The organism is Collinsella sp. AM42-18AC (assembly GCF_003467965.1).
Taxonomy (GTDB): Bacteria; Actinomycetota; Coriobacteriia; order Coriobacteriales; family Coriobacteriaceae; genus Collinsella.
In genome coordinates this window covers 81203-125904 of record NZ_QSFY01000008.1, presented here as the reverse complement: position 1 = coordinate 125904, position 44702 = coordinate 81203, and the positions used below count along the sequence as shown (strand labels likewise).

The following is a 44702-nucleotide window of genomic DNA, read 5'->3' as shown; positions in this document are numbered from 1 at the left end:
TGTTCGGGGGCGCGCTCGCCGTCGCCGGACGCCTGCCGCTCGGGCCCGCTCCGCTTGCGGCCGCCTGGGCGGGCATCGTGCTGGGCAGCTTGCCCCTCTACGCGCTGGGGCTCGGCGTGGCCCTGCGCCTCGGCCGCAACGCCGCCATCGGCGGCGGCGCGGCGGGGACGCTCCTCGCGTTCTTCTCGGTGGGCGGACTTGCGCACGGCCTCATGACCGGCGAGCTCACCGGTGCCCTGGCGACGCCCCTGGGCTGGGTGCCGCTCGCCTGGCCCGCGCGCCTGGGGTCGCTCGGGGTGGAGGCCTTCATCGACGCCGCACGCGCGGCGGGCCCTCTCCTCACGACTGCGCTCGCTGGCCTCGCGCTCACCCTGGCAGCCGCCGCCGTCCTTCTCGCCTGGTTCTGCCGCTTCGAGGACGGGAGGGCAGATGCGTAGGAGGCCGCTCGCCGCCGTGCTCGCCCTCCTCTCCGCAGCGCTCGTCCTGGGCAGGAATGCCCTGCTCGACGCGGCCGAGGCGCCCGCGGCTGCGCGCAGGGCTCTGGACCGCTGAGCGCGGCGCTAGTACAATTCCGACGAGAGTTTCAGGAGGTCAACATGGCTAGGATACTGGCAGTGGATGATGAACGGGCGATCCTCGACGCGCTCGCGCGAGTCCTCGGCCGCGACGGCCATGAGGTCGTCAGGGCGGCGGACCCGACGGCGGTCCCGGGGATGGACCTCTCGCGCTTCGACCTCGTGCTCTGCGACGTCATGATGCCGGGGCTCGACGGCTTCGAGCTCGTGCGGCAGATCCGCCCGGACTTCGACGGGCCCATCGTCTTCCTGACCGCGCGCGTGGCCGAGGAGGATGCCGTGGCCGCCTACGGCCTGGGCGCCGACGACTACGTCCGCAAGCCCTTCGGGGCCGCGGAACTGCGCGCCAAGGTCGCGGCCCACCTACGCCGTGAGCGCCGACCGCGCTCGCACGCCCTCTCCTTCGGGGAGGTGCGGATCGACCTCGGGGCGCGCGGCCTCGCCGTGGGCGACAAGGCCGTGCCGCTCACGCCCACCGAGTACGCCATCTGCGAGCACCTCGCCCGCCACCCCGGGCAGGTCATGAGCCGCGCGCAAATACGCGAGGCGGTACTCGGCTGGGAGAGCGTCGCCGACGACGCGGCCATATCCATGCAGGTCAGCCGCGCCCGGAGGAAACTCTCCGAGGCCGGCGCCGATCCGATCGCGACCGTCTGGGGGATGGGGTACAAGTGGCAGCTCTGAGGATCGGGGCGCGAGGTCGCGGCGGCATGCCGCTCTCCTTCGTCATCGCGCGCTACTTCGCCTACGCGTTCGCGGCGGTCGCCACGGCGTGGCTCGCCTCGTTCATGGTGCTCTCCGTGGCGATCAACGCGGGCTTCGTCTACGAGGCAAGCTGGGGGCCGGCCAATGCGCGCGAGGTCGCGGAGGGCCTGGCACGCGACGGCGTCTGCGGGCAGCAGGACGTGCCGACGGCGTACCGCTACCTCATCCTGAACAAGGACGGATACGTGCTGATGACAGACCTCGAGAGCACGCGGCTCGAGGACGCGACGGAAATGGCCCGTACGGCACTCGCCGCGGATCCGGGCACAGTGGAGATCGAGGGCGGGGGTTCGGGCCTCACCTACGCCGCGTTCCCGCTCAAGGGCGGCGGGGCCTGCGCACTCGTCAGCGAGTACCTGCCGCAGTGGGTCTCGCGCGACCTCGTCGGCCTGCTTCCCAACCCGCAGAACCTCATGCTCGTCGGCGCTGCGGCGGGAAGCGCGCTCGCGCTCGCGCTCGTGGCGCGACGCGCGAGCCGCGTGATCTCGCGCAAGATGGCGCCGCTCGCGGAGGCGGCGGGGCGCGTCGGCGCGGGGGAGCTCGACTTCGCGGTCGGCAGCACCAACGTGCGCGAGGTGAACGACGTCCTCGCCGCGATGGACGCCATGCGGACCTCCCTCGCCGAGTCACTCGAGGCCCGCTGGGCCGCGGAGCGGGGGCAGCGCGAGCAGGTGGCGTCGCTCGCCCACGACCTCAAGACGCCGCTCACCGTGCTGCGCGCCAACGCCGACTTCGTGGCGGAGGAGCTGGAAGACGAGAAAGACGCCGACCTCGCGGCCGCCGCGCGCGACATAGCCGGCAGTGTCGAAAGGCTCGACGGCTACGTGCGCCTGCTCATCGAGGCCTCGCGCGGGTCCGGCGGGGCGGAGAGGGCCCCCATGCGGCCGGCCGAGCTCTGCGAGCAAGTCCTCGCCGAGGCCGCCCAGATCGCCCGGGCGCGAGGCGTGACGCTCGACGCGGCCACGGGCCCTGCTGTCGCGGGCGCGCCCGAGGCCCCGCTCGACCGAACCGCCCTGGCGCGAGCCGCCGCGAACCTCGTGGCCAACGCCGCCGAGTGCGCACGCTCGCGCGTGGCCGTCTCCTGCGACGTCGCGGACGGGCACCTCGTTATCGAGGTTGCCGACGACGGACCGGGCTTTTCTCCCGCCGCCCTCGAACGCGGCTGCGAGCGCCTCTTCACGGACGACTCCTCCCGCTCCTCGCGTGACGGAGGCCGCCACTACGGGCTCGGCCTCCACGTCGCCTCCGAGGCCGCGAGCGCCCACGGGGGCTCCGTCTCGCTCGCCAACGGCCCCTCGGGCGGTGCAGTGGCCACCATCGCGGTCCCCCTGTGCGGGATCTGACTATTTCCTCGATGTCTACCTCGACTGTGATATGTCGCTCGCCGAGGGCGCGACGAGATGGTGTTGCGTCTGCCCCATTTGGTGCTTCTAGCTCAAATTTGATCTGATGTAAGGCCCGTGCAATCCTGCATGGGCCTTTCTTTTGGCAATTGCTCGACCGATTTGTGGCTTGAAACACAAATAATCGAGTTAAGGAGACATGGGGTCATACAGCGGCTCTCAGGGCGCCCTCCGTACTCCCCCCGCCATTGCCTCTGCGGCGTCCTCGTATAGAGCCCATCCTCCTTGGCGTTTCGTTGCAACACCCCACTCGTCCACCGATTAAGTGAACTGCTGGAATAAAGACAGCGACACGCCTGTTCGTTACAGTTGCTATATCTGTGTAAATCGTCGCGATAAATACAGCCGGTACTCGGCTGTATACCAACTACGCGTATGTAGATTCATATCGCGTTAATAAATCGGCTCAAGCGTGTGAAAAACGCGCAAGTAACCGCAAAAGGCGATTATCGCTCAGGTAGTTTTTTGGCACCCTGTTGCTTAATCAAAATTAAGCAATTGATTAAAACAAAAAAGGTCAAGCACTAGGTGCCTGACCTGCAAACTTCTGGTCGGGACGACTGGATTCGAACCAGCGACCCCTTGACCCCCAGTCAAGTGCGCTACCAAGCTGCGCCACGTCCCGAAGCTTTTGTTTGTTGCTCTGCTCTCGCTCGCAACAGGGAGTATATTAACCCGAAACTTTGTCCTTGTGCAAGAACTTTTTTACAAATTTTGAAGCAAGTCCAAAATTGCATCTGCGAGCTGGGGTTTTGTTAGTACGGGAAGTTCTTGCGTGCCCGCTGTGCTCACGATCCAAGCTTTGTTGGTATCGGTTCCAAAGCCCGAATCGGCGCGCGAAACATCGTTGGCGATAATGGCATCGCAACCCTTACGCGCGAGTTTGCGCTGCGCGTACTCGACGACGTTATCAGTCTCGGCTGCAAAGCCGATTACGAGGCGATCTCCCTTTTGGCGTGAAAGTTCGGCCAAGATGTCAACGGTCTCGATGAGCTCGATTCGATCCAGGCGCTCGTTGGCCTTTTTGAGCTTATGGTCCGCCGGGGCCGCCGGCGTGTAGTCGGCGACGGCGGCGGCGCAAATGGCCGCGTCGGCCGTCTGGAAGGCGCTCAGCGCTGCTTTGAGCATTTCTGAGGCGGTCTGTACGTGCACGCACTCCACACCGCGGGGAACGTCGAGCGATGTCGGTCCCAGCACGAGCGTGACGGCGGCACCGCGACGTGCGGCCTCCCCCGCCAGGGCGATACCCATCTTGCCCGAAGAACGGTTGCCAATGAATCGCACCGGGTCGATCGGCTCGTGCGTGGGGCCGGCGGTGATGACGATGCGCTTGCCCGTCAGGTCTTGCGGCACGGGGTTGAGCACCTCACAGACAGCCTCGACGATGTCCTCGGGCTCGCTCATGCGGCCCGTGTCCACGTCGCCGCACGCAAGGTAGCCGCTGCCGGGTCCCACCACGTGAACGCCGCGGTCGCGCAACGTGGCCATGTTGGCCTGCGTCGCCGGCGCCTTCCACATGCCATTGTTCATGGCCGGCGCGATCACGACGGGCCGCGGCGTCGCAAGCAGCGTGGTGGAGATGAGGTCGTCGGCGATGCCGTTGGCCATCTTGGCGATGATATTGGCCGTCGCGGGCGCCACGACCACCAGATCGGGCTCCTGCGCAAGCGAGATATGGTGGATGGGGTCAGACGGGTCGTCGAATAGCCCAACCGCGACCGGCTCATTGGTGAGCGCGCGGAACGTGAGCGGGCCCACGAACTCCGTGGCATGCTCGCTCATAACGACTTTGACACGTGCGCCGCGCTTTTGCAGCAGGCGCACGATATTGCACGACTTATAGGCGGCGATCCCGCCGGTAATGCCCAGCAGGATCGTTTTTCCCTCAAGTTGCATTGAATTGTTGGATGCCGCCGTCATCATTTAGGCTTCCTTGCTGGGGAGCACCAGGAGGCGGTGGCAATACGGGCAATGCGTGATCTCGCTGCCGTCGTGGTTGAGGTCGCTCATGGACGATGCCTGCAGCGCGGTGTGGCAGACCGTGGGGATGTTGCCCTGGATGGTCTCGACGGCCAAGCCGCGGAACTGCTTGAGCAGACGCTCGTAGTCGGTGAGCACGTCGGCCGGCAGCGTGGCGGCAAGAGCGGTGCGCTCCTTAGTGGCGGCTTCGATCTGAGCCTGCAGGTCGGCAGCCTTGGCGCGGGCGGCCTTGGTATCGGCCTTCACGCCCTCCTCGAACTTGGCGATGATGGCCTGCGCGCGGGTCTCGCGGTCGAGCGCCTCTTTGTGGGCGACAACGACATCCTTGCGGGTGTGCTCAATCTTGTCCAGGCGCTTGGCCAGGGTGGCGAGCTCGTTTTCCAGGTCCTGTACCTCGCGGTAGTCGGAGCCGTCAACGTGGCGCTTCTTAGCGGCCTCGATGGCGTTGTTGGTCTGAATCTCGGTGGTGTTGAGATCGTCGAGCTCAATGTCCAGGTCCTTGCGTTGGGCGTAGAGCTTGGTCATCTCGGACTTGAGCTTTACATAGGTCTTGCGCTTGGAAGCGAGCTCCTTGAGCTCCGGCATATTGGCAAGTTCGCTCTTGTTGCGGGCGAGCTCCAAATCGATCTGTTGCAGCTTGAGTAGCGTAGCGCCGGCGCTCATAAGTTCTCTCCTTTTGTCACAGTCCACCATTGGCAAGGGTTCAGTATTTTAATCGCATGACGGGGGTCGGCCCCGGCGTCAACTGCAGAGTTCATCAATATATCAACGAACGGCTCCTCGGAGCGGTCGTGGCCGAGCAAGATCACCGGCAGCCCGCGCAAGGCAAGGTCTTGCGCCACGTGGTAGCCCGCCTCGCCCGTCACGATGACATCCGCACCGGCGGCGATGGCAAGCTCGCCAAAGTCACCCAGCGAACCGCCCAAAATTGCGATGGTGCGGCACGGGTGATCGGCCTCGCCCCACACGCGCGGGTCGCTGCCAAACGCCGCTGCGGCGCGTGCGGCAAGGTTGCGCAGGCTGCAGGGGTCGTGGAGGGTCGCGAGTGCGCCCAGTCCGCAGGCCTCGGGGTCGTCCACGTGCTCCAACGAGCTTGCGGACGCGGCGTCCAAAAGCCTACTTAGGCAGATACGTGCCTCGTGCGAGCGGTCCAGGTTGGTGTGGAGCGAGATAATGCTCACGCCGCAACGGGCTGCCTCGTAGAGCGCCGCGCTGCATTGGGGGCGCGTCGCGCCGGGCGGGCAAAACGCCTCGGGCGCCTTGATATAGATGGGATGATGCGTCAGCAGCACGTTGGCTCCGGCCTCCTGGGCGCGGTGCACATTGGCTTCGGTCGCATCGAGTGCGCAGGCAACGCCGGTGATCTCCGCGGCCGGATCGCCAACGGAGAGTCCTACGTGGTCCCAGGGCTCGGTGTCCGTCTTGGGATAGCGTGCCAGTAGCGCGCGCTCGAGCTCGGCGACGATCATGCGGCACCTGCGATCGAGAGCAGCGTCTGGGCAAACTCGTCCAGATCGTCCGGATTCACGCGGTCGTCAAAGGAAATGCGCAGTGCACCTAGTGCCTGCTCGCGACCAATGCCCATGGCGCTGAGCACATGGCTCGGGTCCATGCTGCCGCTCGAGCACGCCGAGCCGGCCGAAACCTCAAAGCCGGCGGCGTCGAGCTTGATGATGAGTTCCTCGGAGTCCATGCCGTCAATGTAGATCGATACCATGCCGGGCAGACGGTCGGCTTGCGCGTAGTCACCCATGGTGGCGTGAATGCGCGGATGGGCCGTAAGCGTGGCGTAGAGCTTGTCGGAAAGGGCTTGCAGCTTCGCGCGCTCCTGAGCCACATGGGGCGTCAGAGACGAGGCGGCAGCGGCAAAGGCGAGCTGCGTGCGCAGGTCTTGCGTGCCGGCACGACGACCGGCCTCCTGTCCGCCGCCGAAGATGCGCGGGCGCAGCGGCGTGCGGCTCTTAAGGTAGAGTGCGCCAGATGCCACGGGACCGCCAATCTTGTGGGCTGCGACGGACATGGCGTCGACGCCCAGCTCGGTGACATCGAGTGGAATATGCAAGTAGCCCTGGATGGCATCGGTGTGGAACAGGGCACCTGCGGTGTGCGCAGCTGCGGCAAGCTCGCGGATGGGCTGCACCACGCCGGTTTCGTTGTTGGCGACCATAATGCTCACGAGTGCCACGTCGTCGCTGAGCAGCTCGACAAGCGTGGCAGGCTCAACGTAGCCCGCGCGGCAGGGCTGCACCAGGTCGACGGTAAAGCCGGCGGCACGCAGCAGCGGCAGGTTGTCCAGAATCGAATCGTGCTCGATGGCCGAAACGATTACGCGACCGCGCTTGCGATCGCGCTGACGAGCGCCCTCGGCAAGACCGAGCAGCGCCAGCTGGTTGGCTTCGGTGCCGCCGTTGGTCAGTACAATCTCGGACGGGCGGACGTGCGCGCCAAAGCTGCGGGCGATCTCGCGACGTGCAACCTCCAGACGCGCGGCAGCCTTGCGGCCGAGCGAATGCAGCGAGTTGGGGTTGACGCCGGCAAGCTCGCTGTCGTCGTACTCGCGCTGCGCAAGGAGCGCCTCGGCGCGCATTGGCGTCGAGGCGGCATAGTCAAGATTCACGGGTATGCGGTTTTGACCTGCGGTCATAAGGGTTTATGCCTCCTGTGCGGCCTCGTTGCCCAGCTTCTGCAGCAGCGCAACCTCGGCAGCGGGATCTTCGGACTTAAATACGGCGGAGCCGGCCACGAGCACGTTGGCGCCGGCCTTGACGACCTCGGCGATGTTCTTGGAAGAGATACCGCCGTCGACCTCGATCAGGGGCGACACGCCGTGGCGCTCGCACATGGCCTTGAGCTCGTGAAGCTTTGCGATGGTGCCCGGGATAAAGCTCTGGCCGCCAAAGCCCGGGTTCACGCTCATGAGCAGCACCATATCGACGACGTCGATGATGCTCTCGAGCACGCACACGGGGGTGGCGGGGTTGAGCACCACGCCGGCCTTGACGCCGCGCTGCTGCAGATGCGTGAGCGTGCGGTGCAGGTGCGTGGAAGCCTCGTAGTGCACGGTGATCATGTCGGCACCGGCGTCGGCGTACCAATCGACCGTCTCGTCGGGGTTCGTCACCATGAGGTGCGCGTCGACCGGTACATCGGTGGAGCGCTTGACGGCCTTAAGGATGTCAACGCCAAAGGTGAGGTTGCCGGTAAAGTGACCGTCCATAACGTCGAAGTGCACGTAGTCGGCACCGGCGATCTTGTCGAGTTCGCCCTTGAGGTTGGCCATGTCGGCCGAAAGGACAGACGGAGCGATTTTGATGGAACCCATGGTAGAAGCCTTTCTGCGCTAGTCGGTGAGTCCGTAGAACTCTTGAGAAGGGACGCGATCTGTGAGAATCTCGAGCGCCCTATCCAAAGTAACACCGTTGTAGAGCGTTTGCTCCACGGCAAAGGTGAGCGGAATGTCTACGCCCAGTGAACGGGCAAGCTCACTGACGCTGCGGGCCGCGACGGCGCCCTCGACCACCATATGCGTACGTGCCTGGTACTCGTCGAGCGAGATGCCGTGGGCAAACTCGTAGCCAAAGGTGCGGTTGCGCGAATGCTCGGAGGTGCAGGTGGCAATGAGGTCACCCATGCCGGCAAGACCCATGCAGGTCATGGCTTGACCGCCGCGGGCGTGCACCAGACGGCTGATCTCGGCCAGGCCGCGCGTCATGATAAGGGCAAGCGTGTTGTCGCCCGCGCCGAAGCCGGCGGAGATGCCGCACACGATGGCGATGACATTTTTCATGGCGCCGCAAACCTCGACGCCGGTCATGTCCTGCGACAGGTAGATGCGGAAGGCCGTGGATAGGAGCAGGTCCTTAAAGGTCTCCCCTACCTGTGGATCATTGCTGGCGATGACGGCGGCAGAAAGCCCGCCGCGGCAGATCTCCTCGGCATGGTTGGGGCCCGAGAGCGCCGCGACACGCGACTCGTTGCCGATCTCACTGGCGATGACCTCACTCATAAGCAGGCCGGATTCGGGCTCAATACCCTTGGTGAGGCAGAGTGCCGGGGTGTCGGCGGCGATGAAGGGTGCTGCCTGATGGCATACGCTGCGCAGGTGCGTGGAGGGCACGGCAAAGATGATGGCCTCGGCGCCGTCGAGCGCCTGCGACAGGTCCGTGGCGGCGACAACGTTGCCGGGCAGCTCGTAGTCCACCAGATACCGGGGATTGCGGTGCTCGGCATTGATGCCGGTGGCCGTCTGCTCACTGTGGGCCCACATGGTCACGCGCTCGGCTCGCTCGGCGGCGAGGCCGGCGACGGCGGTTCCCCAGGAGCCGGAGCCAATCAGCGCAACATTCATGACTCTATCCTACTTATCGTCGGGCTCGGTGACGCGCTTGGTAAACGAGAGCTTGGACTCCTTACCGGCCATGAGCTTTTGGATATTCGAGCGATGGGCCCACACCACGGTGATGCCGATCATCGCCATGCAGAACTTGAGGCCCAGGCTGCTGTACGGAAAGACCGCGCAAGCAGCGATAGGAAGTCCGATGGCCGCGGCAAGCGAACCCACTGACACATACTTGGTGATGGCGACGGCTACGATAAACATGCCCAGCAGCGACAGGCCAATAGGCCAGTACCAGGCGAGGATGACACCCAGACCAACTGCGATACCCTTGCCGCCGTGGAAGTTGAGATAGGGCGAGAAGATATGGCCCCACACGGCTGCCAGGCAAATGACACCGAGCATCCAGTCGCCGGGGGCTCCGGGCGCCATGATGTTCGGCGGAAATCCATAGCCCACGCTCGCGATGAACGGACGGGCGATGACAACGCAGATGGCGCCCTTAAGGCAGTCGAGCAGCAGCGTGAGCGCGGCCACCTTGGGGCCGGCTACGCGCAGGGCGTTGGTGGTGCCGATGTTACCGGAGCCCGCCTTGCGAATGTCGGTGTGGTTAAACACGCGGCCCAAGATCAGGCCAAACGGAATCGCTCCGATAAAGAACGAGGCCACGGCGCAGATGGCGGTCAGCAGAATCGGATTATGCATCCTTTTGCTCCTTCTTCCTAAAGAAGAGTCGAATGGGCGTGCCGGCAAAGTCGAAGGTCGAGCGCATGCGGTTCTCCACGTAGCGCTGGTAGGTGTCGTTGACCAGGTCACTGTGGTTGACGAAGAACGTGAACGTCGGCGGGTTGACGCCCGTCTGGGTCACGTAGTGCATGCGCAGGCGGCGCTTGCCGTCCACCACGGTATGACCGAACTCGCGCAGGTCGGTGAGGAACGCGTTGAGGCGCGAGGTGCTAATCTTCTGCGAGCGCGTCTTTTCGGCGGCGTCTACCATCGCCCAGATCTTCTCGACGCTGCGGCCGGTGAGAGCAGAGATGCGCAGGTACTGGGCCCAGGGAGCCATGACGCCCAGACGGCGGTCGATGGTCTCCATGCAGGCCTCGCGCTTACGGTCGTCGTCGAGCAGATCCCACTTGTTGAGCAGCACAACGATGGCGCAGCCGCGCTCGATGGCAAGACCCATGACCTTCTGGTCCTGCTCGGTAACGCCCACGGAGGCGTCGACGACGAGCAGCGCCACGTCGGCGCGGTCGATGGCGCGCAGGCCGCGGACCATGGAGTAGTACTCGATGTTCTCGTACACGGTGCTCTTCTTGCGAATGCCCGCGGTGTCGACCATGCGGTAGTGCTTGCCGTTACGCTCGACGACAGTGTCGATGGCGTCGCGCGTCGTGCCGGCAATGTTGGACACGATAGAACGGTCGGCGCCCAGGATGCGGTTGAACAGCGACGACTTGCCGGCGTTGGGGCGGCCGATGATGGCCACGTTCAGCGCGTCGGGGAACTCATCGGCGACCTCGTCTTCTTCCTCGGGAAGCAGGGCCACGATATCGTCGAGCAGGTCGCCCGTGCCATGGCCATGCAGGGCCGAGAGCGGCGTGGGCTCGCCGATACCGAGCGAATAGAACTCCCAGATGCTGTCGTTTTCGCGATCGGGGTTGTCGAGCTTGTTCACCAGCAGAAAGACCGGCTTGTCGCAGCGCTTGAGCATGCGGGCGACCGACTCGTCCTCCTCGGTGACGCCGGTGCGGCCATCGACTACAAACAGGATGACGGCGGCTTCCTCGGCGGCGGCGAGCGCCTGGTCGCGGATGGACGTGGCAAAGACGTCGTCGCTCTTGAGCGGCTCGATGCCGCCCGTGTCGACGATGGTGAACTCGCGGCCGTTCCAATCGGCCGTGTGATACGAGCGGTCGCGCGTGACGCCGCGGGACTCGTGGACGATGGCGTCCGAGGTCTGGGCCAGGCGGTTAACGAGCGTGGACTTGCCCACGTTGGGGCGTCCGACGACGGCGACGATAGGTTTCATCTGCTCTCCTTTAATGGGTAGGGTCAGTGGAAATGTTAGAGTCCGCGGACACAATGCCAAGGATATGCTCCAGGGTATCGAGCAACTCATGCGGCATGGTCGACACCACATGAACCTCGGCACCGCGACTGGTAAGGCTTGCGAGTAAATCGTCACGATGATACTCGTCAAGCGTCATGCCGTCAGCGTTGAACATGAGCTTAGGCACAAAGAGCATAACCCCCGACAGGTCTTGTGGCAGCTGCTCCAAGATGTCGCAGGCGACGATGAGGCCGGTCACGTCCACGTTGCCGCCAAAGTAGCGGTTTTTGATGGCTGTGACGGTGCCGGCGAGGCCGTGCGGCGATTCCACAAAGCGGGCCACGGTGTCGCGCGCGCTGGCGCCCGAGAGGCACAGCAGGTGCTGGCTGCGGGCGGCGATGGCCTCGCGGACGCGGGCCAGACGCTCGGCGTCGGCAGCAAGCACGTCGTCGGTCTCGTCCAGATACGAGCGGATCATGCCAATGCCGTCGTAGTACTGCGGGTAACCGTCGTAAAAGTCCGCCTCGGGAGGATCGATGCCGGCGTCCAGATAGAACTCGTCGCTCATCTGGAAGGTGTGGCGGCCAAAGCGCTCGTAGGCTCGATCCTGGAAAGGCCGGATCATGGCAATGGTCTCGCGAGCCAGCTCGGGCTTGTCGCTGTAGGACCAGCTAAAGCGGTTCTGATGCTTGGTAAAACCGAGCGGCACAATGCCCAGGCTTGTGATTTGCTCGTGCTCCTCGCAAAAGCGCAGGGTCTTTTCCAGCTCCTCGCCGTCGTTCATGCCGGGGCACAACACGATCTGCGCGTGAATCTCGATGCCGGCGGCCATGATGGCTTCGAGTACGTCCATGCCGCGCTGGGCGTTGCGGCCCATCATGCGGCGGCGGACGTCGGGGCTTACGGCATGGACCGACACGTTCATAGGGCTCATGTTGCGTTGGATGACGTTTTGAACATCATCGTCGGTGAGGTTCGTGAGCGTGACAAAGTTGCCCTGTAAAAAGCTTAGGCGATAGTCGTCGTCGCGAATGTAGAGCGTGGAACGGCCGCCCTTGGGCAGCATGGTCATAAAGCAGAACACGCAGGCGTTCACGCAGGTGCGCATGCCGTCAAAGATGGGGCCGTCGAACTCCAGCCCCCAGTCCTCTCCCGGGAAGCGGTCGAGCTCGACGGAGGTGACGGTGTTGTCGCGTGGGTCGAAAACCTCGAGGTCGACGGTATCATCGTCGGCCTCCCAGAGCCACACGATCATGTCGGTGAGCTGCTCGCCGTTGACCGTGAGCACGCGCATGCCCGGCTCGATACCCACATCCCACGCGGGCGATTCGGGACGCACGTTCTTTACGAGCGCGCCTTCACCCGGCTCGGGGTCGCGGCTGCGCCCGTAATCGGCCACCTCGGCGGCATATGCGGGTACGGTCTGGTCCATGATTAGCGGCAAAGCTCCTTGATGCGCGTTACGGCGCGCTCGATGTGTTCTTGCGGGGTGGAAGCGCCGGCGGTGATGCCGATGTGGTGAGCGCCGGTTAACCACTCGGCCTGGAGCTCGGAAGCTTCCTCGATGTGATACGTGCGCTCGCAGGCGTCGGCGCAAATCTGTGCCAGGCGGCGGGTGTTGCCCGAGTTCTTGCCGCCCACCACGACCATGCAGTCGCAGCGGTTGGCAAGCGTGGCTGCCGCCTGTTGACGCTCGCTCGTGGCGGCGCAGATGGTGTTGATCACACGAAGCTCTTGTACGCGCGGGGTGATAGCGGCCACGACCTCGGCGAGGTTCTGCGCGGTCTGGGTGGTCTGTACAACCAGGCCCACCTTGCCCTTGAGCGGCAGGGCATCGGCGTCGGCGGCACAGCTCACGACCTGCGCGTCATTGCCGGCGTGGCCCAGAATACCCTCGACCTCGGGATGGCCCGGCTCGCCCACGACGATCACGTGGTAGCCCTCGTGCACCAGGCGCTCGGCCGCCACATGGACCTTCTTCACGTAGGGGCAGGTGGCATCGACCACGTTGAGGCCGCGCTTGCGGGCAGCATCGATGACCTGCGGTACCACGCCGTGGGCGCGGATGATCATGGTGCCGGTTGCGGCGTCGTCCAAGGTGTCGGCCAGACCGACGCCTGCCTCGGCGAGCTCGCGCACCACGATGGGGTTATGGATGAGCGGACCCAGCGTGTGGACCTGAGCGCTCTCCCCTGCCTGCGGCGCGGCGGCCAATGCCATGTCGAGCGCGCGCTGCACGCCGTAGCAGGTGCCGGCGTGAGCTGCAATCTCGATGGTGGGCACGGTGGCTTGGTCGGACGCAGTCGCGGCGGTGTTCGTCACGTTCTCGCTCATGGCTAGAACCTGCCAGGATGCTCGGCGCACAGCTCGTCGCGCATGGCGTATACGCGGCTCATAGCCTCGGACTCAAACCAGGCCAAGCGCTCCGTACGCTTAAGCCCGGCCGGTGCATCGGAAAGCGAGACGGCTTTGCCGGCACGAATCCAGCACTTCTTGGGACGCATGAGCTTTTTGCCCGCAGGCGTGATGTCGGACCAGCCGCAGATGGCGAGCGGGTTGACGGGTGCCTTGCCCATCTGGGCGATGAGCGCAAAGCCGCCGTGGACCTCGGGTTTAATCTCGCGCGAGCGGATGCGCGTGCCCTCGGGGAAGATCAGAACGTCCTCGCCGCGCTGCAGCGCATGCTGGGCGGCACGCAAACACTTCATGTCGGCGGTACCGCGCTCGACGGGAATGCCACCTACGCGGCTAAAGGCCCAGCGTACGATCTTGCTCTTGGCAAACTCGGACTTAAAAATGGGGCGAATGCGGCGGCCACCAAAGAACAGCGCCGTCTCGACAGCCAGGAGCTCGGCCATCGAGGTGTGGTTGCAGATGACCACGCTGCCGCGGCTTTCCTGGCGCTCAAACAGCAGGTCGGCGTCCTCGACCTTCCAGCGCCACATGAGCTTGGAGAAGGCCCAAAGGATTGCCATGACCACGACGACGGTGCCGCGGATGAGCGCGGGGAACTCGGCATACGGGGCGTTGTAATAGTCCTCGGGCGTCTGTTTAAACAGGCGCATGGGCTACCTCCTTTGGTTGATGAGGCCCTCGATGATCGAGACGACCTCGTCGATGGTGTGGGCGGTGGAGTCGACATGTACCGCGTCCTCGGCGGGCACGAGCGGCGCGACCTCGCGGCTGCTGTCAAGCTTGTCGCGCTGCTTAAGGGCGTCGAGAGTCTCGTCGACCTCGGCCTCGAGCTGCTCGGCAGTAAGCGGCTGGGCGTCGTTTTGGTGACGCTGCAGCACGCGGCGGCGGGCGCGCTCGCGCGGGTCGGCGGTCAGGAAGACCTTGACCTGCGCGTTAGGGAACACGACGGTTCCGATGTCGCGACCCTCGGCCACGATATTGCGGTCCTCGGCGGCACGGCGCTGATGGATGAGCATGGCGGCGCGCACGCCCGGATAGGCCGAGACCTTGGACACGTTGGCGTCGACCTGGGGGGTGCGGATGGCGGCCGAAGCGTCCTGGCCGTCAATGGTCAGGCGCGTATCCTCGCCGGTGCCGTTGGTAAAGCGAATCTCGATCTGCTCGGCGAGGGCGTCGATGGCCGCCTCGTCGTCCAGGTCGATGCCGCGGTCGAGCGCGGCGAACGTGACGGCGCGATACATGGCGCCCGTGTCGAGCTTGTTAAAGCCCAGCTGGCGGGCGATCTCCTTGGCGATGGTGGATTTGCCGGAACCGGCGGGGCCGTCGATGGCGACGATCATGCAATGCTTCCTTTCGATGGTTGACGTGCTGGTATGGTTCGGGGCGCTGGGGCGCGGCGGGTTGCCTAGCCTGTGTAGCGCTCGCGGTAGGTGTTGCGCTTGGGTGCGGAGCCGTGGCTGCCGTGGTGACGCGTGCGGCTGGCGGGCGTATCTTGGGGCTTGCCGCCGTTGCGCTTGGCGCTCGCCTGCTTGGGCGGGATGCCGCCGGCCTTGAGGATCTTCACCTCGCGGTCGGTGAGCTCGCGCCACGAGCCCTTGGCCACGCCCTCGAGCTCAAGGCCGGCAAAGTTGCAGCGATGCAGGCGGATTACCGGATGGTGGATCTTGCTCAGCATGCGCTTGACCTGGTTCTTGCGTCCCTCGCGGATGATGACCTCCACGGCGGTGGTACCGGGCTTTACGCCTTGCGGAGCCACGGCCTCTGCCTCGCGCGCGGTGATGACGCGGCAGATTGCCGGCTGGCACAGGCCGTCGTCGAGCTCGATGCCACGGCGGAGCGGTTCCAAGTCGCGATCGGTCAGGTGGCCGTCCACGAGCGCCTGGTAGGTCTTGTAGACGTGCTTGCTGGGGTGCAGCAGGTCCTGCGACAGGTCGCCGTCGGTGGTAAAGAGCAAAAGGCCCGTGGTGTCGCGGTCCAGGCGGCCCACCGGAAACAGGCCCGGAAAGCGATCGCGGGGGACCAGGTCGGCCACGCAAGGGCGCTCCTGCGGGTCGCTCATGGTGGTGAGGTAGCCGGTCGGCTTGTAGAGCATCAGGTACACGGCGCCCTGGTTGAGCTTGACGGGCATGCCGTCGACCTCGATATGGTCGCGGTCGATGTCGACCTTGGTGCCCAGCTCGGTCGCGACCTCGCCGTTGACGGTCACGCGGCCGGCGGTCATCAGGTCCTCCGAGCCACGGCGGCTCGCCACGCCCGCGCGCGCCAAAAAGCGCTGCAGGCGCATGGTGTGCGGATAGACGGGCTGGGCGTCGGTGACGGGTACTGCGTTGGCCATGGCGCGCGTCTCCCCTACTTCGTTAGTCCTCGTCATGTAAATCCTCCGAGGTCTCGTCGACGACCAGGGTCTCCAAGTCCTCGATTGCCTCAACATCGTCAACATCGGTATCGAGCAGTTCGCGCTCTTCGTCCAGGTCCTCGGCCTGCTCCTCGAGCGTGGACTGAATGCTGCGGCCGCTCAGGCGCTCGCGGATAAACTGACGCGACTGCTCGTCGGGGGCAAACTGCTCCAGGTCGGGCAGGTCGCGGGTGGAACGCAGACCGAACTTTTCCAAGAATGCGTTGGTCGTGCCGTAAATGATGGCCTGACCGCGCTGGGGGTCACGACCGAGCTCGCGCACCAGGCCCTTGTCCACGAGCGACGCGATGACGCCGTCGGAATTGACGCCGCGGATGCCCTTGACCACCTCGCGCGTCACGGGCTGGTGGTATGCGATGACGGCCAGTGTTTCGAGCGCCGCCTGCGACAGCTTTTGCGTGTCCCAGCTCAGCACATAGGCCTCGACCACGTCGTGGTAGGCGGGATGCGTAAACAGGCGCCAGCCGCCGGCGACCTCGCGCAGCTGAAAGCCACGGTTGGCCTCCTCGTACTCAACCTTGAGCTCGGCGAGCAGCGATGCGCACTCGCCGGGGGCGATATCCAGTGCGCCGGCGAGCGCGGGCGCACTCACCGGGTCGCTCGACACCAGCAGCAGCGCCTCGAGGGCGCCTTTGAGGCTGTTTGCCTCCAGCGTGGAAAGGGTTGACATGGTTGCGGCTCCTATTCGGTGAGATCGGGGCCCTCGCCGGGCACGTATGCCTCGGCGCCCTCGACGCGGTTGATTTGAATGGTTCCAAAGATCTCGTCCTGGCTCAGCGTGAGCGAGCCACGCTTGGCTAGCTCGAGCATTGCTAGGAAGGTAACGACGAGCTGCTCGGTGGTGGCGTCGCCGTCCAACAGCTCGCGGAAGGTACAGGTTTGGTGCGTCATGGTAAAGCGGTCGACTGAGGCCACGGTCAGGTCGAGCGGCACGCGATGCGGTGCCACGTGCTCGGCCTCCAGCAAGAAGGTCTGGCGCTTGCCGTCCAGGTCGGCACAGATAACGGCCAGGCCGCGCAGGGTGATGCCGGCCAGGTAGTCGGGCATGAGGCCCAAAAACTCAGGGTCGGGTCCGGCAACACGCGGATGCATGCGGCTCTCGGCCTGCATCCGCGCGCCAAGGGCCGCCGCCGCGCCCTTAAACTGCTTGTAGGCGATCAGGCGCTGGATTAGGACCTCGCGCAGGGCGTCGCCGTCGAGCGCGCTGAGCTCCTCGAGGTCTTCGTCAATCTCGTCGTCGTCATCAACTTTGCGCGGGGCCTCCTGCGGCACCAACGAGGCGGCCTTGATGTCCAAAAGGGTTGCTGCGACCAGCAAAAAATCGCTCGCCACGTCCAGGTCCAGCGCCTCAATGCGCTCGGCCTCGGCAAGGTACTGCTCGGCCACCTCGCTGATGGAGATAGCGCCGATATCTACTTTTTGGCGGGTTACCAGCTGCAGCAGCAGGTCGAACGGTCCGCTGTAGACCTGCGTCGACACGCGATACGACATCTTCGACCTCCTTTGACGGCGCCTTCGCGGCGCGGTTTGGGTGCATGTTACGACCGTTTTGCACGGTCGACCCGTAAGTTTACCTTAGATGCCGGCGATTGCGAAGTTGAGCAGCTGCTCAGCAAGCGGATACACGGTAACGTCGAAATAGCGGCCGATCACGTCGATGCCGGTCCACATGGGCAGCAGATACAGCACGATGATGAGGATGGGCATAGCATATTGCTGCAGACGGTAATAGTTGTTGAGCGCCTTGCCTTTGAGGAAGGGCACGATGATCGACGAGCCGTCGAGCGGCGGGATTGGGATGAGGTTAAAGAACGCAAGCGACAGGTTGACCACGATAAAGGTGGCGCCGAAGTTCATGATCTGGGACGCCAGGGCAAAGGACATGCTGGCATAGAGGTTGCCATAGGCTGCGTGCATGAGGGCGGCAGCGAGACACGCGAGCGCGATGTTTGATGCGGGGCCGGCTGCGCTCACCAGGACCTCGTCACGCTTGGGGTGCTTGAGGTTGTTGAGGTACACGGGCACGGGTTTGGCGAAGGCGAACACCGGGCCGCCGGCGGCAAGCATGAGCAGCGGCAGGATGATGGTGCCAAACGGGTCGATATGGTTAAGCGGGTTGAGCGACACGCGGCCGCGCGAACGGGCCGTCTTATCGCCGAGTGCCCAGGCCGCGGCGGCGTGCGCGCTCTCGTGGATCACGATTCCCACGATGACGGCGACGGCGCTGGCGAGCAGGTTCATGATGTAGCTGCTGGACATGGCGCTCCCCTAGCGAACGCGGCGCGAGGCGCGCGTGAGCAGGTAGTCGATCACAAACAGGATGACGGCCACGATGGCGTAATCCAGGCGGAACACGCCGCCAAAGGGCGATGTGATGACGCCGTAGCCGGCGATGGCGCTCGGCAGCGCGCGCGAAAGCTCAACGACAAAGCCCACGATCTGCAGCTTGGCGGTGAGGCCGCTAAAGCACGGCAGCACGGTCATCGCGCTCATAAAGATGCCGCAGATGCGACAGGCGATGGCGATGATGCTCATCGCCACGGCAGCGGCCTTACGAGAGTTCACGCGCGGTCTCCTCTTCGATCTGGGTGGAAAGCTCGAGCCATTCGTCCTCGAGCTTGGGCAGCTCTTGCTTAAGGCCGTTATATTCCCCCAGCGCGGCGTTGAACTTGTCTTGATCGGCATAAAGCTCTTCGCTTGCCATCAATTCCATAAGCTCGTCATAGCGGGCACGCTTTTTGTCGAGCTCCGTCTCGATCTTCTTGAGCTGGTTGCGCACGCCCTTGAGCTTTTTATTGAGCGCTGCGCGGGCTTGGGCCTCGGCGCGCTTTTGCTCCTTGGTCTTTTTGCCCTCGGCGGGTTTGGGGGCAGCTGCGGGGGTGTCGGCCTGGGCGGCGCTGGCTTTGGTGGACTTGGCCGTGGCCGGCGCACTCTCCCCTGCCGTCTCGGCGGCGGCACGGGCTGCGAGGTCCTCGCGCTTGTAGAGGTAGTAGTCGTAGTCGCCGTCATAGACCGTGACCTTGCCATCGCGGATGTCGATCACGCGGTTGGCCACGGCGCGCACCAGGTGTTCGTCGTGGCTGATCAGCACGATGGTGCCGGGGAAGTTTTGCAGGGCGTTCTCGAGCATGTCCACCGAGTCGATGTCTAGGTGGTTGGTGGGCTCGTCCAGGCACAGGAGCGCCTCGGGGGCCACGAGCATCTTGGCCAGGGCCAGACGCGCTTTTTCGCCGCCGGAGAGGACGCGAACCTGCTTCTCGATGGAATCGTTGTCGCTAAACAGGAAGGCGCCCAGTAGGCTGCGCTGCTGTGGCACGGTCCACTTGGGCGTGACGGTGTCGATCTCTTGCAGGACGGTGTTGGACTCGGTCATGCCCTCGAGCGCGTGCTGGGCGTAATAGGCCACGCCCACGTTGGTGCCCAGGTCGCGGGTGCCGGTGGTGGGCGGCTCCAGTCCCGCGATGATCTTCATGAGCGTGGACTTGCCGGCGCCGTTGGGGCCGACGAGCGCCACGTGCTCGCCGCGGTAGAGCTTGAGGTCGATATCGCTGTAGATGTGCTTGTCGCCGTAGGACTTGGAGACGCCCTCCAGGCCCACGACCATATCGCCTGAGCGCGGTGGGTCAGGGAACTTAAAGTCGATGTGCTTGTGGCCCTCGGGTAGGATGACAAGCTCCTTTTTGATCTGCTCGATCTTGCGGATGCGCTCCTGGGCCTGGGCTGCCTTGGTGGGCTTGTAGCGGAACTTGTCGACGAAGACCTGCATATGGGCGATATCGCGCTCCTGGGCGGCACGCTTGGCGCGCATCTGCTCCAGGTTGTCCTCGCGCTGCTTGAGATAACTGCTGTAGTTGCCGGTGTAGGTGGTTACGCGGCGGTTCTCGAGCGCGGCGACGTGGTCGACGCAGGCATCCATAAAGGCGCGGTCGTGACTGACGATGAGGACGGCGCCGTCGTAGTTGGCGATAAAGCCGCGAAGCCATTGGACGCTCTCGAGGTCCAGGTGATTGGTGGGCTCGTCCAGCAGCAGCAGGTCGGGGTGGCGCAGGAAAAGCTTTGCCAGCGCGATACGCATCTGCCAGCCGCCGGAGAACTCGGAGCACGGGCGCTCAAAGTCAGTGACCTTAAAGCCCAGGCCGGACAGGATCTTGCGGGCGTTGCTCTCGAGCTCGTAGCCGCCCAGGTGCTCAAAGCGGTCTTGGACTTGGCCGTACTCGTTAAGGAGTGCGTCGACGTCCTTGCCTTGCTCGGAGAGCTCGGTGATCTGGGCCTGCAACTCGTTGGCGCGCTCGCCCATGCGGCGGATTTCCTTGGCGGCGGCCATGACCTCGGCAAGGATGGTGGTGTCCTTGTGCTCCAGGTTGGTTTCCTGCTCTAGGTAGCCCACCTGGCAGTCTTTTGCGTACTGGACCTGGCCGGCGTCGGGGCTGTCGATTCCCATGATGATCTTGAGCATGGTGGTTTTGCCGGCGCCGTTGGGTCCCACGAGTGCGAAGCGCTCGCCGGGGTTGATCTGGAAGGACGCGCCACTAAAGAGGACGCGCGCGCCGAAGCTTTTTTCGATCTTGTCGACCAGGAGGATCATGGTGCCGCCTTTGACCTTGTGTGCCTATATGAAAAAAGGCCCCAACTTGCGTTGGAGCCTCATTCAATGCTCGGGTGGAGACGAGGGGGATCGAACCCCTGACCTCTTGACTGCCAGTCAAGCGCTCTCCCAGCTGAGCTACGCCCCCGTGCGAACAAGTACTATACGGGAACTCGGACGGCGATGCAAGGACAATTTTGGAAAATATTTTGCGGGCGGCGGCGCCCCGCGGGCGCGTCCCATGGGCCGTCCGCCACGAAACCGGCCCACGCCGTGACGGGCAGCCTGACTCTGCGAAGGCTATATCCGCGGCATGTTTTTGTAGACGCCCTGGCGGTGGCCGACCCTCACGACCTCGACGACGGCCTTCCCATCCTCGATCCTCCCCAGGATACGGTAGACCCCGACGCGCCAGCGCCAACCGGAGTCGGTGCCCTGAAGCTGTTTTCCGTTCGGTGCGAGACGTGGGTCTTCGCATCCATTAAGATGTTCTTGGACCCAGGACAGGACGATGAGCCTTTGCTTTTTCGGGATCTTGACAAGTTGCTTGGCCGCAGCCTTGGACCACTCGACACTGAAGCTCATTCGGCCTCCATGGCCATGCGCATGACGTCATCCATCGAGTAGCGGGTGCCGTCATCTTCTACCAACGCCTCGTTGTATGCCTTGATATCAGCTGCCTCTTCGACCTTCTCGAGGGCGGCACTCCTCACGAATTCAGAAAAGGACATGCCGAGGACGCTCGCATAGGACTGGATCCAGTCCTTCTCTCCCTCGTCGAACCTAATGGCGGTCGCACTCATGGCCATGGTTACTCCAATCAACGTAATACGATGTAATACGTCAATTATACCCGTTCGTTTCGGGTACAGTCCCAAAATGTGTATGTATTAGAATTATCTTAACGTTAAATCAATACCTTTCCATTTAAGTTGAATCCGGCTATCCAATATGATGCTGTGCAGTTCCTAGCAATGAAGTTTTTTTGCATTTTGCAGTTGTGGATAGTTGTGGATAGACAGAAGAAACACGAGGATTCGAGAAGGAAAAACAAATACGAAAGCGGTTTCCCCGATTGACTGGAAAACGGAGAAACCGCTGGTAGATGCTGGTGGGCCCTCCGGGATTCGAACCCAGAACCCAGGGATTATGAGTCCCCTGCGCTAACCGTTGCGCCAAGAGCCCTTTTAGTTAGTGGCTGTGATAGTAATGGCGGCTATCCATTTGCATTAGTTTCACACCACGAGGAAGAATACTACCATGCACGCGACGGTCGTTCAACGCACGATCTTGTCGACCAGGAGGATCATGGCGCCGCCTTTGACCTTGTGTGCCTATATGAAAAAAGGCCCCAACTTGCGTTGGAGCCTCATTCAATGCTCGGGTGGAGACGAGGGGGATCGAACCCCTGACCTCTTGACTGCCAGTCAAGCGCTCTCCCAGCTGAGCTACGCCCCCGTGCGAACAAGTACTATACGGGAACTCGGACGGCGATGCAAGGACAATTTTGGAAAAACTTCCCGCGGCGATACCGCCCACCTTCATTATGACCGGATTCACAATCACGATATCCCCGTAGCAGACCTTTTGCCCCGCTATGGTTTTCGCAGCTGCGGTAAGCGGCGTTAAGTCATTGACATATACATAGCAAGGCAAAGATCGGCCGAAGACATTAGGCGATTATATACATTTGTAGGAATTGTGAAGGGGTCATATTCAATAAAAAAGGAGACCCCATTTTAATAAAGTTACAAAATTTGGTGTCACTTTTGGTGTCACCCTTGGTGTTAAAAAGAAAAAGGCCAGAGGCTTAACACCTCTGACCTGTGCTTTAGATGGTGGGCGATACAAGATTCGAACTTGTGACCCCATCCGTGTGAAGGATATGCTCTACCCCTGAGCCAATCGCCCGTCGCCTTTCGGCAAAAGAGATACTATCATAGCCGCGCGTGGTTTACCAAGAACTTTTTGCCCCCGATTTTAAATTCGTGGGCGCTGGCTGCTCTGGCGGAGTCCAAATAAACAGCAAACCCGCAGCTTAACGAGCCCTTACCGCTTGATCCACGAGGTCTCGGGGCGGCAGATGAGTCGTGCTTTGTTGTAGGCCATATCGAGCGTGAGGCAGGTGCGCGCGGCGTAGAAGCCGTCCTCGCGTTGGATGGTCAGCGCCAGTTCGGGCTTGTCGCCGGTTGTGCACAGTGGAAGCAGCAGTTGAATCCGTCCACCGTAGAACTGCGGCACGGCGAGCGTGTAGTTTGCGGCGGCGCGGCGGGCGGCCTCGACGACGGCGCCCTCAAAGGCGCGGCGCAGCAGCAGTGAGTTACCCTCCCCCATCAGGCTGGCGGGGATACGCGTGAGGTTTTCCTCGTCGCCCAGGATGTGGTCGATGTTGGAGCGGATCGGCAAGCGGTAGTCAAAGACCAGCTCGGAGGGGTCCTCGGCAAAGCGCACGCGGCACGGCAGGTACTCAAACGAGACCAGCATGGGGTCGCTTTCCTTAAAAAGGCCCTTCAAAAACCAGCGCTGGCGCGCGTCGGGCCTGGTGTTGGGCTCAAACAGGCCGTAGATGGTCTCGTAACGGCGCGTGTACAGGCCGGTGTTGAACAGGCAACGGTCGTCGTCGAACACCAGCGGCAGGTTGGACGGCGCGGTCTGGTCTACCCCCGCACTTCCGGAATATAGGCATTTTAGCAGCGATCTGAGGTGCCCTCGGGCACCATGCAACAGGGTGCAACGCTCAAAATCTACATTGCAAGAAGTAGGTTCTCCTTGAGCTCGTCTCGTTCGGCCAGAGAACTGGACGCGCTTTTGTCCGGTATGGCGAACATCCTTGGCACAATCCCAACGAGCGACGCGGTAAAGTCGTCATTTCTGACCATTTTACTAACCACCATGGTTAGAAAAATGGTCAGAATATGGGTAGGAGACACGAAAGATCCCCTTCGGCGCGCCGCAGATACAGACCCTGAAGATAACCTCATCGGACGGTCTCTACACAAACCTCGGCCTGCTCCTGTCCGACCAGTGCCTGCACACCGTCAAAGCGGCCGTTTTCGAGGGGACGGACCAGAGTGTGTTCAAGGATCGCCGGGAGTTCTCCGGGTCCCTCATGCGGCAGCTCGACGAGGCCTACGACTACATCGACTTCCACAACCGGACCCATGCCACTTTCCAAAAGCTGCTGCGCGTCGACACCAGGGACTACCCGGAGGTCGCCGTGCGCGAGGCCTTGCTGAACTCGCTCGTGCACAGGGACTACTCCTTCCGCGCCAGCACGCTGATCAGCGTCTACGACGACAGGATCGAGTTCGTGTCAGTCGGCGGCCTTCTGCCCGGCTTGGAGCTGGAGGATTTGATGATGGGCATCTCTGCCTGCCGGAACTCGCATCTCGCCAACGTCTTCTATCGCCTGCAGCTCATCGAGGCATACGGCACGGGGATGAGGAAGATCATGGGGGCCTACGCGGATGCGGCCTCTCAGCCGCAAATCATGGCCACGAACAACGCATTCAAAATCGTTCTGCCCAACATGAACTTCGCAGCAACGGCAGCGGAAACGCCCGCGTCAAACAGCAAACAGGCGCCCGCTGCTTCCCATTCCCGAGAGGACGAGATCCTGCGGTTCTTGGCAGAGCACCCCTCAATTACCCGAAGGGAAGCGCGGGCGTTGCTCGGGATCGGCCAGTCCACGGCCGGCCGCATACTGAAAGAGATGGTGGATAGGGGGCAAATCGCAACGCACAGCGGGGTCGCACATTGCGATACGAATTGGCGTAACGATGTGTCTCTGAGGCAATTGCCCACTTTGCGTTCCGTCCGGGCGGGCATAACAAAAGCGAGCCGCGACCACTTCCCCTGCTTTGGGAAACATAAAACTTGCTTTTAATCGGTTGCGCGCGAGATTAATTGCGCCTCATCCTTTTTCTCGGGGGCAATCATCGAACTTAAGGTGGCGCATCGGGGCCATGGAATTAAAGAACTTATCGTCAAAGTAGTCGAGTAGAAACTCTGGAAAAGCCGACAACACAAACACCGAACCGTCCTCGCTCCGCATCCTTTTCTCCTCTCGAAAAATCGCATCGACCGTAACCAGCTCCCGATAAGTCCCAAATGAAACCTCATCGAGATCAAGCAGGCATTTGCATCTCAATACGAAGGCAGCGATTGCGTCTTTCCATTGGAGAAGCTCCATGTGCTTCCCCACGTTAACGTTTCCCTCCCCCGAGATCTTTTTATATTGAGCGATTTCAGAGTTGTCAACAAAACAGCCTGAATGCGCCTGGCACTGCCCCGCGCGATAATCGTACAGCGCCTCGACCATCGGGTAGCTTATATAGAGCTTTCCGCTCTCGTGTTCGTTATCGAATGCGAGGAGCATTGCCTCCACAAGGGCATCGGACTCGCATCCAGGCGCATTGTTTTGATGGGAGTCGTAGTCAAAGAAGAGAAAGACCTCATCAACAGAATCCCGCTCCACGCCCTCTAGACATTTTGCAGCAGAAGGCACCGTTTCCCTCAGCACCTCCACAACATCCAGATCGAAGTCCTCCTCTGCAAGCCGTTCGTAGAGCATATAGATGTTCTGCGCCGCTGGCAGACAGATCACCCTCAGGTCATCTCTCCCTTTCAGAAAAAGCTCTTTCATCTTCTCCGCAAAGCGCAGGTCGCGCGACTCCCCTTCAACGATGAAAAGCGTGACCGGGCTAGCCATCGAAAGCACCGGCTTTAAACATCTTCTGGAGGTTATGGGCCAATCTGAGCTCCTTGGGCGTTAGCTTCTCCAGCGAGCGAATCTCCCCCTCCTTGAGAATGAAATAGACATCGGGCCGCATGAGGTCGTTCGTCAAAAGGTCCGTGTTGTGCGTCGTAATGAAAACCTGGACACCCTCGAGGTCCCGCAGCATTTCCACGATCGACCGGGACAATTCAAAGTGATAAAAGGCATCGAATTCATCGATAAAGACCAAGGAAGCCTTGCTCATCTTGATATACCAGTAGTAGTACAGAGCAAGTGACATGGTGCCCGTCGAGGCAACCGACGCAAACGGAACGGTGCCGCCTTCGAACCTGCAATAAAGCTCGGGAACTCCATTCACGTCCACGGATACGAGGTTCAGGGAGATTCCCTGCTGGCGCAAGAATTCTTGGAAGTCCTCCATCTTTCCCTCGCGAATAATGCCCTGGGTAAAGATATCCGAGCCAACCGAAAGCCCCTGATATCCACGCTCATCGAGCGAGTAGAACATCAGCATGTTGTCGACAAAGGAGGTGAAGGCTCTAAACGCCCTGGCAGACGGCTCATCTCGCAGCATTGCATTGCTCTTGACGTATTTGACACGCGACAGCCTGTCGGACTCAGCGGGGAGATCTGTAGAAAGCGAGAGGGACTCGGCGCCCGGCAGGTCAACATGGCCCGTTTGAGCGTCGAACCTGTAGCTCAAGACCTCCACGCCAGCAATACACAGGCTCTCGTATACAAGCGTCTGTGGATCGGTTTTCCCGTAACGGTATACGACCTCGATATTGTCGAAGACAAAATCGTATTGAAACTCTGTGATTGAGCTCTTTGAATCAAGGCACCGGTATGGCGAGTATTTTTTGAGCAGCTTTTCCTTGTCGGTCAGATGCAGAACGATGTCGAATATCGCGAGGGCGAAATTGGACTTTCCGCTGCCATTCGCGCCATAAATGATGCCCTTTGCCTTAACGCCATCCTGAATCACCTGTTGATTGAATGAATAGTTAGCGGGATCGGATAGATCAAATGTAATTCGCTTATCGAAGCACTTGAAATTTGAAACCGAAAACTTCTTGAGCATGGCACAGCTCCTCTGCTTTCTAAGGCTATTTGAAACACAGGATAAAGCAGCTGAGCAAATCGGTCAATTTGCCCGTAATTTTACTACGGGTATTCCGAAGAAAAACTACGGAAGTACGCGATGTGCACCGGACCTGTCCAACCGATTCTGTAGTCCAGTCATATCTTTAGTAATTAAAATTGTCCGTTCAATAGTAGGGGCTAAATTAGGTCGACGTTAATATCGGCCTGTGCCCCATTACAGTCAGAAATGAGCTATTCGATACCCCGTTGATGTATTTCCCCGGTGTCGGATAAGATTCAAGCAAGCCCGAAAGGGCCGCCGATCGGGCGCCCGCGTACGGCCGGCTGCGCTCCATCCTCTTGGAATCCTGCCCGGCGTTCGAGGCCCTGGTGGACCCCTCGGACCCGAGGTGGCTGCGCGTCCTCGCCCGCCTCGGCGGCGCCTGGGGCGTGGCGGACGCGGGGAGGGCGTCGCTCTCCGCGCTCATGCGGGGCGCGGGCGGATCGGCGCGCGCGGACGCCTGGACCGCGATAGCCTCGTCGACCAGGCCCTCCGAGGTCATGGTGAGGGCCGAGAATCCGCAGGTGAGGATGCTTGCGAGGCGCATATCGGAGGCGATGGAGGAGGCGTCGCGCCTCGACGCCGAGATCGCGTCCCTGCTCGAGTCGGACGACACCTACGCGTGCCTGCTGACGATCCCGGGCATCGGGCCGAGGACGGCGTCGGAGCCGACGATAGCGATCGACATATCGTCGTTCCCCGACCACGACCACCTGGCTTCGTACTGCGGCATCGCCCCGAGGAACCGCAGGTCCGGGACCTCGATAGCGTCGGTGGCTGCATCGAGGCGGGGGAACAGGAGGCTGAAGAAGCTGCTCATATTCTCATGCAACTCGCTGACGAGAAGCGCGAACAGGTTCGGCGAGTACTACCGCGCGTGCAGGGGCCGCGGGATGTGCCACGGCGAGGCGCTGAAGGCGGTCGCGAGGAAGAGGCTGAAGGTGATCTACGCGGTCATGCGAGACAAGGCCCCCTACGCGGCCTAGCCCCGCAAAAATGAAAGAGAGCTGCCGCGCCGATGGGCTGGCGCCAGCATGGAGAGAATCTAGGTAGCTCAACGGAGAAAACCGTTGACAAAACTATAGAAACACCCCCTCGTCAATGATTTGTTGTTTAGCAGCAAAAACCCTATGGCGGAGCGCAGATCGTGTTCCGTCATAGGGTTGTCAATTTGCGAAAAAAATATTTGTTAGCTCAGAGAATAGCATCGTTAAATAATCCATCCTCAAGCGTAATCACAAGTACGATCTATCGATATAAAAGCTGAAGTGCCAGTTTTTAAGTTGCGAATCAGCATCCCCGTTGTCATCAACAAACTCGGAGAGTATATCCGCACCCTCAGTAATTGGGCAGCGATCGCCCTCGTATTTCATGGAAGGAAAAGCACCATCTCTGGAACCGGTAGCAAACACAAAACCTGATGGATTGATTGCCCAACAGACGTATGCATCCTTTCCACGGGAAAGCAACAACGATCCGTTGCAACCGTTAGGCAGGAAGCGGTTAAACGCCTCGTCCAAGGACGAATAGGCACCGGATTCCATCCAGCGCTGATTCTCCAAACTTGCAATTGTCCAAAGAAAGGACTTCATCTCTTCCAGATATGTCCAGTCAAACCATATCCCATCTTCATCGAACCCGCTCCTCCCTTTACCCGATTCAAACCGTTTAACTTTAGCGTCAGCGTTGGCTGCGACCGTGTCGACCTCATGCTTAAAATCAGCCAAGTAGGAAGCTTTTTCAGACGGTTTTAAACATTCAAGATACTCATGGGCATTCCATCCGTTGAAATGTCTGATGTATCGAAAGTTTGGAAACAACGCTATTGCGATATTAATAAACTCCTTTGTAGGCAGGTTTTCTTCCAAAACGTTAATACGCATGCGCATCGATTCAAGCAAGGCATAATAGGCAAGCGCGAGAACATAGGGCACGATGAATATTGGGTACCAGATTGAAAGAAATAGCGAGCTTAATTCATCGCCCCAGTCCATAGAGGACCAAGCATTTGAGAGCAGTACCGTTGCTGCGACAAAAACAATGATGCCCAAAAAAGCCCTCATGTTTTCAAATAAGCGTAGATTGGATACATCACGTCTGGATGAAAATAGGGCATAGCCAATACCAAAAAACAAAAAGACTGTTTGAAGAGCAACTTCAAATAGAATCGGGAAACAGACCAAGTTGATATAGAAAGACATTAGTGCGCCAAAGCTGACCTCGGGCACAATCAATTCGTTTTTAATTGAAGTGACCGATGTTGCCTTAGAAGCAATATATATATGGAGGGAAACCCAACAAATACAACCTCAAGAATCGTATCCAGCAAGATGCCTGTATTCCAAAACCCGCATTCAAACGCGATGTATATCAAAAAAGCAGAGTACGTCATAAGAATGAGCGCAGGAATCAGTATTTTGGGATTTAGCGCAAGCTTGATAACAACAGTAAGCGATTTAATAACACTTAATAACTTACCCTTAGCCAGAAGATAAATCGCAAGAAGACCTATCAATATAATTGATGCATATTCACGGTTATCCATTTGCCCGATGAGAGTTGCAGCCACCCATTGGACTCCACTGATGATCAATCGAGCCCCCTCCTTAGCCATGTTTAATCTAGACTTAAGATCTCGCCGAGCATCGCCCCACCTCCGCCGACACCATGGATATCTACACCCACGTGAACATTGACTCCAAGCGCGAGACAGCCGAGACACTGACGAAGGCGATGGCCGCCGCGCAGGCGGAGCCTAATAGTAGCGCCGCTTATTTCAAACGTCATTGGTCCGTTGAGCTTGATGGATACTCATCGGTAAGAGAGCCGAGGCGTCCAAGCCTCATGAAATTGCCGGTCTAACCCTTGGCCAAGTCAGAGACATATCCCAACGCGTCAGGAAGCGACGAGCTCACGGCATCCAGCAGTACGAAGAGTTTGATGCAAGTCTTGCGTCGGACCGGCTTGTACATCATGCCGTGCTGGAGGAAGTTTCGGTTAAGCTCGCCCTCTCGCTCGCGGTTGAAGTCATCTCCCGCCCTGAAGAAGTAGTCCACGGCCTCGCATATGTTGGCGAAGTCGATTATCGAAATGGCCATAGCGGAGAGCTCAGCGTCACTTCCATCTGAAAGCGAACCTTTCAGCTTTTTCAGCTCGCGAGACCAAGACCTTTGTTTATGCTTGCCCCCCTCATCTCGTCTTGGCCCACAGCATGCGCGAAATAGCTCTCGGTCTATGAGCGAGCAAAGCATCATTGCACAGGGCTTATAGTGCCTTTCGCGGAAGAGCTCGACGGCCTCGCGAAAGTCGACTTTCTTGGCAACGCTGCCCTCAAGGCCAGCAATAAGGGCATCAACATCGAGAAATGAGAGGTAGACGGCATCGGCCTCCTCCAGCGACGAGGGACAGCGCGGCGGGGCGTTGTAGGTGAACTGGTCGTTCGTGATTGCCCAGCCATACGAGCCCCAACGCCGCGAATCCTCAAGGATGGCCTCCCAGTCGAGCGAAGCGCCTATCTCCGCTAGCCGCTCCATCAAGGGGACTAGGTTCGAGCACACGGACTCCCGGAACTCGTCAAGGACGCCGAGCTGGGAGCTCAGTAGCGAGCTAATCTGGGCGGCATGGCTAAAGAGGCCTTCGAGGTTTTTGGTGAACTGCTCGGTCATGGCGCGCACGGATTCCTGGATCTGCGCGAGCAATTCGAGGTGCGGGGCGCTCGCGACCCAGATGGCATCCGGCGTGCCAAGAGGAAGCTTCACGATGGCGCCAGGGCGGGCGGCGGCTTTGGCAAGCTTGTAATCGCTAGACTCTGAGCAAACACCGCTCTGTTGTTCATCAGACAAAGTTAGCTCCTAACACACGACATTCGAACGAGCCAAGCTCAGAAAAACAAAGGGGCTCCGAAGATGATACTCCGGAGCTCTGAAACGCTTGTGCCACGCGATTGTTCAAAGGACTTGAGAAACCTCTGACATGCCACTTCTTACACAAGGGCAAGAGCCGAGCCTATTGCATACCGTATTGTTTGAGAAACGAGTTCGTAGCACCTTCGGCCGCCGCCGTAATGATTGCGGAAGGAATCGTCCCAACGGTCTCGGCAACGAGAGACAGCCTCCACGGTCCCCGCCAATGCAAACTAAGGTCAAGAGCCATCGCCGCCTCGTTTATTAATAAAGCCGCTTACAATCGTAACGAACGCTTGTGCGATAATACTAGCAATGAAATGAGCACCTCCTCCAGCAACACCACGGAAAAGAGAGCACATATGAAACGATTAGACGAAGAGCCCACATGCGAGCTCGCCAGGGAATTGCTAAAAAACGACCAACTCGGTCGCCGCGAAATTGTCGCTCAATTTATCCATCTACTTTACAGCGTGAACGGGCCCTATTCTATTTTCATAGACGCCCCTTGGGGAACAGGCAAAACCTTCTTCGTCAAGCAAATCATCGAAACCTTGCGCTTCGGAAACCCGCACATCGACGCAAATGCCCCATCGGACACATCGATTTTCGACAGCAATCTCATAACCAAGATGAATGAAGATCCTTTTCTGCCAATATACTTCAATGCCTGGGAAAACGACCATTTCAACGACCCGATTGCCCCATTATTGGCAACCATAGCAACTATGGCCGACAAGACAAAGGTTAATCAGGAGAGAAACGTTTCCGATATCGCAGCAGGGGCAATAGAGTGCGCTTTGTCTTTAAAGGGCCTGAATGCAGGAAAGCTCCTCGAGGCAATCAGCGGGAGCGATTTCCTTGAAGCGTTCAGAAAGAGGCAGGAGCTGAGGGCAAAAACCGAGGAACTCGTGTCAGCGCTTCTGCCGGAAGTCGCCAACAAGGCTGTGCTCTTCATAGACGAGCTCGACAGGTGTCGGCCGGAATTCGCCATGCAGCTACTCGAGCAAACAAAGTCTCTTTTCCTTCAAGATAACATCGTGGTCGGTTAATCAACGGACAGAACGCAACTTGCCTACTCACTCCAAGGGGTCTATGGCCAGAATTACGACTGTCAGCGATACCTTCAACGCTTCTGCGACTACCGATTCGATTTGCCCCGAATCAATCCAATTACGTACCTCGAAGCGAAGCGAGTCGACATCCATAGCGGATACTGTTTCACGAAAATATCCCGACGGTTTATTGAGCAAAACAGAGGAAGCCTTCGCGATTGCAACCGATTCATCGACAAGCTCAAACAAGGTGCGACCTACATAAGGAACGACGCCGACTGCCAAGGGGACTGGCCAATCGCGTTCTCAAGGAATGCGCTTTTGCCGACCTTCCTAGCAATGGCGGAATACGCGCCCGAACAATGGGAGCAGGTCAAAACCGGAAAATGCTTCGATCGTGTATTTGAGTTCGCAAAAGAGAACGACAAATTCATGGAGTATCTAGACCGCGCCATACAAGGAGAGCGCAAATACATCGAGAAAGGTGCTGAGCCGACTGATGGCATTCGAAAATCATACATCGAAGACTTATGCGCGGAAATCTTCCTCGACAACTATGATGACCCGAGGCTTAAACGAAGCAGAGAGATACTTAGTATATGGGGTTCGCTCGACAAGAAGACGCTGCGAACCTTGACATTCCCCGAGAACGTTATCGCGGAAATAGACAATTAAACAGCGCCTTGCACGAATACGTTCAGTACGACCCACCAGCACGCGCATGGGCACGACACGGGAGATGTTACAGTAAGGAACTACTCGCTCATTGTCTCCCAAGGCGTGCGGTGAAGCATTTTGCGAAACAATCACTAATCTCGCCAGAACCATGGGAGGATGAAGGTTAAACCGGAGATAACAAGGGCCGGATATTCCCGGCCACACCTCATTCCGCAAGCTCCGATTCGGCCATCTTCCAAAAAACATCGCCAAGCTCGGTGAGCTTTCTGGCCTTGATAACGTTTCCGAGATTTGTGGGAATGACCGTAGTTGCAATCAAGCGCTGTGTCGTCGGAATATCAATCACGTCAACCTCACCGGTGGCACGCTGCACGGGCCCAGAGAACATCACACCAAGGAACTTGAACCTTTGCATCCCGAAGGTAAGGACTCCATCCTCGACATAAGGCCCATTGTCAAGCAGAAAAACAGGCGAGCCACTCGAACCCGGAAAGCAGGCACAGTCAATCAGAAAAATCGACTGCCCATTGTAATCGTATCGTGGATGCGTTGCGGTCATGCCTTTTCGCATAAGTGGGGCATTGTGAACCTCGTCAATCAACCCGATTGGATAACCAATCATAATTACGTTTTCAAAAGGACTCAACTTATCAAGCTGCGCCTGCGACGGGATGATGCTTTCGTCGAGCGCAACATGGTGCGCTTCAGAATCGTGCCGCAACATAAGGTCGAAAACGCTTTGGAGCGGAAGAGCGCATAAGTCGATAGAGTCATCCGGGTGCTTGACCCAGACCGCTTCGCCACCATCAACGGTGATGCAGAACGATCGCCTCTCGTCGATACCGTTCTCGGTATGAACGTAAGGAATCGCAAGGCGCGTCTTCGAGGCACCGCAAACAACGTGCTTGTTGGTAATAAGTACCGGAAGCGAACGATTCCCTTTGGAATACGTAAAGATGAAACCGGTTCCCTGGGATAAACCTCCGCCTTCAAGCTCGCACCGCACCTGCACCGTAACATACATGAGCTTCTCAGCTAAATCCACCATGCCCTCCTTGCTAAATGTTATGCCATTGTCGTTGCATTGAAATACCACGTCGGCGCGATACACCGGTGTCGCATTAAATGCAACAAACTCCGAATCCCGCCGAAAACCACACAGAAGCCAAGAGTGAACCGCACCCCATTTCTTGAACCTAAATTTTTATTCTAGCCGCAATACTAACTGCAACCAACAAGACTTGCTGCAACAGTTGCGCTTGGTCTTGAAGTCCCTCGTACGTCCAATGCCGTACGTGAAAGCCTTCTGGCTTGAGCATGCGGCACGATTGCACGAACGGCCTTCCTTCCCCCATGGTTGCCGATTGCCACACCTGCAAGCCGCAAAAGAAAGGAAGGAAGGCCATGGCGCAACCATACAGGCAATTGACGTTTTTGGACAGGCAGAGGATCGAGGAGGGGCTCGACCGGGCGGATTTGCTCCGCGAGATAGCGCGAACGATCTCGCGCGACGTCTCCACCATGTCTCGCGAGGTGAAAGGGTGGATTGGCGACCATTTTTAGGACATTTTTCTCAGAGACTAAGGCCTGCCTTCCGGAACTCGACCGGGCTCATGTATCCCGGCGTCGAGTGCATCCGCTCCTTGTTGTGCCACCACACGTAGTCGTTCAACTTCAACTGGAGATCGCGCAGGCTCGCGAACTGCTCCCGGCACAGGAACTCAGCTTTCAACGTCTTGTTGGCAGACTCGTCGACGGCGCTGTCGAAAGGGCAGCCCATCTTCGAGAGCAGCCTGGTTCTGCCGAAGACCTTAAAGGGCTCGTCGAGCGTCGCGTTGTCGAATTCCGACCCCCTGCCTACCTCGACTTCCCCCACGAGCACCACATGAGGCTGCCCTCGACAGTATCTGCATGGCTCGCAATAAGCTTGGCGACCGCCGCCGCTTTTGTCGCGGCTGGACTTTATGCCAGGCAAAAGAAAAGCCGCCGTTAAAGAACGGCGGCTTTGACTCTCGCATATTTAAGAGCGACTAGAGTGTCTTGAGGTACTCCCCCAGCTCCTCCTCCCAGTCGGGCATGCGGAAGCCGACCGACTCGAGCCTGGACAGGTCGAGCGCGGAGTGGGCCGGACGCGGGGCGATGGGGCCGGCGGCGCGGGCGTAGTAGTCAGCGGTCGACACCGGAACGACCTTTCCGTCGTTGCCGTTGGCTGCCTCGAAGACAGCGCGGGCGATGTCGGCCCAGCTCTTCACGGCGCCCGAGCCAGTGCATCCGTAGGTGCCGTAGGGGGCCTTCGCGTCCAGCACGTGGAAGATGGCCGCGGCCATGTCGCGCGTGAAGGTCAGGATCTCGTTCACGCGCTTCTACACCGTCGAGCCTCACCATGCAGCCGAGACGGACTGAAGACCGTGAGCACAGCGAAGAAGACGCGACTGGCTCATCCTTAAATCTATCCAATAAAATGAAATCAGATGCAGCCCACTCCAAAGACAGCTTCGAAGTCCTTGATTTAGCTACAGCTTTACTGTCACTTACGGCACCTAAGCTAGCATCAGCCCCTACCCGTTGCCTTGTTAATTTTCCTATACATCTTGGAAACATGGCCGCTAATGGGGTCATTCGGAAATGCCTTCTGAGCTCTTGCCACATATGAAAGATAGTTTCCGTAGCAGCTTGGGTCCGAAGCACCTCGCTTGTCACTCGATCTGCTCCCCTTCGGAGAGTAATGCTCATACAATGCGCTTACGCGTTTCTTACTCGGATGCTTGTCCGGATTGTCAGCCAGCCTGCCGATTGATTTAGCAGCACGATAAAACCTGCTGTAAAACCTGCCGACCGTAGATTGGCGAATTCGGACATCTTTACCGTCAAAATCAAATCCCAAAAACGAAACATGATTTCCAGCATGATGCGCGGTTCGCACAACTTCCATTTCTCCTGCGAGCAATGCATCAAATGAAAGTTGCTCGACCTTCCCATCGTTTACACGGTGGATTTTGGTTTTTTCATCTTGTAGTTCAACTGCAGGAACTCCCTGTGCCAAAGCAAGAGCTTTGCTTGCTGTTTTGAGATCCTTGGCTGGGACGACAATGATTAAATCATCGCAATATCGTATATACCTGCCATTTACGCTGGCAACACACGCGTTAATCTGGGCATCGATATCAAACATATACATATTCGCCAACACGCCACTTGTTGCCAGTCCTTGGGGAATGCCCCTCGCATCATGCCTTTCTTTCCAGGGCACAACAATCGAAGAATCCTTGCAAGCCGAAAACTCCGCAGGTGTCAAGATGCGCGGTAGCCTGTTAAGGCTCCTTAACGCCTTGAATCGAACTTTGGACGCAGAATTGCCAAACGTGAACGGGTCGTCTGGCTGAAGATCAATCCAGCAAAGCCCGTTCCTTCTCGCCAAATCGCCAACAGGCCAATAGCAGTAATGCAATACTGTTTTTCAGGACTTGGTAATGGTCCGGTGGAAGCATGCCCTCGTTAAAGAACCCTCTAACGGCCTTGCGTATGTAACTATGATCGAGGTTATCGAAAAAATGGGTGAAGTCTCCCGTGATAACTAGCGAATCCCCCTGCCTGCGAATGGCATCGATTGCATCTGCAGCAACAGAGTAATTAGTGAGGTGAAATCCGCTTCGATAAGCTGCAGCAACGCCGCCGATGCCCGTTTCTAAGGCACGACGGTCATATAACTTGCCCCATTGCAGCGCATAATACTGAAAAATCCTGTGATCCAAGTGAGATGCATATGCGATACCTCTCGTCTTCAGGGTTTTCTTGCCGTCCCAGAATCTCACATGGCAAAGCTTATTCGCAATTAAGGGAAGAAATGCGTGACGCTGAATAAAATCTGCATCACAAACCCTCGCCTCGACATCCTTGAATGCAACACGGTAATCGAAATGCGCGTAGCTCTTCTTTGTCGCATACCCTGGAATACGAGACGGGTCGAAATCGTTCACGGGCTCACCGCCTTTAATCAACCTGCTCGGTATATAGGAGCGGCTCACCCAAACCGAGCAGGCTAACATGAGGTGAAGCGAGTTCACCAACGCAATGCGGCCGCCCATTCCAATGCTTGCCTATGGCATACTAGATGGAGATGCGGAGATAACCGATATGATCATCAGCGCCCTTGCCCAGCTATGCGCAGGCAACGTCGGCATCAATAGTGCGAACGTCGGAATTTCGTCGTTTGCGCTATTGACGGCGATAACGCACCTTTACGCCAATGCGTAAAGCAATTTATTTGCACCCGAAATGCTATCTTGAATCACGCGATCGCATCAGATCAGAAATATAGCCTACCTGAAAGAGAGTTATCGAAACTTACATTGGCATCAGATGCTTGAGGCCTTAGTGTCAACAAATACAGAGCAGCTGCCCACAGCCTAGCGGCGACATCCCGGTCTCGGACGATCTAACGCTGCCCGAGACCTTCCTCTTATCAAAGCGCCACCGTAAGACGCATGGCTATATCATAAAATGGCACGTATAAACCTCCGTTGATCGAAAGAAAGTCGAGCATATGTCAAGAGTTGACGAAGTTAGAGCAGAGCTGGGCGAGGACAACGTCAACGAGCTTATGGACGCCTACTACACCTCTGGCCTCTCACTGAATGATCTGAGGGAGCTCTATGACCTCCCGAAGAGCTTCACAGACAAGAAGATCGTTGAGCTGTTCCCTATGATCGAGCTGGACGATGGCTGCCCCCTTTGCGGCGGTGCGCTCTTTGCGCCTAGAATCAGCAGGGGCATCAAGGACGTCTCGGCGGACTCGTACTATAAGGATCAGGTCTTCTGCCCAAATTGCGGTAAAACTAGACAGCAAGCAATGCGAGAGCTCGAAGAGTTTGAGCGGAAGTACAGGCTGCGTCGTGCATTCTCAATTGAGCCGAAAGAGTTCGAATGGGCCAAGCGCAATCCTGATAGCCTCACGAGCACAGTATTCGAGGTCCTGATCGAAGTAAGAGGCGGGGGTGGCAATACCTACCTTGGGCCCATCGCAGACCAACCGCTCTTGTTTGGCTTCATCGACGCCTGTAAGGCGCTCAGGGGCGAGGGGTACATTCAACCAACCGCAGCATTCGACAAATGGTTGAGCGGGTTTGAGGAAGAGGAAGACGGCTTCAGCTTCTATTGGTACAAGGTGCCCTTTGCAATCAAGTTGAAAGGCTACACTGCCCACGAGAGAAACCCCATCATCGTCGAAGGTGATCGCGAATACGTCGCGCTTGGTCAGGGTGAGCGCGAGTACTGGCTGCGAACCGCAAAAGGTCTCGTTCTAGCCTACCTCGATGTCCAGCTTGACGATGCGTGCTACGAGTATGAGGGGCCGAAGCGCGAAGAGTTTGAAACTCTGCTCGACACCATGCTCCTAGAATACTCGCCCGCACAGATCACCTCGCTCATCTGGAACGCGATGGCGACTGCCGAAAAGCACGCAGAGGAGGGTCCTGCCTACAAAAGAACAGGCAATTGGGCAATGGGTGTCGTCCTCAATCGTGCCAAGAAGGCTCTCTCCGAGCATTGGGATTTGCATCCGAACTTCCCCTCAAGGACGGTTGAGGACACCGAGTTCGAGTGGAACTTCTTCGACGTCCATGTACCCATAGGCGAAACTTGGATGTACAGGAGCGTCCCCGAGGTCACGGGCGGCTGCATAGAAATCAAACATGCAAAGATGCCGAAAGGTGCCGATGCCGCAACAGCGGCCATGATAGCGAAAGCCCGAGAGATCGCTTGGAGAATCGGAACGGGCGAACCCGATTACCTCTCGTACGACGAGACCGACCGGTTCATCAAGCGGTACGAATAACGAAAAAAGAACGACGGTATGAAGTGACTAGCGCACAGCAATTCGCGTGCCACGAACAAGTACTTGATGAAAGCGGCTACCTCCAACGCTCCCGTTAAAAAGGAACAACCCCTGAAAAGACCCTAGGGGGACAAGGATCAGGCATGGCTTCAACAGCTCGGGGCGCCACTGTCCCGCGCCTCAAACAAGTAAATTTGCCGGAGAGAGCCCTCCGACTTCTTCGGGTTGATATTGCTCGCATAAACGTCGGCAAGCCGCGTATACTAACAATATCCGACCCCCTCCTGAGCGCCGTCGCGGTGCCCGCGCTTGACCTGGCCAAGCACCTCGGGGTCGAAGTCGTGGCGGTCGCGCGGCGGATATGCCACGCGGGGCAGCGCATGCACAGACAGCGAAGCCGAATCCCGCGTTGAACATCTCTTCAATCTTTGGCACGGATAGATACGGGAGAAGTCTCCAGCATCCTCTACGATTTCTCCGAGACGCTTCTGATATCGTCTTCGTTGATATCAGAATGTGCCGAGATGAACCTCCTCTGATGAACCCCAATGCGGCGGTTTCCATTACTTGCTGGTGGCTGGCATGGCTGCGACACGAAATGATTCGATGGCCTCCTCTATTGCATTGGGGTTCATCACCTTGAGCTCGCCGCTGGAGCGCATCTCGCTGATCTCTTCCGAAAGATCATCAATAGCGTAATCCAGGGAATTCGATATTCGAATCTATATCTCTCGGTAAAGCGAGGAAAGGCGCTCCGTTCCTTTATTTTCTTGCGAGTAGAATCGGCATCTTCCATTCCACCTTGGCAACCTGCCGTTTTCATTTGAATCCGGCAGGAGGAAGAAGCGCTCTTTTACGATGCCATTCTCGAGGCTAATGTAGCAGGTCGCTGAATTTTCGAAAGCTCTGTTATGGACGATCTCGTTTCTCAGTTCTTCTAAGTACACGGCTTCGGGAAAGTCGTTGCATATATGGCCTTCGTCGCCAGAGTGCGAACTCTTTGACCTGAATTTGGAATATAGGGCCGACTTGTCTGATCGGATTTTCTTGAAGGATTCGAATCGATTGGGAATCCGGTCCAGCTCAAATAGCAGATGGCTGAGAATATCCAATGAAGAATTCAGCCAAATTATGAACGACTCCACTTCTCTCATCATTGAATGAGACTTTGGAGAGGATACCTTGAATACTCCGTCCGAGATGTTTCCAATGGGCTCGATTTCCCCTAGTGCGCAGAATGCCATCCTCAGTGAGCCCACGGCCTGATCGTACGTTTTGCCAAAGCTTTCGGATAAATACCTTAGATCGTCTAAATAGATGAGCCTTCGCGCCTCCTCGAATGAGAAGCGTTTGGCGTAACCAGCGAACGAATCTCTATCGAAAGTCATTTCGGGACTGAAGCCGCCCTCTGATATTGCAATCGGACAGAAGTGGATGATGGAATAGTACGTCGATTGGTTTCCGAACAATCTTTCGATGATGAGATTGTCGAGGTCGATCAATCTCGAATGGATTTGCTCCTGAATGCTGTCAAAGGAATCGTATAAAAGATCTTGCGACGGCAGGCTGTACACATAGAAGCCATCAGGTTCATCGTCCAAAGTCCCTTTTGATACTGTTCCTAGTTCAGAATAATATGTAATTAATGGTCTATCCATCGTATTAGAGGGGTTGCTGGCGTTCAATTCCATGACTTGTTCTCCTCGTGTGAAAATGCGATTGCTGGGAGAAAAATAGTGTAATGAGTATTTGCGCGTTTCCGTACCGTGAATATTGCGGGACAGTACCGGCGGTATCGTGAATCGGTACCGCCGGTGTCCGTTCAGTACCGTCAGCCGTATATGTCGCGCATGTTGACGTCCCCCGTCTCCAGCCAGACGGTGCCGTGCACGATCCTGTCCATGATCGCCTCGGCGTGAAGCCCGCCGCCCAGCCTGGCGTGCCTGTTCTTCGGCCTGTACTGTGTACAAAAGACGGTCGAGGACGAACCGTAGCTCAGCTCCATGAGCTCGAGGAACATCGCCCTGAACAGGCTGTCTGGCTTGTTCAGCAGCCACTCGTCGATCACGAGCAGGCCGTACCTGCCGAACTTCCTGAGCAGTATCTCTCGTGGTGCGGGTTCGCCAGTGGCTCGTCAGCGTACAGGCGCCACCTTCAATCAATCGCGCCCCGCCGCGAAAAGCGGGAAGCCGCCTCGAAGGACGGCTCCCCAGTGCCCCATGCGGCGAAGGATGACCGCACGGCTATGTTCCTAGATGTGTCGCCATGAGAAGGGCCGCCCTCCGAGACGGCCCTTGGCGCTACGTTTGGGCTACAACCCGATGAATGCCCTGAGTCCAGGGTGAGAGAGCGCCATCATCGCAGCCATGATGGCCACGAGGATGACGTCTGCGGCGATCAGGCAGTTCCTCGTCCATTTTCCCAGCTCGACATTCCGATGGTTGAAGGACATCTTCCAGATGAACACGAGGAGGATGCACACTGTGTTGATGAGGACGAATCCGACCAGCGCGGTCAGGAACACGAGGGCCTTCATGCCGCTGTCGATGCCGACGCGGCCATCGCAGACGTGGAGAAGCCGACGCCGCCGTTGAACGCGAGTACGACCGCGGCGAAGACGCCGAGAATCGCGATGTACTCCATCCTCGTCTTGTCGAGGCGCTCGTCGAACTCCCTTTCCAGCTCCGCGCGTTTCTGGTCCGCCACGTCCCTTTCCGCTTTCACTTCGGCGATTGCCGCTTTGAATGCGCGCATGGCCTGCTGCTGTTCGATATCGTGGCTCAGCCTCGTCTTTTCCAGGTCGATGTGGTCGGCGAGTTTGAGGACACTTTTTGCCTGGTTACAAAGTCCCTGCTTCGTCAGGTGCCCATGGATAATGCGAATGTTCTCGGCGAGGCAATTGACCGAATAGGGGACCCCTTCGTCCAGGTCCCCAGAGGAATGCCCGAGTGCGTTGAACACCAGGTCGCAGATGTCGGCATATCTATGGCGATAGGGCTCGCTCCCCCCATATAGCTTTGCGAAGAAGTTCGAGGCTCGGCGGATGTCCTCTTGAGAGAGCACCGCGGCATCATCCGTGCTGGCGAGGGATTCGAGCATGTCGCGCAGAGCCTTGCGTTTCTCTACGTCGTCGCTGCCTGCGTTTATTGGGGGAACTTTCAGGGGCGGCTTCGAAAGAGTCCCAATTTTGCTGGTGAGCAGAGAGAGAGGACCCTTCCGAAGTTTTCGGCCGCCTTTGCATAGTCTTGCTCGGTCACTCAGAGACCTCGCTAGCGCACTGCATGATCAGCTCATTTGGGATGATTCCTTTGTGTAGGCGCTTCTGATTGAAGATGATGTCCCACGGGGACCCCTCGGCGTGTGAGATCCTGACGAGCTCCCATGGGGATTTCTCGGCGAGCGTGTCCACCCCCGCATCCAGGAACGGGCGGATGGAATCATTTATCTCGGTGTCGAACTCGCGTTTTATCGGGAAGCCGCCGCAGTCAGAGAACTCAACGTAGACATCTCTGATGACAGGGCCGTAGGGCCATGCCTCAAACTGGTCGGCGAATAGCAGCTCACCGGTCTCGCTCGCGTATATGACTTGCAGGAAGTAGAGGATCTTCTGGAGCTGAAGATTGCTGATGGGCGTGCCGTGGCGATATCGCCTGTTGACAGCATACTCGGCGATTTCCATCGCGCTGCACACTGTCCCAATTTGGACTTTCATCTGTTTCCTCCTTTTTCAAATCATACCAGTGATTTACTTCCTATCTGCGCTTATCGTGATAAAAGCATCTCAGCTCGTCCGGACAATAAACGGACGGCCCCTCCAGCGGTGACTTCTGTCTCGGACGCGCCACTAGTCTTCAACGGCCTCAGCACCAGGACGACCGACACGAGCGGCAGGAACGCCGCAAGTGCAAGCGTCGTGACCGCAATGCCCAACGCCCATTTCGCGTCTTCCCCTTCACTCCACCTCCTTCCGCTCGAACCTGCAGGAGCGCGCCAACCGCGGGCTCAAGCGCCGCAGCCGCGCGGTGCAGGCGTTCCTTGGCGGGGGAAGTCGCCCATCGGGATGATAGGCGCCGTGTACGCCGAGACGAACGAGGAATGGGCCGGCCGCCGCCGGTCCGTCGACGACTCCATCGGCAGGGCCGAAGAGGGCGCCAAGGCCAACGCGCCCGAGCCCGCCTGCGAGGGCACCGCCGCGGAGCACGCGGTCGGAATCATCGCGCTCGGCGTGGCCGAAAACCCGATTCTCGGCAAGAAGGCGGCTTGACATTGATCAGAATGACGGCATTCCAGGTGAATCTCGGTTTCTCGGGCAGCCTGCAGCCACCCTCGAGAACCGAGCTCTACGCCAACTCTGCCGCCCGCAGTGATCTGCAGGGCTCGCAATAAGCTTGGCGACCGCCGCCGTTTTTGTCGCGGCTGGACTTTATGCCAGGCAAAAGAAAAGCCGCCGTTAAGAAACGGCGGCTTTGACTCTCGCATATTTAAGAGCGACTAGAGTGTCTTGAGGTACTCCCCCAGCTCCTCCTCCCAGTCGGGCATGCGGAAGCCGACCGACTCGAGCCTGGACAGGTCGAGCGCGGAGTGGACCGGGCGCGGGGCGATGGGGCCGGCGGCATTTGCGTAGTAGTCGGTGGTGCTGACGGGGACCACCTTGTCCCCGTTGCCGTTGGCGGCCTCGAAGACGGCGCGGGCGATGTCGGCCCAGGACTTGACGGCGCCGGAGCCGGTGCAGCCGTAGGTGCCGTAGGGGGCCTTCGCGTCCAGCACGTGGAAGATGGCCGCTGCCATGTCGCGCGTGAAGGTCAGGCGGCCCAGCTGGTCGTCGACCACGGTGACCTGCTCGAGCCCGTCCTCGGGGTCGGCGACTCGGTCGGACAGCGCCTTCATCGTCTTGACGAAGTTGTGCCCCTCGCCGATGACCCAGGAGCTGCGCATGATGTAGTGGCGCGGGCAGCCGGCCACGGCGATGTCTCCGGCGGCCTTGGTCTGGCCGTAGACGGACAGCGGGCTGAAGGGCTCGCCCTCGTCGTGGACCTCGGCGGTGCCGTCGAAGACGTAGTCGGAGGACACGTGCACGAGCGTGATGCCGTGCCCGGCGCAGGTGCGGGCGAGAAGGGCCGGACCGGTGGCGTTGGCCTTCCATGCGGTCGCGCGGCCCTCGGGGGTCTCGGCCCTGTCCACCGCCGTGTAGGCGCCGCAGTTGATGACGGTGCCGTAGAGCGACCAGTCGTACTGTGCGTAGGCGTCCGGGTCGGACATGTCGAAGGTGTCGATGTCGCAGAAGTCGAAGTCCTTGGCGACGCCGCGCTCCTCGGCGAGCTTGCGGACCGCACGGCCCAGCTGGCCGTTGCAGCCGGTGACGAGGGTCCTCTTGGGCGCCATGGGGACGACGTCCTTGAGCATCGGGTGGTTGAGGTCGGCCTCGGAGACGGTGGCCTGGTCCAGCGGGATCGGCCACTCGATGGCGAGCTCGGGGTCGGCGAGGTTCACGAAGGTGTAGGTCCTCTTGAGCTCCAGCGACCAGTGGGCGTCCACCAGGTAGGTGTAGGCGGTGCCGTCCTCCAGGGCCTGGAAGGAGTTGCCCACGCCGCGCGGGACGTAGATGGCCCTGGACGGGTCGAGCGTGCAGGTGAACACCTTCCCGTAGGTGGCGCTGCCCTCGCGCAGGTCGACCCATGCGCCGAAGACCGAGCCGCGGGCCACGGAGATGAACTTGTCCCAGGGCTCCGCGTGGATGCCGCGGGTGACGCCGCGGCTGTCGTTGTAGGAGATGTTGTTCTGGACGACCTTGAGATCGGGGATGCCGAGCGCGCACATCTTGGCGCGCTGCCAGTTCTCCTTGAACCAGCCGCGCGAGTCGCCGTGGACGGCCAGGTCGACGACCTTGAGGCCCTCGATGCCGGTCTCCGCGACCTTCAGGTCCTTCTCGAATGCGATGTCTGCCATGTCTCTGCTCTCCTTACTGCCCCTGCGCGCGGTAGCGGGCCTCGGTGGCCTCCTTGGCCGGGCGCCACCAGGCCTCGTTGGCGACGTACCAGTCGATGGTGGCCCTGAGGCCCTCGGCGAAGTCGGTGTGCGCCGGCCTCCAGCCGAGCTCGGTCTGCAGCTTGGTGGAGTCGATGGCGTAGCGGCGGTCGTGGCCGGGGCGGTCGGCGACCCAGTCGAAGTCCTCGGGGTCGCGTCCCATGGCCGCAAGGATCATGCGCAGCACGGTGATGTTGTTCTTCTCCCCGTCGGCGCCGATGAGGTAGGTCTCCCCCGTGCGGCCCTTGGTCAGGATGTCCCAGACGGCCGAGGAGTGGTCCTCGGTGTGGATCCAGTCGCGGACGTTCTCGCCGCGGCCGTAGAGCTTGGGGCGCACGCCGTCGACGATGTTGGTGATCTGGCGCGGGATGAACTTCTCCACGTGCTGGTAGGGGCCGTAGTTGTTGGAGCAGTTGGAGATGGTCGTGCGCAGCCCGTAGGTGCGGGTCCAGGCGCGCACGAGCATGTCGGAGGAAGCCTTGGTGCTCGAGTACGGCGAAGAGGGCTTGTACGGCGTCTCCTCGGTGAACTTCGCCGGGTCTCCGAGCGCAAGGTCGCCGTAGACCTCGTCGGTGGAGACGTGGTGGTAGCGGATACCGTACTTCCTCACGGCCTCCAGCAGGCGGAAGGTGCCCTCGACGTTGGTGCGCAGGAAGGGCTCCGGGTCGGCGATGGAGTTGTCGTTGTGGCTCTCGGCGACGTAGTGCACGATCGCGTCGTGGCCCGGCACGATCTTATCCAGCAGCTCGGAGTCGCAGATGTCGCCCACCACGAGCTCGACGCGGTCGGCGGGAAGGCCC

General features: G+C 59.4%; 48 protein-coding genes, 5 tRNA genes and 1 pseudogene. 11 read left to right on the top strand and 43 right to left on the bottom strand.

The features are described from left to right. The 3 genes and pseudogenes from DW913_RS10040 to DW913_RS06340 all read left to right on the top strand — a co-directional run. Window positions 1-437, top strand: a pseudogene (locus DW913_RS10040) (lantibiotic ABC transporter permease); the annotation flags it as partial. A 159-nt stretch (window positions 438-596) separates the two neighbouring features. Next, entirely contained in the window at window positions 597-1259 is a 663-nt protein-coding gene (locus DW913_RS06345) for a response regulator transcription factor (RefSeq protein ID WP_117797963.1), read from the top strand. Between the two features lie 26 nt (window positions 1260-1285). Further along, a complete protein-coding gene (locus DW913_RS06340; RefSeq protein WP_117797962.1) occupies window positions 1286-2683 on the top strand; it encodes a sensor histidine kinase KdpD in 1398 nt (465 codons plus the stop codon). A 608-nt stretch (window positions 2684-3291) separates the two neighbouring features. Here DW913_RS06340 and DW913_RS06335 read toward each other — a convergent pair. The 26 genes from DW913_RS06335 to DW913_RS06210 form a co-directional block, all read right to left on the bottom strand. After that, window positions 3292-3368, bottom strand: a tRNA-Pro gene (locus DW913_RS06335). Between the two features lie 80 nt (window positions 3369-3448). Next, on the bottom strand, window positions 3449-4663 hold the full coding sequence (coaBC, locus tag DW913_RS06330; protein WP_233542020.1) for a bifunctional phosphopantothenoylcysteine decarboxylase/phosphopantothenate--cysteine ligase CoaBC: 1215 nt from the start codon (window positions 4661-4663) through the stop codon (window positions 3449-3451). 3 nt (window positions 4664-4666) lie between these two features. Next, entirely contained in the window at window positions 4667-5386 is a 720-nt protein-coding gene (locus DW913_RS06325) for a zinc ribbon domain-containing protein (RefSeq protein WP_117797961.1), read from the bottom strand. Further along, on the bottom strand, window positions 5383-6192 hold the full coding sequence (locus DW913_RS06320) for a Nif3-like dinuclear metal center hexameric protein (protein ID WP_117797960.1): 810 nt from the start codon (window positions 6190-6192) through the stop codon (window positions 5383-5385). Before DW913_RS06320 ends, DW913_RS06325 begins: the two co-directional genes overlap by 4 nt. Beyond that, window positions 6189-7367, bottom strand: coding sequence for a cysteine desulfurase family protein (locus tag DW913_RS06315; protein WP_117797959.1), 1179 nt, complete (start codon window positions 7365-7367; stop codon window positions 6189-6191). The genes DW913_RS06320 and DW913_RS06315 overlap by 4 nt, the downstream gene beginning before the upstream one ends. A 6-nt stretch (window positions 7368-7373) precedes the next feature. Then, a complete protein-coding gene (rpe, locus tag DW913_RS06310; RefSeq protein ID WP_055250140.1) occupies window positions 7374-8045 on the bottom strand; it encodes a ribulose-phosphate 3-epimerase in 672 nt (223 codons plus the stop codon). A gap of 18 nt (window positions 8046-8063) precedes the next feature. Then, complete coding sequence (locus DW913_RS06305; protein ID WP_117797958.1) at window positions 8064-9071, bottom strand: NAD(P)H-dependent glycerol-3-phosphate dehydrogenase; 1008 nt, start codon at window positions 9069-9071, stop codon at window positions 8064-8066. Between the two features lie 9 nt (window positions 9072-9080). Next, window positions 9081-9764 carry a glycerol-3-phosphate 1-O-acyltransferase PlsY gene (gene plsY, locus DW913_RS06300; RefSeq protein ID WP_117797957.1) on the bottom strand — a complete coding sequence of 228 codons (684 nt, stop codon included), beginning with the start codon at window positions 9762-9764 and terminating at the stop codon, window positions 9081-9083. Continuing rightward, a complete protein-coding gene (gene der, locus DW913_RS06295; RefSeq protein WP_117776260.1) occupies window positions 9757-11091 on the bottom strand; it encodes a ribosome biogenesis GTPase Der in 1335 nt (444 codons plus the stop codon). The genes plsY and der overlap by 8 nt, the downstream gene beginning before the upstream one ends. 10 nt (window positions 11092-11101) lie before the next feature. Next, window positions 11102-12544, bottom strand: coding sequence for a DUF512 domain-containing protein (locus tag DW913_RS06290; RefSeq protein ID WP_117797956.1), 1443 nt, complete (start codon window positions 12542-12544; stop codon window positions 11102-11104). Window positions 12545-12546: 2 nt separating this feature from the next. Then, window positions 12547-13446, bottom strand: a complete 900-nt coding sequence (locus tag DW913_RS06285; protein WP_117797955.1) for a 4-hydroxy-3-methylbut-2-enyl diphosphate reductase — start codon at window positions 13444-13446, stop codon at window positions 12547-12549. 2 nt (window positions 13447-13448) lie between these two features. Further along, window positions 13449-14177 (bottom strand): lysophospholipid acyltransferase family protein, encoded by a 729-nt coding sequence (locus tag DW913_RS06280; RefSeq protein WP_117797954.1) that lies wholly within the window; start codon window positions 14175-14177, stop codon window positions 13449-13451. Between the two features lie 3 nt (window positions 14178-14180). Next, window positions 14181-14867: a (d)CMP kinase gene (gene cmk / locus DW913_RS06275; protein ID WP_117797953.1), complete on the bottom strand. Its 687-nt coding sequence runs from the start codon at window positions 14865-14867 to the stop codon at window positions 14181-14183. 65 nt (window positions 14868-14932) lie between these two features. Beyond that, window positions 14933-15862, bottom strand: a complete 930-nt coding sequence (locus DW913_RS06270) for a pseudouridine synthase (RefSeq protein ID WP_117797952.1) — start codon at window positions 15860-15862, stop codon at window positions 14933-14935. Window positions 15863-15884: 22 nt separating this feature from the next. Next, window positions 15885-16613 carry an SMC-Scp complex subunit ScpB gene (gene scpB, locus DW913_RS06265; protein WP_117786830.1) on the bottom strand — a complete coding sequence of 243 codons (729 nt, stop codon included), beginning with the start codon at window positions 16611-16613 and terminating at the stop codon, window positions 15885-15887. An 11-nt stretch (window positions 16614-16624) separates the two neighbouring features. Continuing rightward, on the bottom strand, window positions 16625-17434 hold the full coding sequence (locus DW913_RS06260) for a ScpA family protein (RefSeq protein WP_117786831.1): 810 nt from the start codon (window positions 17432-17434) through the stop codon (window positions 16625-16627). Between the two features lie 84 nt (window positions 17435-17518). Continuing rightward, on the bottom strand, window positions 17519-18202 hold the full coding sequence (locus tag DW913_RS06255; RefSeq protein WP_117797951.1) for a site-2 protease family protein: 684 nt from the start codon (window positions 18200-18202) through the stop codon (window positions 17519-17521). Window positions 18203-18211: 9 nt separating this feature from the next. Continuing rightward, complete coding sequence (locus DW913_RS06250) at window positions 18212-18508, bottom strand: hypothetical protein (protein ID WP_233542017.1); 297 nt, start codon at window positions 18506-18508, stop codon at window positions 18212-18214. After that, on the bottom strand, window positions 18495-20528 hold the full coding sequence (locus DW913_RS06245; protein WP_117797950.1) for an ABC-F family ATP-binding cassette domain-containing protein: 2034 nt from the start codon (window positions 20526-20528) through the stop codon (window positions 18495-18497). The genes DW913_RS06250 and DW913_RS06245 overlap by 14 nt, the downstream gene beginning before the upstream one ends. Before the next feature lie 75 nt (window positions 20529-20603). Further along, window positions 20604-20676: transfer RNA gene (locus DW913_RS06240), tRNA-Ala, on the bottom strand. A 152-nt stretch (window positions 20677-20828) separates the two neighbouring features. Beyond that, window positions 20829-21113, bottom strand: coding sequence for a type II toxin-antitoxin system RelE/ParE family toxin (locus DW913_RS06235; RefSeq protein WP_117774180.1), 285 nt, complete (start codon window positions 21111-21113; stop codon window positions 20829-20831). Continuing rightward, window positions 21110-21337, bottom strand: coding sequence for a type II toxin-antitoxin system RelB family antitoxin (gene relB, locus DW913_RS06230; RefSeq protein ID WP_117774181.1), 228 nt, complete (start codon window positions 21335-21337; stop codon window positions 21110-21112). Before relB ends, DW913_RS06235 begins: the two co-directional genes overlap by 4 nt. A gap of 300 nt (window positions 21338-21637) precedes the next feature. After that, a tRNA-Ile gene (locus DW913_RS06225) sits at window positions 21638-21713 on the bottom strand. A 200-nt stretch (window positions 21714-21913) separates the two neighbouring features. Beyond that, window positions 21914-21986: transfer RNA gene (locus DW913_RS06220), tRNA-Ala, on the bottom strand. A 378-nt stretch (window positions 21987-22364) separates the two neighbouring features. Beyond that, a tRNA-Val gene (locus DW913_RS06215) sits at window positions 22365-22439 on the bottom strand. A 138-nt stretch (window positions 22440-22577) separates the two neighbouring features. Beyond that, on the bottom strand, window positions 22578-23156 hold the full coding sequence (locus DW913_RS06210; RefSeq protein WP_117797949.1) for a DUF3825 domain-containing protein: 579 nt from the start codon (window positions 23154-23156) through the stop codon (window positions 22578-22580). A gap of 445 nt (window positions 23157-23601) precedes the next feature. Between DW913_RS06210 and DW913_RS06200 the strand changes: the two genes are divergently transcribed. Continuing rightward, window positions 23602-24414, top strand: coding sequence for an ATP-binding protein (locus tag DW913_RS06200; RefSeq protein WP_197032228.1), 813 nt, complete (start codon window positions 23602-23604; stop codon window positions 24412-24414). Between the two features lie 27 nt (window positions 24415-24441). Here DW913_RS06200 and DW913_RS06195 read toward each other — a convergent pair whose 3' ends face one another. Further along, entirely contained in the window at window positions 24442-25239 is a 798-nt protein-coding gene (locus tag DW913_RS06195) for a hypothetical protein (protein WP_117774186.1), read from the bottom strand. Continuing rightward, the gene (locus DW913_RS06190) at window positions 25232-26347 is read right to left on the bottom strand and encodes an ATP/GTP-binding protein (protein WP_117774187.1); all 1116 of its coding nucleotides are present in this window, start codon (window positions 26345-26347) and stop codon (window positions 25232-25234) included. The genes DW913_RS06195 and DW913_RS06190 overlap by 8 nt, the downstream gene beginning before the upstream one ends. Window positions 26348-26739: 392 nt before the next feature. On the opposite strand from DW913_RS06190, the gene DW913_RS06185 reads away from it, so the two are divergent. Then, window positions 26740-27396 (top strand): transposase, encoded by a 657-nt coding sequence (locus DW913_RS06185; protein ID WP_199580785.1) that lies wholly within the window; start codon window positions 26740-26742, stop codon window positions 27394-27396. Between the two features lie 249 nt (window positions 27397-27645). On the opposite strand, the gene DW913_RS06180 is transcribed toward DW913_RS06185, so the two are convergent. The 3 genes from DW913_RS06180 to DW913_RS06165 form a co-directional block, all read right to left on the bottom strand. Next, window positions 27646-28638: a hypothetical protein gene (locus DW913_RS06180; RefSeq protein WP_117797947.1), complete on the bottom strand. Its 993-nt coding sequence runs from the start codon at window positions 28636-28638 to the stop codon at window positions 27646-27648. 2 nt (window positions 28639-28640) lie between these two features. Next, the gene (locus DW913_RS06175) at window positions 28641-29003 is read right to left on the bottom strand and encodes a hypothetical protein (protein ID WP_117774189.1); all 363 of its coding nucleotides are present in this window, start codon (window positions 29001-29003) and stop codon (window positions 28641-28643) included. 265 nt (window positions 29004-29268) lie between these two features. Further along, entirely contained in the window at window positions 29269-30252 is a 984-nt protein-coding gene (locus DW913_RS06165; RefSeq protein ID WP_117774191.1) for a hypothetical protein, read from the bottom strand. A 422-nt stretch (window positions 30253-30674) separates the two neighbouring features. Between DW913_RS06165 and DW913_RS06160 the strand changes: the two genes are divergently transcribed. Both DW913_RS06160 and DW913_RS06155 read left to right on the top strand, forming a co-directional pair. Next, window positions 30675-31364 (top strand): P-loop NTPase fold protein, encoded by a 690-nt coding sequence (locus DW913_RS06160; RefSeq protein WP_158566207.1) that lies wholly within the window; start codon window positions 30675-30677, stop codon window positions 31362-31364. 324 nt (window positions 31365-31688) lie between these two features. Continuing rightward, window positions 31689-32042 carry a hypothetical protein gene (locus DW913_RS06155; protein WP_117797945.1) on the top strand — a complete coding sequence of 118 codons (354 nt, stop codon included), beginning with the start codon at window positions 31689-31691 and terminating at the stop codon, window positions 32040-32042. Between the two features lie 208 nt (window positions 32043-32250). Here the strand turns inward: DW913_RS06155 and DW913_RS06150 are convergent, their stop codons facing one another. Further along, a complete protein-coding gene (locus DW913_RS06150) occupies window positions 32251-33090 on the bottom strand; it encodes a serine protease (protein ID WP_158566206.1) in 840 nt (279 codons plus the stop codon). Window positions 33091-33362: 272 nt separating this feature from the next. On the opposite strand from DW913_RS06150, the gene DW913_RS10290 reads away from it, so the two are divergent. Beyond that, a complete protein-coding gene (locus DW913_RS10290; RefSeq protein ID WP_117774194.1) occupies window positions 33363-33608 on the top strand; it encodes a helix-turn-helix domain-containing protein in 246 nt (81 codons plus the stop codon). Window positions 33609-33618: 10 nt separating this feature from the next. Here the strand turns inward: DW913_RS10290 and DW913_RS06140 are convergent, their stop codons facing one another. The 4 genes from DW913_RS06140 to DW913_RS06125 all read right to left on the bottom strand — a co-directional run bounded on the left by DW913_RS06140 (window position 33619) and on the right by DW913_RS06125 (window position 36022). Beyond that, window positions 33619-33930, bottom strand: a complete 312-nt coding sequence (locus DW913_RS06140) for an IS3 family transposase (RefSeq protein WP_117797943.1) — start codon at window positions 33928-33930, stop codon at window positions 33619-33621. 145 nt (window positions 33931-34075) lie between these two features. Then, the gene (locus DW913_RS06135) at window positions 34076-34402 is read right to left on the bottom strand and encodes a sugar nucleotide-binding protein (RefSeq protein WP_233542016.1); all 327 of its coding nucleotides are present in this window, start codon (window positions 34400-34402) and stop codon (window positions 34076-34078) included. A gap of 194 nt (window positions 34403-34596) precedes the next feature. Then, entirely contained in the window at window positions 34597-35295 is a 699-nt protein-coding gene (locus DW913_RS06130; RefSeq protein ID WP_158566204.1) for an RNA-directed DNA polymerase, read from the bottom strand. Window positions 35296-35431: 136 nt separating this feature from the next. After that, window positions 35432-36022: a hypothetical protein gene (locus tag DW913_RS06125; RefSeq protein WP_147349634.1), complete on the bottom strand. Its 591-nt coding sequence runs from the start codon at window positions 36020-36022 to the stop codon at window positions 35432-35434. 566 nt (window positions 36023-36588) lie between these two features. Here DW913_RS06125 and DW913_RS06115 point away from each other — a divergent pair. Then, a complete protein-coding gene (locus DW913_RS06115; protein WP_117797940.1) occupies window positions 36589-37878 on the top strand; it encodes a hypothetical protein in 1290 nt (429 codons plus the stop codon). A gap of 722 nt (window positions 37879-38600) precedes the next feature. Here the strand turns inward: DW913_RS06115 and DW913_RS06105 are convergent. The 5 genes from DW913_RS06105 to DW913_RS06085 all read right to left on the bottom strand — a co-directional run bounded on the left by DW913_RS06105 (window position 38601) and on the right by DW913_RS06085 (window position 41590). Beyond that, on the bottom strand, window positions 38601-39569 hold the full coding sequence (locus DW913_RS06105; RefSeq protein WP_117797938.1) for a hypothetical protein: 969 nt from the start codon (window positions 39567-39569) through the stop codon (window positions 38601-38603). A gap of 140 nt (window positions 39570-39709) precedes the next feature. Continuing rightward, complete coding sequence (locus DW913_RS06100) at window positions 39710-39979, bottom strand: ATP-binding protein (protein WP_255413095.1); 270 nt, start codon at window positions 39977-39979, stop codon at window positions 39710-39712. Window positions 39980-40189: 210 nt separating this feature from the next. Beyond that, window positions 40190-40414 (bottom strand): hypothetical protein, encoded by a 225-nt coding sequence (locus tag DW913_RS06095; RefSeq protein WP_117797937.1) that lies wholly within the window; start codon window positions 40412-40414, stop codon window positions 40190-40192. Further along, window positions 40411-40977, bottom strand: coding sequence for a hypothetical protein (locus tag DW913_RS06090; RefSeq protein ID WP_117797936.1), 567 nt, complete (start codon window positions 40975-40977; stop codon window positions 40411-40413). The genes DW913_RS06095 and DW913_RS06090 overlap by 4 nt, the downstream gene beginning before the upstream one ends. Before the next feature lie 154 nt (window positions 40978-41131). Then, window positions 41132-41590 carry a Panacea domain-containing protein gene (locus DW913_RS06085; RefSeq protein WP_117797935.1) on the bottom strand — a complete coding sequence of 153 codons (459 nt, stop codon included), beginning with the start codon at window positions 41588-41590 and terminating at the stop codon, window positions 41132-41134. A 360-nt stretch (window positions 41591-41950) separates the two neighbouring features. Between DW913_RS06085 and DW913_RS06080 the strand changes: the two genes are divergently transcribed. Together DW913_RS06080 and DW913_RS10215 are read left to right on the top strand one after the other, a co-directional pair. After that, window positions 41951-42142: a hypothetical protein gene (locus DW913_RS06080; RefSeq protein ID WP_147344071.1), complete on the top strand. Its 192-nt coding sequence runs from the start codon at window positions 41951-41953 to the stop codon at window positions 42140-42142. Next, window positions 42139-42264 carry a hypothetical protein gene (locus tag DW913_RS10215; protein ID WP_255415061.1) on the top strand — a complete coding sequence of 42 codons (126 nt, stop codon included), beginning with the start codon at window positions 42139-42141 and terminating at the stop codon, window positions 42262-42264. Before DW913_RS06080 ends, DW913_RS10215 begins: the two co-directional genes overlap by 4 nt. Before the next feature lie 105 nt (window positions 42265-42369). Here DW913_RS10215 and DW913_RS06075 read toward each other — a convergent pair whose 3' ends face one another. Beyond that, on the bottom strand, window positions 42370-43824 hold the full coding sequence (locus DW913_RS06075; protein WP_117797934.1) for a sugar nucleotide-binding protein: 1455 nt from the start codon (window positions 43822-43824) through the stop codon (window positions 42370-42372). A 13-nt stretch (window positions 43825-43837) separates the two neighbouring features. Next, a partial coding sequence (rfbB, locus tag DW913_RS06070) for a dTDP-glucose 4,6-dehydratase (RefSeq protein WP_117797970.1) occupies window positions 43838-44702 on the bottom strand: 865 nt, incomplete at its 5' end.

Coding starts and splice junctions, on each gene's coding strand:
- DW913_RS06255 (WP_117797951.1), bottom strand. CDS start 18,202: ATGTCCAGCAGCTACATCATGAACCTGCTCGCCAGCGCCGTCGCCGTC.
- plsY (WP_117797957.1), bottom strand. CDS start 9,764: ATGCATAATCCGATTCTGCTGACCGCCATCTGCGCCGTGGCCTCGTTC.
- DW913_RS06325 (WP_117797961.1), bottom strand. CDS start 5,386: ATGAGCGCCGGCGCTACGCTACTCAAGCTGCAACAGATCGATTTGGAG.
- DW913_RS06115 (WP_117797940.1), top strand. CDS start 36,589: ATGTCAAGAGTTGACGAAGTTAGAGCAGAGCTGGGCGAGGACAACGTC.
- DW913_RS06260 (WP_117786831.1), bottom strand. CDS start 17,434: ATGTCGTATCGCGTGTCGACGCAGGTCTACAGCGGACCGTTCGACCTG.
- DW913_RS06315 (WP_117797959.1), bottom strand. CDS start 7,367: ATGACCGCAGGTCAAAACCGCATACCCGTGAATCTTGACTATGCCGCC.
- DW913_RS06285 (WP_117797955.1), bottom strand. CDS start 13,446: ATGAGCGAGAACGTGACGAACACCGCCGCGACTGCGTCCGACCAAGCC.
- DW913_RS06245 (WP_117797950.1), bottom strand. CDS start 20,528: ATGATCCTCCTGGTCGACAAGATCGAAAAAAGCTTCGGCGCGCGCGTC.
- DW913_RS06305 (WP_117797958.1), bottom strand. CDS start 9,071: ATGAATGTTGCGCTGATTGGCTCCGGCTCCTGGGGAACCGCCGTCGCC.
- DW913_RS06075 (WP_117797934.1), bottom strand. CDS start 43,824: ATGGCAGACATCGCATTCGAGAAGGACCTGAAGGTCGCGGAGACCGGC.
- DW913_RS06235 (WP_117774180.1), bottom strand. CDS start 21,113: ATGAGCTTCAGTGTCGAGTGGTCCAAGGCTGCGGCCAAGCAACTTGTC.
- DW913_RS10290 (WP_117774194.1), top strand. CDS start 33,363: ATGCGGCACGATTGCACGAACGGCCTTCCTTCCCCCATGGTTGCCGAT.
- rpe (WP_055250140.1), bottom strand. CDS start 8,045: ATGGGTTCCATCAAAATCGCTCCGTCTGTCCTTTCGGCCGACATGGCC.
- DW913_RS06190 (WP_117774187.1), bottom strand. CDS start 26,347: ATGCTCAAGAAGTTTTCGGTTTCAAATTTCAAGTGCTTCGATAAGCGA.
- DW913_RS06090 (WP_117797936.1), bottom strand. CDS start 40,977: ATGCTCGAATCCCTCGCCAGCACGGATGATGCCGCGGTGCTCTCTCAA.
- DW913_RS06195 (WP_117774186.1), bottom strand. CDS start 25,239: ATGGCTAGCCCGGTCACGCTTTTCATCGTTGAAGGGGAGTCGCGCGAC.
- DW913_RS06160 (WP_158566207.1), top strand. CDS start 30,675: ATGAAACGATTAGACGAAGAGCCCACATGCGAGCTCGCCAGGGAATTG.
- der (WP_117776260.1), bottom strand. CDS start 11,091: ATGAAACCTATCGTCGCCGTCGTCGGACGCCCCAACGTGGGCAAGTCC.
- DW913_RS06095 (WP_117797937.1), bottom strand. CDS start 40,414: ATGAAGGCCCTCGTGTTCCTGACCGCGCTGGTCGGATTCGTCCTCATC.
- coaBC (WP_233542020.1), bottom strand. CDS start 4,663: ATGACGGCGGCATCCAACAATTCAATGCAACTTGAGGGAAAAACGATC.
- DW913_RS06320 (WP_117797960.1), bottom strand. CDS start 6,192: ATGATCGTCGCCGAGCTCGAGCGCGCGCTACTGGCACGCTATCCCAAG.
- cmk (WP_117797953.1), bottom strand. CDS start 14,867: ATGATCGTCGCCATCGACGGCCCCGCCGGTTCCGGCAAATCCACCATC.
- DW913_RS06290 (WP_117797956.1), bottom strand. CDS start 12,544: ATGGACCAGACCGTACCCGCATATGCCGCCGAGGTGGCCGATTACGGG.
- DW913_RS06105 (WP_117797938.1), bottom strand. CDS start 39,569: ATGGAATTGAACGCCAGCAACCCCTCTAATACGATGGATAGACCATTA.
- DW913_RS06340 (WP_117797962.1), top strand. CDS start 1,286: ATGCCGCTCTCCTTCGTCATCGCGCGCTACTTCGCCTACGCGTTCGCG.
- DW913_RS06270 (WP_117797952.1), bottom strand. CDS start 15,862: ATGGCCAACGCAGTACCCGTCACCGACGCCCAGCCCGTCTATCCGCAC.
- DW913_RS06085 (WP_117797935.1), bottom strand. CDS start 41,590: ATGAAAGTCCAAATTGGGACAGTGTGCAGCGCGATGGAAATCGCCGAG.
- DW913_RS06280 (WP_117797954.1), bottom strand. CDS start 14,177: ATGCGCCTGTTTAAACAGACGCCCGAGGACTATTACAACGCCCCGTAT.
- DW913_RS06345 (WP_117797963.1), top strand. CDS start 597: ATGGCTAGGATACTGGCAGTGGATGATGAACGGGCGATCCTCGACGCG.
- relB (WP_117774181.1), bottom strand. CDS start 21,337: ATGGCCATGAGTGCGACCGCCATTAGGTTCGACGAGGGAGAGAAGGAC.
- scpB (WP_117786830.1), bottom strand. CDS start 16,613: ATGTCAACCCTTTCCACGCTGGAGGCAAACAGCCTCAAAGGCGCCCTC.